The organism is Staphylococcus sp. NWU MK-U1 (assembly GCF_033283505.1).
GTDB classification, from domain to species: Bacteria; Bacillota; Bacilli; order Staphylococcales; family Staphylococcaceae; genus Staphylococcus; species Staphylococcus haemolyticus.
Genome location: NZ_JAVSMG010000008.1, coordinates 57,672 through 98,139 on the forward strand (window position 1 = coordinate 57,672; position 40,468 = coordinate 98,139).

The window sequence follows — 40,468 nt, forward strand, 5'->3', positions numbered from 1 at the left end:
CACAAGTGACAGGTATCCTTAGAGAAGGTATGATTTATGCGAATGTAATAGGGTCTGACTTAGGTCCGAAGATTACACCTATAGGTTCATTAGCCACTTTATTATGGCTTCACGTTTTAGCTCAAAAAGATGTCAAAATATCATGGGGCGTTTACTTTAAAACAGGAATAGTCATTACGATTCCAGTACTCTTTTTCACGTTGTTAGGACTATTTCTTACATTACTCATTTTTTAAAAGGAGAAAATCATAATCCGCAATGGGAATAACAGTTAGGCATTCATACGTATCTTTTGAGAATAGACAAACATAGGGTTTAAATTTTTTGATACTATTTTAAAGTATATTCAAGAGAAGTTAGATTGCTCACCATCCCAAAATGTTAATGTATAAATCGACCATTCAAACAGTTAATTGCTAACTTTTATACACCGTGCAGTCTAACCTCCTTGTAATATAAGGCTTAGATATATACATAGTTGAATATACATATTTCGCCACTATTAATTGGAAGTATACTCTTTAAAGATAATTGATTAGTTTAGCGAGAATAACTTAAGTGAGGTAACGGATATTTCGTCTATTATTCGTCTATCTCACTTTTTTACGTTTATAGAGTGGATTTGTAAGGACAATATGCTAATTACATTTAAACGAGCATATATGTTTGTGATAAAAGAAATTCATAGTATCTTGAACGTATAAGTATTCCAATTCTATTGAGGTGAGAATGTGAAAGCATTAATTGTATATGCCCATCCTGAACCAAAGTCATTCAATGGTGCATTAAAAGATAAAGCTGTAGAAACATTAGAAGCACAAGGTTATGAAGTTAAAGTTTCGGATTTATACGCAATGGATTTTGATCCAGTTGCTAGAAAAGAAGATTTCAAAAACTTAACAGATTCTGAATTCTTCAAATACGCAATAGAACAAAAAAATGCATATGATAACGATGAATTAACATCAGTGATTAAGGAAGAATTTGAAAAACTGTTATGGGCAGACTTAGTTATTTTCCAATTTCCACTATGGTGGTTTAGTGTTCCAGCTATACTTAAAGGTTGGTTTGATAAAATCTTTATGTTTGGTGGCATTTATGGCGGAGAATATGACCGTTATGACAAAGCACGATTAACAGATAAAATAGCCATGATTTCAACTACGACTGGCTCACCCGAAGGAAGCTATGCTGCAAATGGTTTTTCAGGAGATATTTATGAGCAAGTATTATTCCATATTAACCATGGTATGATTTATTTCTCTGGTATGACACCATTAGAACCATTTATTGCTTATCAAGTTAGCCATAGCGAAGAGGTAAGACGTGACTATCTTGAACAATTAGCTGAGAAATTAAAACATATCGATGACATTCCTAGAATTCAATATCATAAATTAGAAGATTTCGATGATAACGGACAATTAAAATAGACATTTTTGAAATACAAGCATCATCAAAATGAATCATTTATTCATTTTGGTGATGCTTTTTTAATTGTAAGTATTTATAGGTCTAGCACATCGTTGAAATGACGAAAATAACAAATGTAATTTAAATTGTAATCGTATATCAGCTGATAAATAGGGTATGATGTATATAATCATCTGATGAGATACATTCTATTCTATTTAAGGTGTTGATGAGTTATGGAAGAAAAGAAGCATAAGAAATTTAAGTTTAAGACGCCTCATACATATGCTTTATTAATGTTTGTTATTTTTCTAGCTTGGTTATTAACTTACATTATTCCAGCTGGTGAATATGCGCGTGAAAAGAAAGGAGATCAAACACTTGTCGTTTCAGGGACTTACCATACTGTGGAATCGGCAAACGTCAACTTCCTCGAAATATTCAGGTCAATTCCTGAAGGACTAATCAGTGGCGGAGAAATCGTATTCTATATATTTCTAGTAGGTGGTGCCTTTGGCATTATTCATAAGACAGGTGCTTTCGAAAATGGTGTAAACAAAGCAATGAGAATGTTAAGAAAGGCCAATTTCCTAATGATTCCATTGACGATGACAATATTCTCTATATTAGGATTTACAATTGGATTAGCAGAAGAAACAATTATCTTTGTTCCGATTGGCATTATAATCGCTCGGACATTAGGTTACGACGCCTTAACAGGTGCTGCAATGGTTATTTTAGGTGCTGCCAGTGGTTTCAGTGGAGGTATGTTAAATCCCTTTACAGTTGGTGTGGCACAAACCGTTGCTGAATTACCAATGTTCTCAGGCTGGGGTTTACGTACAATTATCTATTTATTTATCTTAACTGCAGCCATTTCTACAGTTATGTTATATGCACGTAAAGTGAAGAAAGATAAGTCAAAAAGTATTGTGTATGAGCTAGAAAAAGAAGAAGGTCATATTACTCAAGAAATCACCTATCAACATTTTAGTAAGAGACAAGCAGCTAGCTTACTTATCATAGTTGCTACAATTCTATTTAACGTATTTGGCATATTTGTATTCGATTGGACGTTTAATGAGATGAGCGCCAATTTCTTACTTGCTGGTATTGTTGCAGGTTTAGTAAGCGGACTTGGATTAAATGGTACATTTGACGCATTAATTGAAGGAATGCAGAACATTTTATTTGGCGCAATGATTGTTGGATTCGCTAAAGGAATCGTCGTTATTTTGGAAAATGGTAAAATCATCGATACGATTGTTCATGGCATGACAACATTGCTATCAGATATACCAGCTTCATTTGTAATTATTGCTATGTTTATATTACAGTTCTTACTTAATTTCTTTATACCATCTGGATCGGGTCAAGCATTAACAACAATGCCATTAATGGTACCAATATCAGATTTACTGCATATTAATCGTCAGTTAACGGTACTCGCTTTCCAATATGGTGATTCAATCAGTAACATTTTATTCCCAACTTCAGCAATCTTAATGGGAGCATTAGCTGTTGGACGAATTACTTATACTCAATGGATTAAATTTGTGTGGAAGTTGATACTATTATGGGTAATCATTTGTGCAGTGGCGATGTCGATTGCGCTTATAATTGGCTATTAAAAATTTCTCAAGAAGCACTTGGAAATTTGTTTAAAGGCTTGACGGGTAAGACTGACGCTTGTCTGAAGTTAGTAGGAAGTACGTCTAATAAACGCTGTCATAACAATGAAAAGGCGGGTTTCTAAATTGATAGGGATGATACCTTTATGGGATACTTTTTATTAATCTTCATATTTTGCAACAATAATTCATAAGGAAAAAACAATGAAAACAATATATTAGTATTAATTATTTATTTAATATCTGAATCAAATCGATCTTATAAAAGCACCAATTATTATTCATAAAATGTTCAAATCGTTAATATATAAAAGTGATAATATAATAAATGAATAATATTTAAGAGGTGTTTTTTATGAGTAATACTAAAAAAGTTGCAGTAGTTACAGGCGCAGCTCAAGGGATTGGACTCAAAATAGCAGAACGTTTATTTAAAGATGGTTTTAGTGTTGCACTTGTAGACTTTAATGAAGAAGGAGCTAAAAAAGCGGCTGCTTCATTAAAAGCAGAAGGACAAGAAGCGATAGCATTTAAAGCAGACGTTTCAGACCGTGAAAATGTTTTTAATGTATTACGTAGCGTTGTAGAATATTTCGGTGAATTTAATGTATTAGTTAATAATGCTGGTCTAGGACCAATGACACCTATCGACACGGTAACACCTGAGCAATTTAGCCAAGTTATTGGCGTTAACATTGGTGGTGTCTTCTGGGGAATCCAAGCTGCATTAGAACAATTTGAAAAATTGGGTCATGGTGGTAAAATCATTAACGCTACTTCTCAAGCAGGGGTTGAAGGCAACAAAGGTTTATCTTTATACAGCAGTACTAAATTTGCAGTGCGTGGTTTAACTCAAGTTGCTGCGCGTGATTTAGCAGAAAAAGGTATCACAGTTAATGCATATGCACCAGGTATTGTTGAAACTCCAATGATGGAAGGTATTGCGATTAAATTAGCTAAAGAAAATAATCAACCTGAAGAATGGGGTTGGAAACAATTTACTGATCAAATTACATTAAAACGTTTGTCTAAACCAGAAGACGTTGCTAATGTGGTAAGTTTCTTAGCAGGTAGTGATTCTGATTACATCACTGGACAAACAATTATCGTTGATGGTGGTATGAGATTCCACTAAGAATAGGCGACAAAATCAGTAAGTATTTACCGATTGTTTAATTTATTATTTTATCAAGCCCATTACTTTTAGCATAAGACAATAGCATAAAACATTTTGAAGTGGTTTGCACTAGCATAAGTGTGAGCCGCTTTTAACTTTAGTTAAAAAGATGTGTCAATTTTGTTATAAAAATTTTGCTCAATTCAAAATAGTTTTAGTATATAATACTGTGTAACACCAATTGAAAGGAGCAACTTATGAACTTAAATAGTATTAATTTAGTTTCAGGTATTTTATGCTTATTATCATTTTTATTAGTAGTTTCTATCATGTTTACGAGCATGTTCTGGTTTCTTCCAGGATTGTTTGTGATGTTATTAGCTATTATTGCAAATGTCTTAGGCATCTTGAAAGGCAATAAAGCCATAAATATTACAATGTTAATTTTAAATATTGTATTTTTAGTTATTTTCTCAAGTCCTTTATTATTAGCTTAATATTTTGAGAAAATTATATATATCTTAAATTTCCAGAGGAAGTGGGATAGAAATTAATGTAATGATTAATTTCTGTGCTCGCTTCTTTTTTATTTATCCTTAATAAGGGTAGATAGAAGGTATAGATAAAGATAGCTAAGGGGGATTTATAATGGATGTAAGATTTCCAATAGGAGAATTTGAAGCGCCAACGAATTCAACATTAGTTGATGTGAAACAATGGATGAGTGAAATTGAAGCATATAGTGATCAGTTGAAGAAAACGGTTCATCAATTGAGTGATGAGCAGTTAGAACGTCGTTATCGAAAAGGAAGTTGGACGGTTAGACAATTAGTACATCATATTGCAGATTCTCAGATTAATTTGTATGAAAGATTGAAAATGGCATTGACTGAAGATGACGTAACGGCGTTCATGTTTAATCAAGAACGGTGGGCAGAGTTGCCAGACTCTAAATTACCTATGCAAGTTTCAATTACTATTTTAGAGGGACTCAACCAACGCATTGTAGAGATGGGAAATCATGTTACTGAAGGTGAATTAAATCATTCTATCAAGCTATCAGATGGTAGCAATGTACCGGTTTCAGAATTACTTGCGAAATTATCATGGCATGAGCGTCATCATTTAGAGCACATTAAGATTGCATTATCCGACCAAGGCATATCAAAAGAGTAGTAAATACAGTTATAAAGTTGAGCGTCTACAACTTAAGAATGAACTTTGTCAAAAGCAAGTGTAATTCATCAAACTAATATGATAAAACTGTTATAATCTGTACCTACCAAGAGAAAGATAGGGGAGGAAGTTTCATGAAGGAACAAGTTTTAGTAACTGGAGGGACAGGTTTTTTAGGTTTACGTATTGTCGCGGAATTATTAAAGCAAGATTATGGTGTACGTGCAACAATTCGTTCGTTATCTAAGAAAGATACTATTTTAGAAACATTAAAGTCACAAAATATTGATACGCAAAATTTAGCATTTGTTGAAGCGGATTTATCTAAAGATGATAACTGGGAAGATGCTATGGAAGATTGCACCTATGTGATGAGTGTAGCATCGCCTGTAGTGATGGGTAGTGTCAGCTTAACTGATGAACAATCGATCAATAAACAAGCCATTGAAGGTATTCAGCGTATCTTGAGAGCTGCCGAGAAAACGAATGTGAAGCGTGTAATAATGACTGCAAACTTTGGCGCAGTAGGATTTAGTAATAAAGATAAATCTAGTGTGACAACAGAAGAACATTGGACTAATCCAAATGAAAAAGGACTTTCTGTTTATGAGAAGTCTAAATTAATTGCTGAGCGAGCAGCGTGGGACTTTGTGAATGCTACTGAAAATCACATTGAGTTTGCGACAATCAATCCTGTTGCTATACTTGGACCATCATTAAATCAACATATGTCATTAAGTTTTCAATTTGTAGAAAATATTGCTAGTGGCAAAATGAAACGAATCCCTAATATACCAATGAATATCGTGGATGTCAGAGACGTTGCACAATTACATGTTTTGGCAATGAAAACGCCAGAAGCAAATGGTAAACGTTTTATCGCCACTGCAGATGGACAAATCTCTATGCCTGAAATCGCACAATTAATTAAAAAAGAACGCCCTGAATTAGCAAGTAAAGTTTCAACTAAGACCATTCCAGATTTCGCAATTAAGCTAGGCGCTAGATTTAATAGCGAAGCACAAGAAGGTAAGTTATTACTTGAAATGAATAGAAATGTTAGTAATCAGCAAGCACGAAATGTTTTAGGTTGGACGCCAAGTTACACTCAAGAAGAAGCCATTCTAGCATCTGTTGACTGTATGAGAGACTATCACATTTTAAAATAAACATAATTGAATAATACATTTAAGCAAACACCTTTATCTTCATTGTTGTAAATAGAAGATAAAGGTGTCTTTTTACTTACAAAATTTAGAAAACGCTTACTTTTCTCTTGTTTCATGAAAAATACATATGCTAGGATAAATCTATGATAACGTTTTCATAATAAAAAGTAAGGTGAAACGATGAATAATACACAAATCAAACAATTTATTGAAGATGGTCATTTAACAGTGGGTATTGAATTCGGTTCAACGCGTATTAAAGCAATTGCGATTGATGACCAATGTCAAACCCTCGCAACAGGTTCATTCGAATGGGAGAACAGTTACCGTAATGGTTATTGGACGTATTCGGTGAACGATGCATGGGTAGGCATTCAAAAAGCATATGGCGCAATGACTCAAGAGTTAAAAGAGAAATACGATGCAACCGTGAAACAACTTGCTTCTTTAGGTATTAGTGGCATGATGCATGGCTATTTACCGTTTGATGACAATGACGATTTACTCGTTCCATTTAGAACGTGGCGTAATAACAATGCTAATAAAGCAGCTGAAATCTTACGAGAGGACTTCCAAGTGAATATTCCTGAACGTTGGAGTATTGCACAACTTTATCAATCTGCATTAGATCAAGAAGCACACGTTGAGAAAGTAAGCTATATGACGACACTTGCGGGATACATACATTGGTATCTAACCGATGAGAAAGTATTAGGTATTGGAGATGCGTCTGGTATGTTCCCAATTGATAGTGAGACACAAGACTATCGTGACGATATTATTGAACGCTTTAATAAGAAGTTTTCTGAAAAGGGTTACACACAAGATGTTAGAGATATCTTACCTAAAGTAGTTTTAGCAGGGGAGTATGCCGGACGTCTTACTGACACGGGTGCGAAATTAGTTGATCCAAACGGTGAGCTACAAGCCGGATGTCCATTATGTGCACCTGAAGCGGATGCAGCTACAGGAATGGTAGCTACAAATAGTGTTGCACCAAGAACTGGTAATATTTCAGCAGGTACAAGTATCTTCTCGATGATTGTCCTTGAAAAGCCAATCAAAGATGTCTATCCAGAGGTAGATATAGTTACAACACCAGACGGTTACGAAGTAGCAATGATTCATGCGAATAACTGTACATCAGATATAAACGCTTGGGTCGATTTGTTTGGAGAAGTATTTGAAACAATGGGAGTTAAATACGATAAAGGTGAATTGTTCACCAAATTATTTGAACGTGCCTTAAAAGGTGACGAAGATTTAGGTAAGTTATTGTCATATGGTTATATTTCTGGTGAATTTATCACAGATGTACAACATGGTTATCCAATGCTTGTACGATCAGTAGACAGTAACTTTAACTTAGCTAACTTAATGAAAACACATATTTACAGTGCTTTCAGTACGTTGAAGATTGGTATTGATTTATTAAAAGAAAGAGAAAATATTCATATTGATTCAATGTTTGGTCATGGTGGCATCTTTAAAACTGAAAAAGTTGCGCAATCATTCTTAGCAGCTGCTTTAGACAGTCCTGTTCGTGTTATGCAAACTGCAAGTGAAGGTGGCGCTTGGGGTATCGCAGTATTGGCGAGATACATGATTGAGACAGAGACATCAAATTTAGCAACATATTTGAATGACTTTGCGTTTAAAGGAACAGAATCAATGACAATCGAACCAACTAAAGATGAAGTTGCAAGCTTTGAGCAATATACAGAACGTTTTAAACAAGGCATTCCACTTGAACGTCTTGCACATGAACAATTTAATTCAGAACAAAAATAATGAATAAAACAAAGGTAGAAAGAGGGATTAAAATGGCGAACGAGATAGAAAAACGAGAACGTCAATTTCTAGGATTGCCTATGGTATTAATATGGGGATACATTGCCGTAGCGATCTTTATGACCGGTGACGGTATGGAACAAGCATTTTTATCTAAATATATTATGAGTCTTGGCTTTGATAATTCTGAAGCCGGCAATGTCTTAACCGTTTACGGTTTAGTCGTAGCTATCGCTTCATGGTTATCAGGTGTGATGGCTGAGATTTTCAGTCCAAGACGTGTGATGACATTCGCGTTTATTATTTGGATGATCTTTCATGTTGGATTTTTAGTCTTTGGTCTAGAACAACAAAACTATGCCATGATGATGATTATGTATGGTATTCGTGGTTTAGCATATCCAATGTTTATTTATAGCTTTGTCGTATGGATTACATATTCTTCACCAAGTTACAAACTAGCTTCAGCAATGGGTTGGTTCTGGGCAATGTATTCAATCGGTATTGGAGTACTAGGTTCATATTTACCAAGCTTTTCAATTCCAATCATTGGTGAAATGGGTACTTTATGGTCATCATTAATCTTCATCTTAATTGGTGGATTAATCGCAATGTTCTTAGTTAAAGATAAAAAAGGCGAAGATGTCGAAGCACAACGTATGACTAAGAAAGAAATGTTAAGAGAATTTGGCCGAGGTATCACAATTCTTAAGAATAAGAACGTTGCAGTTGCCTTTGTCGTAAGAATCATCAACCAACTGTCATTATTCGGATTGGTTGTATTCTTACCACACGTTTATACGGCAGATTTCGGATTCACTACGTCAGAATGGTTACGTGTTTGGGGCTTAATGTACATTATTACAATCTTCACTAATTTATTCTGGGGTATTATGGGAGATAAAATTGGTTGGGTACGCCAAGTACGCTGGTTTGGCTGTATTGGTATGGCCGTTTCTACGTTAGCGTTCTATTATTTCCCTGCATGGAGTGGACCTAATATATTCGTGACAACTTTAATTGCACTGATGTTCGGCTTCGCTGTTGCTGCATTCGTTCCAATGTCAGCTATCTTCCCAACGTTGGTACCTGAACATAAAGGGGCGGCAGTGTCCGTACATAACTTAGCAGCTGGTCTAAGTAATTTCCTAGGTTATGGACTTGCAAGTGTCATGCTTATATTCGCCTCAGCTGAAGTAACGATTTGGGCATATGCAGTGATTTATGTATTAGGCTTTGTTCTTACATTCTTTATGAAAGTACAACAGCCTGGAAGACAAGTAAAAACAACAGTTAATACACAATCAAATTAAAAAGGATGATAAAAATGACAAACATTATTGAACAATTTAAAGTAAACGGTAAAGTAGCAATCGTAACAGGTGGTGCCATGGGACTAGGTAAAGCTATGGCAGAAGCATTAGCACAAGCAGGTGCAGATATTGTTATTGCAGACATTAAATTAGATTTAGCTCAAGAAACAGCAAAAGCAATTGCAGATAATGAAGGCGTTAAAACGACAGCATTAAAAGTAGATGTTACAAATCCAGAAGACGTTAGCAAAATGGTAGACGACGTCGTGAATGAGTACGGTAAAGTTGATATCTTAGTAAATAATGCTGGTATGACAATTAATGAAAAAGCAGAAGACGTATCTTACGAAAACTGGTTAAAAGTAATTAACTTAAACTTAAATGGTGTCTTCTTAGTAGCACAAGCAGTAGGACGTCAAATGATAAAACAAGGCTATGGTTCAATCATTAATACATCATCAATGTCAGGATTAATTGCCAATAAACCACAAGAACAAGCATCTTACAATGCATCTAAAGCAGGCGTTATCATGTTAACGAAAAGTTTAGCAATGGAATGGTCAAAATATGGCATCAAAGTAAACACAATTGCGCCAGGATACATGAAAACAGCATTAACTGAACCAATGTTTAATACTGGAGGCGAAATGATCGATTATTGGATGGGTGCGACACCAATGGGTCGTCCAGGTGAACCAGAAGAATTAGGTGGCATTGTTGTATACCTTGCATCTGACGCTTCATCATTCGCACAAGGTAGCGTATTTACAATTGATGGTGGATACACTGCATTATAATTATGTTTGGAAAAGTGCAGAGATGTGTCTATGCACTTTTTCATTATTAGTGAAAAAATTTTTTGAGAAGTTTTAATAATTCGATGATATGCATCTCAGCTGTAGGATGAAAATCCAATGCTTGAGATGCATTTTTTATATTCAAATCAAAAATTTCTTGAATGAAGTTATGCGTGCCGGTTAGGTTGGGTAAACTGTGAATAGACACTTATTAAACGGAGGAATAATGATGAAGCGCTCAATAGATCTCGGAAAGACATTAAAATCGTTAGATGGACAAAAATATGGAGCGTATAAACGAACAAAAGGTATATATGCCTTTGATCAATTTCACTTAGCAATCGATCATGTACAGGTGGATCCTTTTGCGCCACCTTCAAAAATGCGTCTTATCATTCAACGTGATATCGCCAAAATTCCAAGTGATTTATTAGATGAGAAAGATAAACGTATTGCGGTATCAGATTTCTTAACTAGAGCATTTGGCCATCAAGCTTCGGCATTTAATCGTACCGTTAAAGGTTCAGGTAAAAACGGTAAAATTTTCATCGATCATTGTGGTCAAGAAATGTTAGAACGTACATCAGTCGTAATTAATGATAAAGAAATTGAAGTGCGCATTGAAGTTGGTATGCCAGCAGCAGGACGTAAGATTCTTGGAAAAGCTGCGGCCCATACACTTATAAATGGCTTATCAAAGATAGTAGATCAAGCCATCATGTATCAAAATATTGACCAACAAGCACTTCAACATCAAGTAACATTAAAATTAGACCAAACATATATTAGGAAACAACTTGAACAACAACACTTAGTCGCTTTTGTCGCAAATAACGCCATTTTACCACGAAAAAGCGGTGTATCTGATAAGCCAATGAAAGGTGCCATTCAATTTACGAGCCCACACGCTTTCGAAACAACATTCAATTTGCCAAGTGGTCGGGCAGTCACAGGGATGTCTATTCCTGAAGGCATAACATTGATTGTTGGTGGTGGTTATCACGGTAAATCGACCCTATTAGAAGCGCTTGAACGTAGTGTCTATGACCATATTCCAAATGATGGTCGTGAATTTGTTATTACGCGTCATGACGCTATGAAGATACGAGCTGAAGATGGACGTGGAATTCAAAATGTTAACATTAGTCCATTTATAGATAACTTGCCTGGCAAGAAAGATACAACGCACTTTTCGACTGACAATGCGAGTGGCAGCACATCACAAGCAGCTAATGTCATGGAAGCATTAGAAACACAAACGTCAACGCTACTTATTGATGAAGATACATCGGCGACGAACTTTATGATTCGTGATGGACGTATGCAGAAGTTAATTGCGCCTGATAAAGAACCAATAACACCATTTTCTAATAAAGTGAGACCACTTTTTGAAGCGCATCAAGTTTCAACTATTCTAATTGTTGGTGGGTCTGGTGATTATTTTGACGTTGCTGATCAAGTCATGATGATGGATGAGTATCATTTGAAAGATGTAACTGCTGAGGCGAAAGACATTGCTCAATCAGATGGATACCAACGTGACTTACAGGCAGGTACACAATTTGGTGTGATTCCATCTCGTGTCCCTTTAGATGCTTCATTCTCTAAAAAAGGGAAAGATGATCGAATGAAAGCCAAAGGGCTACACACAGTGATGTACGGCAAAGATGCAATAGATATATCTGGTTTAGAACAATTAGTGGATGACAGTCAAACCAATGCGTTGACCGTTATGATGAATTACTTTAGACATCACCTTATAGATAATCATAAGAGTCTTATTGAGGCAACGAATCAAATGTACGACTTAATTGACGAAGAAGGCATCGAAGCGATATCTAACTTTGATGGACATCCTGGTAATTTAGCGCTTCCTCGTAAGCAAGAATTTATCGGAACATTGAACCGTTATCGTGGTTTAAAAGTAAAATAAAATAACAAAAGCACATTGCACTTGATAGTTAATCAAGCTTTGCAATGTGCTTTTAATTCGTTAAGAAAAAGTCTACAGTAATATCATCATCATAATATCTTTCGTCATATTCTTCCATCGACGTATTCGGCAGAATGCTTAGGCTTTTGACATAATCAATACCATAATCTTCGACGTAGCCACGTTGGCCATGTTTAACATAAGGCGTTACTTTAGACTTAAACTTTACAACTTGTTGTAAAAAGGGTTCTTGGTTATGAAAGTATCTCTTTGATGCATAAACCCAAACATGATCGAAATACTGACCGCCGATATTAACATCTATTAATAAAATTTTTGAGAAAATAGGCTTGTTTGGAATTTTTACTTTAGGTGTTATAGTAATATGTTCAATTCGACCTATTACGGTTACAGTTTTATTTTTCAAAGATTTCAAGCTATCGCGAGGCATACCATCACCTTCTTTTGCAAAAAATTGTAAAATTGATAACTATTACTTGAAAAAAATAATATTTAATATAATTTTACAACAAAATGCATAAAAAGTGGTGGGATATACATTTTGAAAATACTTTATTTTAGAAGTGTATATTTATGAAATTCACTGTATATGATGATGGATGCCTTCAGCTGCACGAATACCACTAAAGATACAACCACCTAGGAAAGTGCCTTCTAATGCACGATATCCATGAACACCGCCACCACCAAAACCAGATGCTTCTCCAGCAGCGTATAGTCCTTGAATTGGTTGCATGCTTGGATTAAGTGCTTGGCCATCGAGATTCGTTTGAATACCACCGAGCGTTTTACGACTAATAATATTTAATTTTACGGCAATTAAACGTCCGTTTCTTCCACTTAATATTTTATGAGGTTTAGCAGTGCGAACGAGTTTATCACCTAAGAATTGACGTGCATTATTGATAAATGCGACTTGTGGATCTTTAGTAAATGGATTATCAATTTGTAAGTCGCGAGCTTTAATTTCATGTTTGATTGTTTCATAGTCAAGTAAGTCATTACCTGCTAAGTCATTCATTTTTCGAACTAGCGTACCTAAATCATCGGCAAGTATGAAGTCAGGTCCCTTATCCATAAAGGATTCTACTGGAGACGTTGCTTTACTACCTAAACGCTCTTGAAGTAATAATTTGATATCTTTATCAGTTAAATCTGGATTCTGCTCAGAGCCAGAAAGTACAAATTCTTTCTTTATAATATCTTCCGTTAATATAAACCATGAATAATCGTAACCTGTCTTCATGATTGTTTCTAGCGTATGCAAAGTATCAAATCCAGGGTAATCTGGTGCAGCCATACGTTTACCGGTCGCATCGAACCACATTGATGATGGCCCAGGAATGATACGAATACCATGATTAGACCAAATGGGACTATGGTTTTGAATGCCTTCAGTATAGTGCCACATGCGATCTTTATTCACGATGTTGGCGCCGGCATCTTCTGTGACTTGAATTAAACGACCGTCAGTTGAATCAGGTACGCCTTGTATCATTGTCTTAGGAGGATTACCTAAACGTTTAGGCCAATATTTTCGAATAAGTGGCATGTTGGCACCAATGCCGCCTGATGTAATTAACAACTCATCGACATCATATTGGAACGTATCTATTACGGTACGAGATGATTTCTCTCCGCGTTCAACGTCACTTGGCTCTAAAATGTTGCCAGAAATGTGAGTGACTTGATTATGTTCAATGCCAATGTCAGTCACTTGGTGACGTGGCAAGAATTTAAATTGACCTTCTAGTTCTTTTTCAAGTACGAAACGATTAAAGGGTTCCACTAATCCTGGACCTGTACCCCAAGTAATATGGAAACGTGGTACAGAGTTGCCATGACCAGAAGCTGATGCGCCACCACGTTCAGCCCAACCTAAGATAGGTGTTAAGCGAACGCCCATCTCTTTTAGATAGTTTTCCTTTTCAAAAGTGGCAAATCGCACGTACGCTTCAGCCCATTGTTTCGCCCAATAGTCCTCATCATCTGGACGGTCAAATTGTGCAGATCCTAACCAATCATTCAGTGCAAGTTCGTATGAATCCTTAACACCCAGGCGTTGTTGAATTTTAGAGTTAACTAGAAATAGCCCACCGAATGACCAATAAGCTTGTCCACCAATCGCTTGACGAGGTTCTTGATCTAACATCGTTACGTGATAGCCTTTCTTTAATAGTTCTGTCGCTGCAACTAAACCACTTAAACCAGATCCAATGACAAATATCTTTTTATTCATAAAAAACTCCTCGTATCAATTGTTATATGTAGTCTACATATTTTATCAAGTAAAGTAGGTACAGGAAAGTGAAACTAGTAATGATAGAAAACGGTTTGATAGATAATCTATTTCTAGGGGTATATACTTATATCAATAATTCTAAAAGGGGTGGATGAATATGGCATCATTAGAAGTCTTAAATCCAGCGACGAACGAAGTAATTGAAACATTAGAATATACAAGTGAAACAACAGCCAAACAACAAATTGAGAAAGCGCATAAAGCGTTCAAATCTTGGAGAGAAGTAGATGCACATGAATGTGCAGATAAGTTGTATAAATGGTTCTCTTTAATTAATGAACATAAAGATGAATTGGCAGAGTTGATTACTAAAGAGGGTGGTAAACCTTTAAAAGAGGCACAAGGTGAAGTGGATTATGCGAATTCATACGTTTCTTGGTATGCCGAAGAAGCTAAACGTATTTACGGTCGTACAATTCCAGCAAATACACCTAATAAAAATATTATTGTGAAAAAATTTCCAGTAGGCGTAGTGGGAGCAATAACACCTTGGAACTTTCCAGCCGCAATGATTACGCGTAAGATTGCGCCAGCATTAGCTGCAGGTTGTACGATTGTGTGTAAACCCGCGACACAAACACCATTAACTACTATTCGTCTCATTGAATTGGCGCATGAAGCGGGAATCCCAGAAGATGCCGTTCAGTATGTCATTATGTCTGGTAAAGATGCAGGTGAATTATTCACGAAACATCTTGTAATGCAGAAAGTTACCTTTACCGGTTCAACAAATGTCGGCAAGAAACTCATCGCACAAGCTGCTGAATCAGTTGAAAATGTCACAATGGAACTAGGTGGGCTAGCGCCATTAATCGTTCACGAAGATGCGGATATTGAATATGCCGTAGATCAAACAATTGCCTCAAAATTCCGTAATGCAGGACAAACTTGTATTTGTGCGAACCGAGTTTACGTGCACGAAGCGGTTGAAGCAGAATTTGTTAAACAATTAACGCAAAAAGTCCACGAATTAAAGGTCGGAAATGGTATGGATGAAGACGTGACTATTGGCCCATTGATTAACGAAGATGGCGTGAAGAAAGTGGTTAATCAATTGAAAGATGCAGAATCTAAGGGCGCTAAATTATCACGCTCATTAGATGAAGCACAAGAAATGGGTGGCAATTTCTTAAAACCTGTCGTCGTTTCAAATGCGAATCAAGATATGCTTGCAATGCAAGAAGAAACATTTGGACCTATCGTACCGATTGCAACATATTCAGATTTAGAAGATGCGATTCAAATGGCGAATGATAGACAATTTGGCTTAGCTGCTTACTTCTTCACAAATGATTATCGTACTGGCTTCCATCTGTATAACTCACTTGATTATGGTGTCATTGGTTGGAATGATGGCGGTCCATCAGCAGCTCACGCACCATTTGGCGGTATGAAAGAAAGTGGTTATGGTCGTGAAGGTGGTACAGAGGGTATCGAACCATACTTAGAAACGAAATATTTATCAATAGGTAATATGTAGTAGATGATGTGCGCTTCTCTTTTTAGGGAAGCGCATTTTTTATAGAAAAATTCTTGTGAATTCAGTATTTTTGTTTAAAATTACTATATAAATTTTTATGAAATCGTTTACATGAATCTTTTTCAGTGAAAGAATAATATAAGATACATAAACTTAGGAGGATGTTATTTATGAGTGAAACTATTCCGGAGAAAATGAACGTTGCATTAATGCATGAACCTTATGATATTGAAATTGTCGAAAGAGATATGCCAAAAGTAGGACCCAAAGATGTCTTAATCAAGATGATGGCAGTAGGCGTTTGTGGTTCTGACGTTCACTATTATGCACATGGTCGTGTTGGTGAATTCGTAGTCGAAAAACCAATCGTATTAGGACATGAATGTGCTGGTATGGTAGCACAAGTTGGGGATGAAGTAACAGACTTTAAAGTAGGAGATCGTGTTGCTATCGAACCAGGTGAACCTTGCCGTGAATGTGAATACTGTAAATCAGGACAATATAATTTATGTCCACATATGGAATTTATGGCGACACCACCATACGATGGTGCGTTCTGTGAATATGTAAGCCATCCGGCAGACTTCCTTTATCATTTACCAGACTCAGTGACTTATGAACAAGCAACCCTTGTTGAACCATTCTCAGTAGGTTTACAGGCATGTAAACGTGCGGATATTAAGTCAGGATCAACTGTTGTGATTATGGGTATGGGTCCAGTTGGTTTAATGGCAGTTGTAGCTACTAAAGCTTATGGCGCAACAAACATTATCGTTTCAGACTTAGAAGATAATCGTTTAGAAGCGGCTAAACGTTTAGGCGCAACAACAGCAATTAATATTAAAAATGAAGACGTCGTGGAACGCATTAAAGAATTAACAGACGGTCAAGGTGTTAACTATGCAATCGAAACAGCAGGTAACCCGATCGCCTTAAGAAGTGCATTAAATTCATTAAAAGATGGCGGTACTTTAGCTATTGTTGGTTTACCTCAAGAAGATATGAACGAAATCAATGTGCCATTTATTGCGAACCATGAAATTAATATTGTGGGTGTCTTCAGATATGCGAATACGTACCCTCAAGGTATTCAAATTTTAAGTACAACAGATGCTGATATTGATTCATTATTCACACATCAATTCGAATTAAATGATACGAGAGAAGCCATGGAATTAACGCGTACAAGTAAAGGTGATGCCTTGAAAGTAATGGTGTATCCAAACGGTTTCTTAGATAAATAATAAATTTAAATACACTTTATTACATCTTAAAGTTAAGATAAATATGTATTACCCCATAGCCTCCTACCGTTCAAAGGTATGGAGGTTATTTTATGTCAGTTTAAACAGATTGTTTGATTAATCGTGCACGATTGTTTACACTTTAATTAATCGCACACGATTGAAAAGAGGTGATGTCATGAATAACGAAGATATGAAACTCGCAAATCAGCTTTGTTTTTCTGCTTATAATGTGAGTCGTCTATTTGCGAAATTCTATGAACAACAATTGAAACCATTTGGATTAACGTATTCTCAATATTTGGTTTTACTCGCTTTATGGGAACACGATAATCAACCCTTACATGAAGTAGGTAAACAGTTGGATTTGTCGAGTAATACATTGACCCCACTTTTAAAGAGATTAGAGCAGTCAGGGTGGGTTAAACGACAACGTTCAGAGGCGGATAAACGTCAATTAGTCGTCTCTTTAACGCAAAAGGGGTATGAGCAACAAGAAGCAGTCTTTGAAGCAGTCGCACAATGTTTACCTCCAGAATTTGATGAAACGCAATATAACGAAACGAAAGCAGTCTTAAGCAAATTAGAACAGTCCTTAAAAGCACTCACGAATAAATAAAAAGAGGATGAGTTAAATGAAACAATACGATGTTGTATTTATAGGAAGCGGACACGCAGCATGGCATGCAGCACTAACACTTAAACATGCAGGTAAAGATGTTGCCATTATTGAAAAAGATACGATTGCAGGTACATGTACAAATTATGGTTGTAACGCTAAAATCTTACTTGAAGGACCTTACGAAGTGTTAGAAGAATCAGCACAATATAACGGTATTATTCAATCACAAGACTTGCATGTGAACTGGGAAAATTTAATGGATTATAAAAAGCAAGTGATTAATCCAATGAATGGTATGTTAAAAGGGATGTTTGAACAACAAGGTATCGATGTTTATATGGGTGCTGGTGTAATTAAAGATGAGCACACAGTGACAGTGAACGATGAGGAATTACAAACTGAAAATATCGTCATTGCGACAGGTCAACATAGTAATAAATTAGATATTGAAGGTAAAGAATTAACTCATGATAGTCGTGACTTCTTATCTATGGATGAACTTCCAAAACGTATGACATTTATAGGTGTCGGTATAATAAGTGTGGAATTTGCATCAATAATGATCAAATCAGGCGTAGAAGTGACTATGATTCACCACTCTGATAAACCACTTAAAGGTTTTAATCAAACACACGTAACACAACTTATTAAAAAATTAGAAGACGAAGGCGTACATTTCTACTTTAATGAAGAGACGCAAAAAGTAGAAATAGCAGGCGATGGATACAAAGTTACAACTGAATCTGGCTTAACGATTGAAACAGATTATGTCTTAGATGCGACAGGTAGAAATCCAAATGTAGAAGGTATTGGATTAGATCAAGTAGGTATTGAATATAGTAAGAAAGGTATTTCAGTAGATGGTCATTTAAGAACAAATGTGAGCAATATTTATGCAAGTGGCGATGTCTTAGATAAAGCTATACCTAAATTAACACCAACAGCGACATTTGAATCAAATTATATTGCGGCTCATATTTTAGGAATGACGCAAGATGAAATACAATACCCAGCGATTCCTTCAGTATTGTACTCGTTACCACGTCTTTCTCAAATTGGTGTTAGTGTTCAAGAAGCTGAGCAAAATGAACGTTACACAGTTAAACACATTCCGTTTGGTAAACAAATGGTATTTGAATATAAAAATGAAACGGATGCAGAAATGTATGTCGTTTTAGATGAAGAGAAACGACTTGTTGGCGCAGATATATATGGCGTCGATGCAGCTGATTTAGTAAACTTACTCGTATTTATTATTAATCAACGCATGACAGCACAAGATTTAAATCAATTAATCTTTGCTTTCCCTGGTGCCTCTAGCGGTGTCATTGATATGTTAAAAGTGAATATGCTGTAATTTAATATAGATAAATAAAGATGCCTACATATTGGAATCAAAGCGTTATTGTTCCAATCATGTAGGCATCTTTATAAATTTTACTATGCGGGTAGACTAAGATTTTACTTTTGAGATTCTAAGAATTTTTCTGCTACGGCTTTACCAGATTGTGGATTTTGGCCAGTAATAATGCGACCATCAGCGACTGCAAACTCAGTCCAGTTATCACCTTGTTCATAGTTTGCACCACGATTTTTAAGTTCATCTTCAGTAAGGTAAGGAACAACGTCGGCTAAGCCAACTGCTTGTTCTTCACTATTTGAGAAGCCAGTAACCGTTTTGCCATCGATAATATGTTTACCTTCAGCATCTTTTACATTTAATAAGCCAATTGCACCATGGCAAACAGAAGCAACAACATCGTTATTTTCATAAATTTCTTGAGTTAGCTTTTGTAAATCTTCATTATCTTTGAAGTCCCAAATTGTACCATGACCACCAGCAAAATAAATGACATCATAATTTTCAGCTTTAACTGCGTCAGGTGTAACTGTATGACCAAGACGTGTCATAAAGTCCTTATTCTGATAATATTCCCAGTCTAAATCTGTCATCATATCTTCTTGTAAACTTTGAGGGTCAATGGCAGTATATCCACCTTCTGGACTGATATAATGTACTTTATAACCATTTTTATATAAGACATCCGCGAAATGAACAACCTCACCAAACCATAATCCAGTTGGACGATTCATATCAGGATATTTCGTTACACTTGTTACTACAACTAATGCTCTTTTTGTATTCATTGATACGCCTCCTAATTTTATACTACGTTCAGTCTACCCTTTTCGGAAAAGTAAGAAACTGAAGAGGTCGTGAATTAAATATAATATGTTTCATGTAAAACGATGTAAGATGTATTCGTTGTTAGTCCAACGCAACTTCAATATACTTTATATAATAACTATTTTTTAATGAGAGGAGGAATTTGAATGGCACAAAACAAAGGAAAATTAAAATGGTCAAGCTTAATTATGGGAACGTTACTCTTAATTGTTGCAGTTATCATTTTCAGTTATCCTGTTAAAAATTTCTACACACTTACTTGGCTTATTGGCTTATTTATTCTTATTAATGGAGTGATTCAACTATTATTCCGTCGTGCTGCGAGAGCGCTTGCCGGTAGCAGTTCAGGATTAATTGTTGTCATAGGAATTATTGATATTATATTTGGACTACTTGTGATATTTAACGTTGGGGCAAGTTCAACCTTCTTCATATTTATGTTTGCCGCATGGTTTATTGTAAGTTCAGTTATTGGACTAATGACCATTTCAAAACAAAGCCGTTTGAAGGGACTATCTATCATTGTTAACGCTTTAGGCTTACTATTAGGAATTATTTTACTATTTAACCCTATGATGGGGATGATTCTAGTATCAACGATGATAGCCATCACATTTGCAATTCTAGGTGTGACTTACGTTATTGATGGACTTGCGTAAGTTTAATTATTAAAAGTGAAATCAGAGAAAGTGAATTCATTAATTAGAGGTATTACAATAAAACATATTAAATATTGATTCTAGGAGGCATTCATGTGACGTACAATTTTGATGAGATCATAGACCGTCGTTCTACAAATGCGATGAATGTAGAAGGTTATAAAGGCTATTTATTTGGAGACGCAGATACTTCAGATTTAGAAGAACATGATGAACTGATTCGTATGTGGGTAGCTGATATGGATTTCGCGACACCTGAAGTTGTGTTAGATGCGATAAGAGAAAGACTCGATAAAAAGATTTTAGGTTATACCAACATATTTGGCACAGATTATTATGAGGCTTTTGTGTCATGGACAGAACGACGATTTGGTTATACATTTCCGCAAGATCACCTTGTATTTTCTCATGGGATTGTTGCAGGGTTAATTGAACTTGTAAGCTATATTTGTGACAACGACGACAAAGCGTTGATTTTAACACCAAGCTACGGTCCTTTTAAAATGGCTTGTGATAAAAATAATATTAAGACGGTATATTCTCCGATGATTAATCATAATGGATACTATGAAATCGACTTTGAAGATGTCCGTCAAAAAGTGGAAACAGAAAATATTAAAGTATGTATCTTTGCTAATCCACATAATCCAACAGGTCGTGTATGGTCTGAAGATGAATTAAAGCAATTGGGACAAATTATGGTCGATAATGACGTATGGATCATCTCAGATGAAATTCACTGCGACATTAAACGGGCCGGTCAAACACATGTACCTTTTGCTAAAGCAGTGCCAGATTACGATAAGATTGTTACCGCAATGTCTCAAAGTAAGGCATTTAATATAGCAGGCTTAATGTTCTCAAACATTATTATTCCGAATAGAAGATTATTAAAGACATGGAAGTTACATCACTTTAGTTCTGAGAATCCATTAAGTATCGTTGCGACACAGGCTGCTTATGAAAAGGGCGAAGAGTGGTTAGCTGCTATGAATGATTATCTAGACGATAACTTTAAATACCTAGCACAATTTTTAGAACAAGAACTGCCACATGCAGAATTTAAAATTCCAGAAGCAACCTACCTCGCATGGGTTGATCTAAGCTATTACATTAAAGCAAAACACATAGATGAACCAATCGCTAAATATTTCATCAAACACGCCGGCGTTATCATTGAAGGACAAGAACAATTCGTTCATAATGCAGAAGGACATATCAGAATAAACATCGCTGTTCCACGTGAAATCATGATAAAAGGACTGCAAAAGATTAAAGACGCATTAGTTTAAAAATCATAATGTCTATTGGGATGAAAAATTCATCTTAATAGACCATTTTTATGTTAAATTAGAAATTAGACATTAATAAAAAGTCAATTATAATTAAATAAATTTAAGTAAAATTTAAGATTATTTAAATAAATTTGAATATTATTAAAGTATTTGTTATAGTTATTGGTGAGGAGGAGCAATTGTGAATCAAAATGAAATACCAAGTTGGATTTTAAACCTAGATAAGGGTGATATAGAATTTATCAAAAATTTAGTTCTATACTCTGGATCTTTAAAACAGTTAGCGAAGTATTATGAAGTTTCATATCCAACTGTTAGACAACGTTTGAACAATGTCATTGAAAAAGTCAAAATGTCAGAGCAACAAGAAGATAGCTCCTTAGTTAGTTTCGTTAGAACCTTAGCAATTGAAGAAAAGCTTGAATTAAATGATGCGAAAACCATTCTAGATTTGTATAACAAAGAACGGAAAGGATGAAAGTGAACTTGGAAATTATTAAAATGTTTCTACCGGCACTATTTTTTGCAGTTGTCGTAGCGACACAATATTTTCTTTCAAGAACAGGTAATAAATTTATAGGCTCAATTATTCCAGTAATAGCCGTGATAGTAATAACTTATTTACATATTACAGGTTTTCTTCAACTGAAACTTATTGGAACAATTATATTAACCGTTATCCTCCTATTATTCTTATATGTTGAATGGGATAGAGCCCAGAAAGATAATGAAAAAAAAGCTAAAAATGAAATGAATAAAATGAAAAGTAAAGATTTAAAATAGTTCTATTAAATCACTTTTGAAAAGATAAAATGTGTTTTACTATGACCATATGTTTGCAGAGAATCGATGGAATTCTCTGCTTTTTTCATGTTTTCAAAGCGAGCTTTAAACATAAAACAACTATCTCCAGAGATTCTATAACAAAATTCAACATTCTTTTGTTGAGCAATATAATCTTTAAAGTCTTTGTATAAATTATTTTTAATCGTCAATTCGATGAGTGCTTCAATATCATATCCCAACAATGCATAATCAATTTCAATTGTATAACTTTTGATAATGCGCATATCAATTAATCTATGTATACGATCCCTTGTTGCAGGTACGGATAGATTTACTTTTTGGCTAATTTCATTAAGTGATGTTTTACTATTTTTCAATAAAATTTCTAACAGCTTTTGATTTGTTTGGTCCACCTACACTAACTCCTTAAAAATTTAAAATAATTGAATTAAATTCCTTATAAATATTAAGTCTAAAATGAAAATTTAGCAATAAAATATAGGTTAAGGAGGAATGATAATGTCTATTATTAATGATTCAAGTATAGGTAACACGCCTTTTCAAAAATTATTAGGTCATCAAGAAGAATTAATGCAATCATGGACACAGCTAAGTGATGTGTTAGAAAATGACGGCGCACTTAACAAAGAATTAAAAGAAGAGTTAAGAAGAATGTTAGCGCAAAAGAACGGTTGTCAGTACTGTAAAGCTAAAGGTCAACCTACCGGCAGTCTTAAAGATGAAAAATCGTCCGTTTGCATAGGATTTACAGAAGTGTTTATTAAGATGGGTGACCAAATTCCGGACAATATTATTAACGTACTTAAAGACAGTTTAACAACAGAAGAAATTGTTGAACTCATTGCATTTATTACATTCACAAACGCACAACAAAACTTTGGCGCAATAATGAAATTGCAGCCATAATAAAATCCTCTAGCCAACTTGGTTAGAGGTTTTTTTATTTGAGTGAGTAGCAAGATAATCTTCCAAATCTTATAAAACTTATATGAAATAATAGAAATAAGTATATAAAAATTTAATTTTACAATTATTTGAAAATTCAAAATCATGAGTATAGAATGTAATTAAAGAAATGAGAAAACGCTTACATTAAGAATATGGCATATCTCATTTCTATGTTTTTACAGAATGTTTTGGGATGCACAACGATATGATCTTACGGAAGTGGGTGATAGTGATGACGGACTCATATGATTTGATTGTGGTTGGTGCAGGACCTGGTGGATATGTTGCCGCTATTCGCGCTGCACAATTAGGTCAAAAGGTTGCAATTGTAGAGAAAACAAACGCAGGGGGGACTTGTTTAAACGTAGGTTGCATACCTTCTAAAACACTACTCGAACATGGAACGAAAGCACATGATATACGTAAGGCTAATGATTGGGGAATTGAGACGCAAGCGATGAAAGTGAATTTCTCTAAATTAGTGCAACGTAAACAACACATTGTTAGCACGCTCACAGGTGGTGTGAAGCAATTATTAAAGAAAAACAAAGTTACTTTCATTAAGGGTGAAGCTACTGTAACAAAAGATTTAGAAGTTAAAGTTAATAATCAAACATATCAAGCGAAAGATATTATTCTAGCAACTGGTAGTAAACCTTTTATTCCTCCTATTGAGGGATTAAATGACATAAAGTATGAAACGACAGACACATTTTTTGATATAGAAACGTTGCCTAAACAACTCGCAATTATTGGTGGCGGTGTTATCGCTACTGAGTTAGCATCCTCAATGGCTGACTTAGGAGTCGAGGTTACAATGATTGAAGTTAATGAAGATATTCTTCTCACCGAGATTGAAGAAGTACGTGAACTGTTAAAGGACCATTTGAAGAATCAAAGTATAAGAATTTTAACAGGCGCAAAGATATCTAAAGTAACAACCTCTAAAGTGATTTTGGATAATCATGAAGATGTGTCATTTGATACTTTATTAGTGGCAACTGGTCGACAACCGAACATCAAGGTAGCTGAAGATCTAGATATCGATATGGATGGTAAATTTGTACAAGTCGATGAACATTATCAAACAACAATTAATCATGTATATGCTATTGGAGACCTTGTTAAGGGCTATCAACTTGCACATTCAGCGAGTGCACATGGATTACATGTTGTTGAAACTTTGGCTGGATTAAAACCAATGCCAGTATCTCCAAACAATATTACACGTTGTATTTATACTCGTCTTGAAGCAGCATCAGTTGGTTTATCTGAGTCTCAAGCTAAAGAAGCGGGTTATGACGTATCTGTTACACAATCTTCTTTTCAAGGAAATGCAAAGGCACTCGTAAAAGGAGAAGCACAAGGCTTTATTAAAATTGTGACTGATAAAGCATATGGAGAGGTCTTGGGTGCTTTTATTGTTGGTCCACATGCTACAGATTTAATCAGTGAAGTATTAGGTGTCAAAGCTTCAGAAGGTACAATGAATGAGTTATCTAACATCATTCAACCACATCCTTCTCTATCCGAAGCAATTGGCGAGAGCGCAGATGCATACTTTGGAAAAGCCATTCATATGTGATAACAGAACAAATCAATGAATGATAGGAGGAACTAACGATGGAAAAAGAACAAGCACGTTGGATTTATAAAACGATGAATGAAATTCGATACTTTGAAGAAAAGGTGCATAAAATCTTTAGTGACGGTAAGATTCCTGGTTTTGTTCACTTATACGTAGGCGAAGAAGCTGTAGCAACTGGTGTAATGTCACAACTTGAAGACGACGACTATATTACAAGTACACACCGTGGACACGGACATGCAATTGCCAAAGGATGTGACCTTAATGGCATGATGGCGGAGATAATGGGTAAACGTGATGGACTTGGTCATGGTAAAGGTGGTTCCATGCACGTTGCAGAAATAGATAAAGGAATGCTCGGTGCCAATGGTATCGTAAGTGGTGGCTTCGGACTTGCTACTGGTGCAGGTATTTCTATTCGAAATCAAGGTAAAAAGAATGTTGCTGTATGTTTCTTTGGTGATGGTGCAGCCAATGAAGGTAATTTCCATGAGGGCCTTAACTTTGCCTCAATCTTAAACCTTCCAGTTATCTTTGTTTGTGAAAACAACCAATTCGGTGAAGGTACAACACATGATTATGCCAGTGCTTCAGAAACAATTGCAGAGCGTGCTTCAGCTTATAACATGCCAGGTGTCAGAGTGGATGGCATGGATGTCGTTGAGGTTTATAAAGCAGCACAAGAAGCTGTAGAACGAGCAAAAAATGGTGAAGGCCCTACGCTAATTGAGTGTGACACGTATCGTAAATATGGTCATTTTGAAGGGGACGAACAAAAAGTTAAATCGCCAAATGATCGTAATGCGGACAAAAACGCAACAGAAGACTTTAAACGTCAAGCACTTGAAGAAGGTTGGTTAACAGAAGAAGAATTAAATGAAATTGAACGAGCAGCTGAACAAGCAGTAGAAGATGCAGTGAAATATGCAGATGAAAGTGAATTACCAGATGTAGATTCATTACACGAAGATGTATTTGCCTAAAAGGAGGTCATAACTATGAGTGAAGAACGCAAGTTAACATTTATGGGTGCAATTAACGAAGCAATCGATCAATCAATGGAACAAGATGATAATGTTATTCTCATTGGTACGGACGTTTCAGGTGGTGCAGGTGTAGAACATATTAAAGATGACGATACATTTGGTGGCGTTTTTGGTGTGACTAAAGGACTTGCGAAAAAATATAGTCGAGATCGTGTTATTGACACACCAATCGCAGAACATATTACACTCAGCTCTGCTGTAGGTGCGGCAGCTACCGGTATGCGTCCTATTGCAGAATTAATGTTCAATGACTTTATTGGATTTGGTTTAGATCCTATTTTGAACCAAGGTGCAAAAATGCGTTACATGTTTGGTGGTAAAGCTAAAATCCCACTTGTGGTACGTACAGTTCATGGCGCTGGTGCAGGTGCAGCAGCACAACATTCTCAATCGTTATATAACATGTTCGCCGCTATTCCAGGTGTGAAAGTGGTTGTGCCGTCTAATCCTTATGATGCTAAAGGACTGTTAATGGCAGCAGTACAAGATGATAACTTAGTAGTCTTTTCAGAAGATAAAACATTATTAGGACAAAAAGGTGATGTGCCTGAAGAACCTTACACAATAGAAATTGGTAAAGCAAATGTGACACGTGAAGGTGAGGATTTAACAATTGTAGCAATCGGTAAAATGGTTGCTGTTGCTGAAGAGACAGCAGAGAAGTTAGCAGAGGATAACGTTTCAGTTGAAGTTATTGATTTACGTTCTGTATCACCATGGGATAAAGAAACAGTTCTAGAATCAGTGAAGAAGACTGGTCGTTTAATTGTGATTGATGAATCAAATCCACAATGTAATGTAGCGGGAGATGTTGCATCTGTTATTGGTGATATTGGTTTTGATTATTTAGACGGACCAATCAAGAAAGTCACTGCACCGGATACACCAGTTCCATTCGCAGCAAACCTTGAACAAGCCTATATACCAAACGTAGATAAAGTATTAGATGTTGCATCTGAACTAATTGAAGACTTGAAAAAAGTTAATTCATAGGCAAGGAGGTGTTGAACGATGAGCGAAAATATTATTATGCCAAAACTCGGTATGACGATGAAAGAAGGCACAGTCGAAGAATGGTTTAAAGCTGAAGGAGACACTGTCGAACAAGGGGAAAGCGTCTGTACAATCAGTTCTGAGAAACTAACGCAAGATGTTGAGGCACCGGCTAGTGGTACATTACTCGAAATTAAAGTTCAAGCCGGAGAAGAAACTGAAGTTAAATCTGTACTTGGTATTATAGGTGATGAAGGAGAAAGTACTGAATCAAGTAGTACGACTGATTCTGATAATGAAGAATTCAATAACTCACAATCAGACGATGAAGAGCAACAAACCAACGATACAACTTCTGTAAATGAAGATGATAGTAATCATGATGAAGATACAAATATGTCTAATAATGTTAAACCCCAAAATGGTAAACGTATCTTTATATCACCACTTGCACGCAAGATGGCGGAGGATAAAAACTTTGATATCACTAGAATTCAAGGTACAGGTGGTAATAATCGTATAACAAAATTAGATATTCAACGTGTAGAAGAGCAAGGATATGATATTGAAGCAAAAAATGAGGATATGCAATCTAAAGAGGATAAGAACACTAAATTTAACAGTGCTAATGTCGGTGAAGGACTAAATCCAATGCGTAAGCGTATAGCACAGAATATGCGTCAAAGCTTGGCCGAAACAGCACAACTCACATTACATCGTAAAGTGGATGCTGACCGTTTGTTAGATTTCAAAAACAAACTATCAGCTGAACTTGAGAATGCAAATCAAGATACTAAATTGACTGTCACAGCATTGCTAGCTAAAGCCATCGTCTTAGCACTTAAAGATTATGGTGCAATGAATGCTCGATATGAAAATGGTCAACTTACAGAATATGATGATGTTCATTTAGGTGTGGCAACGTCACTCGACGAAGGGTTAATGGTACCAGTTATAAATAATGCAGACACTAAAAGTATTGGTGCTTTAGCTAAAGAGATTAAATCTTCAGCAGAAGCGGTACGTGATGGTAATACAAATGATGTTAAACTGTCAGGTGCTACATTCACAATCACCAACATGGGTACGAGTGGCATCGAATATTTCACACCAATTCTTAACCTGGGTGAAACAGGAATCCTAGGTGTAGGTGCACTTTCTAAAGAAGTTGTACTTGAAGGAGATAGTGTTAAACAAGTATCACGTATACCGTTAAGCTTAACGTTTGATCATCAAATTCTTGATGGTGCGAGCGCTGCTGATTTCTTAAAAGTATTAACTAAATATATTGAAAATCCATATCTATTAATTCTTTAATAACAAATATATTTAATTTGATTAAGACCCTCAGTACACAAAAAAGTGCTGGGGGTATTTTCATGTCTCGAACCACACTTCCAATCCTTTCGCACAAAACAAAGCCCTATATTGAAAAAGTAAAAATTCTGTCACTTACGTTTATTTGAAATTATAAAAATATAACTCTAATATATAATTAAAAGGGTATAAAAGCGCTTACACATTAAACAAGTGGTTATGTTCATAACAAAGGTTATTAAGGGATGAAAACAACTTCAAAGGTGAAAGGGGTACAAATGATGTCTAAATCGTATGATTTGATCGTTATTGGAGCAGGACCTGGAGGTTATGTCGCAGCAATTCGAGCAGCACAACTAGGCAAAAATGTAGCGATTGTTGAGAAACAGCACGTTGGTGGTGTATGCCTCAATGTAGGTTGTATACCGTCGAAGATATTTTTAGAATATGGTGCTAAAGTGAGAGATATTCATTCTGCAAACAATTGGGGAATTAAAACGAATCACATAGACATTGATGTAACTAGTCTCGTACAACGTAAAGATCAAGTGGTTAAGACAGTGACTGATGATGTTCGAGACGCATTAAGACAACACAACGTTGATTTTATTGAAGGGGAAGCAGAAGTATTAGAAGGATTAAAAGTTCAAGTCGATCAAACTATTTATACCGCGAAAGATATTATTTTAGCGACAGGAACAAAGCCATTCGTACCACCAATCGAAGGGCTAGATAAAGCGCACTTTGAAACAGCTGATACATTTTTCGACATGGAACAGCTGCCGAAACAACTTGTGATTATTGGCGGCGGCGTTATTGCCTCGGAAATAGCCTCATCAATGGCTGATTTAGACGTAGATGTTACGATTTTGGAAAAGGGCGATAGCATCCTATCTAGTGAAATTAAAGAAATACGTGACCATCTATCCACCTATTTGCAACAACAAGGTGTTAACATCATCACCAATTCAGAAACTAAGAAAGTGAATGCCAAGACTTTGGAAATTGATGGAAAAGATGGCCCTAAAGAAATTCTATATGAAACATTGCTCTTTGCGACAGGGAGACAACCCAATGTTCAAGTTGCTAAGGCGCTTAATTTAGAACAAAATGGCAAATGCTTACAAGTTAATGAACATTATGAAACTAGTTACGCACACGTCTATGCGATTGGTGATTTAGTGCCAGGCTATCAGTTAGCACATACTGCAAGTGCACACGGTAAATATGTGGCAGAATATATTGCAGGCAAACAACCAGAACCGATAAATCAAGAGGATATACCAAGATGTATTTATACAAGATTGGAATCTGCGTCAGTAGGTTTATCAGAATTACAAGCACAAGAGGCGGGTTATGAGGTTGAAGTGACGACTGCACCTTTCAGAAGAATCCTAAAGCAATCTTAAAAGGTGAAACACAAGGAATGGTTAAAATAGTAGCGAATAAGCAGGATGGTAAGATTTTAGGTGGATTTGTCGTTGGACCTCATGCGACAGATTTAATTAGTGAAATCTTAGGCATTAAGGTTTCGGGCGGTACATTAAACGATATTTCTCGAATTATACAACCACATCCTTCACTATCGGAAGTGATTGGTGAAAGTGCAGATGCATCTTTTGGAAAAGCAATATATCATTAAGTAAAATCGATTATGATCTTTTAAAGTCTTAGTAAAATACATTGATAATCTATACCTTTTAACGCATTAGCGTTTTGATTAAAAACACATAAAACGAATTATAATATATAAGTTACTAGCATGAAAAATCCCCAGGCTCGTCAAAATTGCTGGGGGTTTTAATGTGTTATTTATGTAACTCGTTAATTAACGTAGCGATTAAAATGTTAAAGTAAATTAAATTGTTTAAGTAATAAACCTCATTCGTTAACATTACGCATTATTATTTAAACTGCAATTATTAAAGTAAATTAATAAAATGCAATTTAGCAATACTTAAGCGGTCACTATCTTTTATCGTAAGATAGTTGACTTATTTTTTAAAATACACTATCTTATATTATAAGATAGTTAATAAAAGGTGATGACATGTCAGTATCTAATCAAATGATGAAGGGGCTTTTAGATGGCGCAATACTTGGACTTATAGCTAAGGGTGAGACATACGGGTACGAAATTTTAGAGAAATTAAAAGAAAACCAATTTCCTGAAATTAGCGATGGTAGTATTTATCCTGTATTGCTTAGGTTAAGCAAGAAAGGATATGTTCACACAACCACGCGCAAATCGGATAACGGTGGACCTAAACGGAAGTATTACACGATTTCTGAAAGTGGACAAGAAGAGTTAAAAAGATTCAAAGAGAAATGGAGTTATCTTAACTCAGGAATGAATAACTTATTCGGGAGTGATGAATATGATGACTAAAGAACAAGAGGACTATATATTTAAATTAAAAGCAGAATTAATGTTTAGAGGTAAGGATGAAGATGAAGTACATGCAATTGGCGATGAATTAGAAGATCACTTTGAAACAGCAGAAGAGAATGGCGACGATGTTAGTGATATTTTAAACACATCAGTTAAAGATTATGCGGATAACTTTTCTAAAGAAATGAGCTTTACCAAAGGACTACCTAAATATTTAACGTACTTTGTGCTTTTTATGTTTGCGATATTCACAATTCCAGATTTCTTTGAAAATGACGTCACCCTAACATTAGGATATATTTTAAATACAATTTTTATCTTCGTATTAAGTGTTGTCGTACCATTATTTTTAATAAAGAAAGCTATTATGAAATATGGCGATGCTAAACGTGTATATGTCTATGCATTTATAGGAGGAATAATTCTTTTCTCACTGATGGTTTTAAGTACGTTTATTGCCAAAAGATACCCAATATATACACTTGTGACACTAAATCAAACCCAAAGCATCATTACTGGGCTCATATTATTAGCAATCGTCATGTTGCTATGTTTCATTGTTAAACAAAAACTATTTGCACTCGTATTATTTATCGTTTGCTTACCTAATATAATAGGACAAATCTTTAAAGCACATAGCCATTCTAACGAGCAATTTTTAACGATATCAATTGTACTTTATATCGTTCTAATAATCGGGATGAACATTGCATTCTTCGGCCATGCTTACTACACGAACCGAAAAGAAAAAAAACGTAATTCTTAAATGATTGATAAAAGCGTTGAGTCACTTCATTGATAGTGACTCAACGCTTTTATTACTGACGCATCATTGAAATATGAATACATCATTAATCGACTAACCAACCACCATCGATTGGAATAATTGAACTATGGATGAAATCAGAATCATCACTTGCTAGGAAGAGTGACAATTGTGCAATTTCCTCTGGTTGACCATAACGACCAGCAGGTACAGAATTTGTTTTTTCCATAACATCTGCAGAACCTTCTTCAAACATCGCATGTGTCATGCCAGTATCAACAGCACCAGGTGCTATGGCGTTTGCTTTAATACCTTTAAGGCCATAATCAAATGATAATTGTTTCGTATAACCTGCAATACCATGTTTCGCTGAAGTATAAGCTGCACCGCCACCGCCAGCTACAAATGCACCGATAGAAGCAATATTAATAACAGTACCTTTGCCATTGTCAATCATATGTGGCAACACTGCATTCGTTACAAGATACGTACCTTTTAAATTGATATTAATAATTCTATCCCATAATTCCTCTGACGTTTCTAGCGTTGGTTTATAATCATCTAGAATACCAGCTGTATTACTTAAGATATTAATCGTACCAAATGCTTCAACACCTTGTTTAACAGCGTGGTCAACACTTTCTTTATTAGATACATCGATTGTAACTGGCAGTGCTTCGCCACCATGCGCTATAATGTCACTAGCTGTTTGGTTCACAGTTTCTTCATTGATATCAGCGATTATAACTTTAGCACCTTCTGATGCATAAAGAATGGCCTGTGCTTTACCCATACCAGAACCTGCACCTGTAATAAATGCGACTTTACCATCTAATTTTCCCATTAATAATACCTCCAAGATATATTCATGAACACCCTTTATTTAACTATTCCTTTAAATTGTGAAAGTATTCATATCACTTATTTATGTATTCATAACTTTAAGTTATGAGACTTTGAATGATTATTAATTAAGAACATAGGTTCAACTAAATTATTGTAGATTGCTAGAATAATAAAGTTTAGTTGCTAAAAATACGAAGTATTGGCTGCGAGACGCTACTAGGAATAGCATTAGCACTGAGACAAAACCTAAATAAAAAAAGAGTTAAATCACAACCTACAAGACTTTGAAAAAGGCTTATAAAGTGATTTAACTCTTTTCAATTATAAATAACTTGGCTTCACAGTGGTTGATTGACATTAAGCATTCATATGCTTAACATCTAATCAACTTTGTGGGGGCGAAAAAACGAATTCTTAATAATTAAATTCTGTTTCGCTCCCAGCGATGCCTAGAGCAAGCGAGCAGCAACAATACGCAGTATTGTGTAAAATACTCATATTAAATTACTTAAATTGTTAAAGTAATGAATTACAATTCTTCATAAACAGCTACAATTTCATCTGCTAAGCGGTCATTGATTTTCGCATATTCTTGTAAGAATGCTTTCACACCATGTGCATCAATGTATTCACGCATTTCAACTGTTTCTTTATCGTTCATATCATCATATTTTAATAATAACGCTGCTGCTTTTAATAAGCCTTTGCGACGTAAATTATTTTCATATAAATAAGATAAAGGTTTGATAATACGATCTTTAGGACCGATTTTACGAATTGTTCCACGACCTACACGTGTTACTTCGTCAGATAGGTATGGATTTTCGAAACGACCAATAATCTTCTCAACATAAGCCGCTTGTTCTTCTTTAGTGAAACTGAAGTTATCCACGATGTACTCGCTTGTTTCACCTAATACTTGACGTAAATCTGCAACGATAGCTTCATCTTTAACAGCATCTAATACAGTATCTCTACCATAGAAGCGACCAGCATATGCTAATAAAGCATGACCAGTGTTAACTGTTAATAATTTACGTTCGATGTAAGGTGTTAAATCATCAACATATTTAATATGTTCTAACTCTTCACCGTACCAAGCATCTTTTTCAACAACCCATTCAAAGAAAGGTTCAACCATAACGTCTAAAATATTGTCATTCTTTTGAAGTGGGACAATACGGTCAACTGCAGAGTTCGCGAAGTGAATGTTATCACCTAATGGACCAGTGATGTCTAAGATTGCTTCTTTAAGCGTATCAGTCGCCATAATCGCATTTTCACACGCTACGATATTAACGTGATTTTCTTTCTCTTTTAAAACTGGTGCGAATGATTTCGCAATGATAGGAAGGATGTTCACACCAACTGCAGTTGTAATAATGTCAGCTTCAAGAATTGCTTGTTTCAGTTCATCTGAAGGTTGACCACTATTAATCGCACTAACACCAGTAACACGTGTTGTTGTTTTCTCTTCATTAGCAAGAATAACGTTATACGCGCCTTCATTATCTAATGCGTTAATAATTTCCTCATTAACGTCTGCAAATGTTACATCAATGTTGTTATCTGAAAGAATATAGCCGATGAATCCACGGCCAATATTTCCAGCTCCCAAGTGTACTGCTTTCATTATGCGTCAGCCTCCTCGAAGACTTGTTTAATTTCTTCAGCAGATTTAGCGTTGACGATACGATCAACATTTTCTTCTTCACTGAATGTAATTGCGATTTTAGATAATAAGTCTAAATGTTCGCCATCTTTACCAGCGATACCAACAACAACTTTAACTGTTTCGCCGTTCCAATCTACGCCTTCAGGAATTTGTAGTAATGTTAAACCTGATGCTAATACATCACCTTTAGCTTCGTCAGTACCGTGAGGAATTGCTAAACCGTTACCCATGAATGTTGAAACAAGTTGTTCACGTTCTTTCATTGCTTGGATATACGCTTCGTTTACAGAACCGTTATCTACTAAAGCACGACCAGCTTTTTCAATTGCTTCGTCTTGGCTTCCTACAGATAAGTTTAAAAAGATATTGTCATTACTAAATAATTCAGTCATTTTATACACTCCTAAGTTAATTGGTTTTGAATTCGTTTTAAAAAGCTATCTCTCAATATGTGTTTCATAGCGTCAGGGTCTTGCATGAAGTCATCAATTTGCTCGAGATGATGTCCTAATTCAGCAGATAATTCCCCAACAAGTTGTGCCATTTCATCATTATTTGGGATGAATAGGCTAACCATATATTTAATTTTGAAAAGGTCATTTTGAGTACTTTGCATGCCCAAACTTTCATTTAATATCGTGATTAAAATGAGAGGGCGTAATATTAAATCATCCTTCATATGTGGAATTGCAACAGGATAGGGTTGCAATATCCAACCGGGATTCTGATTTAATTTATCTTGCAACAGCTCAGCGAATGACGTCTGACTATTCGGCGCAATGACGCCATGTTCCTCAAGATAGTCAGCTAAATAATAATTCCAAATAGTTACATCTTTGTATTCAAATTGCATAGAGTTCAACAATGTTAAGCCGTGTTCGATGTTCCTGACCACTTGATCAGGGTCTTGAATCGAATGCTTCATTTCATTCTCTTCATGTTGTTTCGCTTTATGCTCGGTTGTCTTTAAAAATGATGCTACATACGTCACATCGGATTCTGGTAGCAATGGATTAACGGTAATAAATGGCGTTGTGATATCCAATTTAACCGTTGAAATAATGCCATCATAATCCTCTAGATTTAACATTTTTAAATCACTGACGGACGCTTGTGTAATCTTCTCTATTTCATTAAAAGATTGTTGTAATCGTGTTGCCAACAATCGACTTGTTCCAATACCACTACTGCAGACAACTAAAACATGTAGAAGTTGGGTGGACTGACTTTTCAAGGAGCCACCAAAATGCAAGACGATGAAGGCAATCTCACTATCCGGGAAGACTAACTCCGGCCATGTCTGATCGATGGCCTTGTGTACAATATCGAAGAGACGAGGATACTTGTACTTAATCATCTCGGTAAGTGGATTGTACGTCTCAATGTTTGCTTCCAAACGATTAATCGCTGGATTAATGTGCAATGATAAGCCATGAACTAGTGTTGCATAGTCTTCGAATGATTGGCCTGATAAGCGCTCTACACGATTTACAAATGCTTGTATTTTACGGTCGTCAAATTCATTATTCTCAAACATCTTGGAGGTTGTTCGACGGTTTGCACCACGTAAATGAATTGTTATAAAAGTGACTTCCGCTTGGTTAAAGTCGATGTCGTATAGTGTCTCTATACGTTTCGCAATTTCTGTGGCAATTTGATGTTCAAATGTGTCTTTTACAGAATTATGAATATCTTCATTAATCGATACATATTCACCATTTTGAATACGAGCAATACTTAACACGATATGGACGGTTAAGGTCAGATAACTCGATTCTGTTAAGGTATAAGGCAATTGGCCTAGGTAATCCATTAAAATACGTTCAATCTTAAATATGCTATCAAGGTCGACTAAAGCTTGTTGCGATTGATTAATCGATTGATAGACGAAGTGGTTCTCGATAACTGAGTAAACACTTGTACTATTCAAGTTGTTGACCATCAATTGACTTAAGAATTCACGTTTTTTTGATTCGGGGCCATCAAGATATACCCCTTCACCACGCTTGCGATAAAGTATAAGTTGATAGCTAGCGAGATCATTCTCTAGGTCATCAAGCAATTTGGTTAATGACTGAACAGATACGCCAATTTCTTGCGCCAAGCTGTATTGCTTAACAGCATGCTTAGATTGAATAAGCGCATACAGAATAATTGCCTTTTGTTCTTCAACAGACAAGTCAATGGTATCGTGTTGCGCCATTTCTTGTTTTAATAGCTGGATTTGATCATCATCACAAGATAACTTAATCCCTTTTTTGTTTGCCCGTTCAAGTTTCATATTGAAGCCTTGGAGGTAGGTTTCAATGCCTTTTAATTCACGATGAATAGTACGAGAGGACACGCCAAGTTGTTGAGCAATTTCATAAATCGTGACGTATTGACCGTAATACTTAATTAGCAGTTCAATGATTTCCTTTTCACGTGTACTCATTAACATGGTGTGTCCCCCCTTGAAAGGAGTCTGAACATAAGTGATAGAAATAATATGTTCGACTCCCAAACTATTTAATTATGCTTTATCTTGATCTTTCTTCAAGTTGTTTAATAATTCTTCATAACGTGGAGAATTTAAGAAGTTATCCACTGAGATATGAATTGCGTTTGGAACTTGTTTGATTGCACGGTCTGTTAATGTTTTTTGTGTAATAACAAGTTGTGCATTATTTGGTAATTGGTTAATAGCAGTATTTGTAACATTAACGTCTGAAATGCCTGCTTTTTTAAATTTATTACGTAACATACTTGCACCCATTGCACTAGAACCCATACCCGCATCACATGCGAAAATAACATGGTCTACGTTGCTATAGTCGTGAGCGTCTACGTCTTCAGTGTTGTAGTTATCAAGTAAGTCTTCTTCTTCGTCCTCTGATGAAGCTTCTTTTTTATCTTCATCATCAGCTTTGTTAGCAGCTACGCCAGCTGCGCCAGTACCAGTTGTCGCACCAGTTAATTTAGAAGACACGCTAGATTTTTTACCTTTAGTAGATTCCATTTTAGCTGTTGCTGCTTCTAAATCTTGTTTAGGTTCTTTAGTAAATTTCATAATTAATGCTGCAACTACGAATGAAACAAGTGCTGCTAAGAATACGCCTAATACCATGTGTAAGAATTCACCTTTAGGTGCATTTAAACAATACACGATGAATGAACCTGGTGAAGCTGGACTCTTGAATCCGAAACCAGTTGCTTGGTAAGTTGCTACGCCAGTCATACCACCTAAAATAACAGCGATGAATAATAATGGACGCATTAATACATATGGGAAGTAAATTTCATGAATACCACCGAAGAAGTGGATGATACCTGCACCATATGAAGTTGCTTTCGCTGTGCCTTTACCGAAGATCATGTACGCTAATAAGATACCGATACCTGGTCCAGGGTTTGATTCGATTGCGAATAAAATTGATTGACCTGCACTTGCTGCTTGGTCAGTACCAAGAGGTGTGAATACACCATGGTTAATCGCGTTGTTAAGGAATAAAATTTTAGCTGGTTCTACGATGATACTTACGATTGGTAATAAGTGTAAGTGTACTAAGAATTCAACTGCTACAGATAAGATGTGCATGATGAATTGCATAATTGGCGCCAATAATTTGAAGCCAAGGATTGTCATAATAAATGCTAGAATACCCGCTGAGAAGTTATTGAATAACATTTCAAAGCCTTGTGGTGTTCTAGGTTGTAAGAATTGGTCAACTTTCTTCATTAACCAGCCAACAAGTGGTCCCATAATCATTGCACCAAGTAACATTGGTGTATCTGGTAATGCAACAATAACCCCCATAGTTGCTGTCGCTGCAACGATACCACCACGTAAGTCGTGAATTAAACGACCACCACTAAATGCGATCAGTAATGGAATTAAGTATGTGATCATTGGTCCTGCTAATTGAGATAATTCTTTGTTAGGGAACCAACCATTATCAATGAAAATCGCAGCAATAAAGCCCCATGCGATAAACGCACCGATGTTTGGCATAATCATACTACTAAGGAATGAACCAAACGCTTGAACTTTACGGCCGAGACCTTTTTTCTCTTGTGTCTCTGTTTGAGCCATAACTACACCTCTTTTTTTATTCTGATTTGATAATTCAATTGTAATGGCACAAGAAAGCGTCTACAACACAAAGAAAATGCGACTTTGTCACAGTAATTGTGACAACGGTGTGACAAGGTCATGGTGAAAGTCTCACAACTATATTGAAGCCCAATGTAAAACCTTCTACTTATGATAATTATGTGAGAAATTCCATTGAAAATGTTTGAATATGGCAATGAAAAAATGTCATTAGTTATATTTTAAATGCGCAATAAGTTATTACTTATTTAAAGATTAAATGATAGGAAACAGGTTATAGAACAAGTAAGAAACAATATAAGGAGTGTTGTTTATGACTGGAAACACAGGAAACGGATGTGTGAAATGTGGACATACGGAAGTGGAAGAAGGAACATTATCAGCAACAGGATCTGGACTATCTAAGATGTTTGATGTGCAGCATAACAACTTTAAAACAATAACTTGTAAAAATTGTGGTTATACGGAATTTTACAAAACAAATAATAATAGAACGAGTGATATTGTCGATTTATTCTTTGGTGGATAATTGAATATCAATATTTATGTCAGAATCAGCGACTTTCTAGGCGCTGGTTCTTTTTCATTTGTAAAAGGGAGACTTCGGGTTGTGTGATGTTAGGGGGTAGGATGTCTAAAATCAAATAAATTCAACCTAAATTACTAAGAATTTGAATGATTTTGAGCAGTTTATATACCTAACTTTCTTAACTATTGGTACCATAGTTTTATTAATTAAAACATATTTCCAGGGTTATATCGTTAGGAGGGTTAGGATGAATTCCAATACTGAATTTAAAAAAGGGATTCTATATGCGTTAGGTGCTTATGTATTATGGGGTATCTTGCCAATTTATTGGAAATTAATTGGTGGCGTTAGTGCATTTGAAATCTTAGCTTACCGCATTGTATTATCTATGATCTTTATGATACTAATGATCGTAGTTTTAAAGAAATCACAAACGTTCAAACGTGATTTAAAACATTTATTCTCACATCCAATTGAACTAATCGTCATTATTATTGCTGGTTATGTGATCACAATCAACTGGGGAACGTTCATCTGGGCTGTGTCAAATGGACACGTACTTCAATCTAGTTTAGGTTATTATATTAACCCATTAGTAAGTATATTATTGGCGTTCATTTTCCTAAAAGAGAGATTCAATAAATTTGAAACGCTAGCAATCATCTTTGCGACAATCGGAGTTCTGTATATGACGATTCGCGTTGGAGAATTCCCAGTCATCTCATTAATGTTAGCATTCTCATTCGGTATTTATGGCTTGTTGAAGAAGATTGTTAAAATTGAAGCCATAAGCAGTATCGCGATTGAATGTATCGTTACAGCGCCAGCAGGATTAATATATATGATTTATTTATGGAATACTGGAACATCATCAGTAGGTTTGAATATGGACACATTCTGGTTGATGTTCTCAGGTGCAGTAACTGCCATTCCATTAATCTTATTCTCAGCCGGTGCCAAACGTATTCCGTTATCTCTAACAGGATTCATTCAATACGTTGGTCCAACTATCATGTTCTTCTTAGGTATCTTTGCATTTAAAGAACATTTTGATGCGCAACAATTAGTTACGTTCGCGCTCATTTGGTTCGGTATCGTATTGTACAGCATTTCTCAATACGTGAAAATGAAACGTAACCCTAGACCTGAATAATTACAATAAGGCCTGGGACATAAATAATATAATGATGCTATTTTACAAATTCACAGTAGATGACTGAACTGAGAAGTCGCTTAAATTAAGCTTTTCTCAGTTCTAGTCATCCTTGCGGGCGGGGCCCCAGCAAAGAGAATTTCATCAAGAAATTCTACAAGCAA

General features: G+C 35.6%; 37 protein-coding genes and 1 pseudogene (1 of these 38 running past the window's edge). 29 read left to right on the plus strand and 9 right to left on the minus strand.

All coding sequences use genetic code 11. From position 1 onward, the window contains the following. The 11 genes from arsB to SBL16_RS10420 form a co-directional block, all read left to right on the plus strand. Window positions 1-236, plus strand: partial view of an arsenite efflux transporter membrane subunit ArsB gene (gene arsB, locus SBL16_RS10370; RefSeq protein ID WP_107612013.1) — the 3' portion only. The gene continues 1,054 nt to the left of window position 1, outside the view; 236 of the gene's 1,290 nt are visible here — the last part of the coding sequence; the start codon falls outside the window, past its left edge; the stop codon is at window positions 234-236. A 495-nt stretch (window positions 237-731) separates the two neighbouring features. Continuing rightward, entirely contained in the window at window positions 732-1,433 is a 702-nt protein-coding gene (locus SBL16_RS10375) for an NAD(P)H-dependent oxidoreductase (RefSeq protein ID WP_107611999.1), read from the plus strand. Window positions 1,434-1,649: 216 nt separating this feature from the next. Beyond that, window positions 1,650-3,044 carry a YfcC family protein gene (locus tag SBL16_RS10380; protein WP_107612000.1) on the plus strand — a complete coding sequence of 465 codons (1,395 nt, stop codon included), beginning with the start codon at window positions 1,650-1,652 and terminating at the stop codon, window positions 3,042-3,044. A gap of 355 nt (window positions 3,045-3,399) precedes the next feature. After that, window positions 3,400-4,179 carry a (S)-acetoin forming diacetyl reductase gene (locus SBL16_RS10385; protein ID WP_053016167.1) on the plus strand — a complete coding sequence of 260 codons (780 nt, stop codon included), beginning with the start codon at window positions 3,400-3,402 and terminating at the stop codon, window positions 4,177-4,179. Window positions 4,180-4,418: 239 nt separating this feature from the next. Beyond that, window positions 4,419-4,658, plus strand: coding sequence for a hypothetical protein (locus SBL16_RS10390; RefSeq protein ID WP_011274531.1), 240 nt, complete (start codon window positions 4,419-4,421; stop codon window positions 4,656-4,658). Between the two features lie 151 nt (window positions 4,659-4,809). Further along, a complete protein-coding gene (locus SBL16_RS10395; RefSeq protein ID WP_107612001.1) occupies window positions 4,810-5,337 on the plus strand; it encodes a YfiT family bacillithiol transferase in 528 nt (175 codons plus the stop codon). 134 nt (window positions 5,338-5,471) lie between these two features. After that, on the plus strand, window positions 5,472-6,506 hold the full coding sequence (locus SBL16_RS10400) for an SDR family oxidoreductase (RefSeq protein WP_107612002.1): 1,035 nt from the start codon (window positions 5,472-5,474) through the stop codon (window positions 6,504-6,506). Between the two features lie 180 nt (window positions 6,507-6,686). Further along, entirely contained in the window at window positions 6,687-8,297 is a 1,611-nt protein-coding gene (locus SBL16_RS10405) for a xylulokinase (protein WP_107612003.1), read from the plus strand. Window positions 8,298-8,329: 32 nt separating this feature from the next. Continuing rightward, a complete protein-coding gene (locus SBL16_RS10410; protein WP_037537468.1) occupies window positions 8,330-9,610 on the plus strand; it encodes an MFS transporter in 1,281 nt (426 codons plus the stop codon). A 14-nt stretch (window positions 9,611-9,624) separates the two neighbouring features. Next, a complete protein-coding gene (locus SBL16_RS10415) occupies window positions 9,625-10,407 on the plus strand; it encodes a glucose 1-dehydrogenase (RefSeq protein WP_016930546.1) in 783 nt (260 codons plus the stop codon). 229 nt (window positions 10,408-10,636) lie between these two features. Continuing rightward, window positions 10,637-12,340 carry an ABC-ATPase domain-containing protein gene (locus tag SBL16_RS10420; RefSeq protein ID WP_107612004.1) on the plus strand — a complete coding sequence of 568 codons (1,704 nt, stop codon included), beginning with the start codon at window positions 10,637-10,639 and terminating at the stop codon, window positions 12,338-12,340. Window positions 12,341-12,392: 52 nt separating this feature from the next. On the opposite strand, the gene SBL16_RS10425 is transcribed toward SBL16_RS10420, so the two are convergent. Together SBL16_RS10425 and SBL16_RS10430 are read right to left on the minus strand one after the other, a co-directional pair. Next, the gene (locus SBL16_RS10425) at window positions 12,393-12,791 is read right to left on the minus strand and encodes a hypothetical protein (protein WP_011274541.1); all 399 of its coding nucleotides are present in this window, start codon (window positions 12,789-12,791) and stop codon (window positions 12,393-12,395) included. Between the two features lie 150 nt (window positions 12,792-12,941). Next, complete coding sequence (locus SBL16_RS10430) at window positions 12,942-14,600, minus strand: FAD-binding dehydrogenase (RefSeq protein WP_107612005.1); 1,659 nt, start codon at window positions 14,598-14,600, stop codon at window positions 12,942-12,944. Between the two features lie 160 nt (window positions 14,601-14,760). Here SBL16_RS10430 and SBL16_RS10435 point away from each other — a divergent pair, with 160 nt between their 5' ends. The 4 genes from SBL16_RS10435 to SBL16_RS10450 all read left to right on the plus strand — a co-directional run bounded on the left by SBL16_RS10435 (window position 14,761) and on the right by SBL16_RS10450 (window position 19,366). Next, complete coding sequence (locus SBL16_RS10435; protein ID WP_317953992.1) at window positions 14,761-16,143, plus strand: NAD-dependent succinate-semialdehyde dehydrogenase; 1,383 nt, start codon at window positions 14,761-14,763, stop codon at window positions 16,141-16,143. Window positions 16,144-16,313: 170 nt separating this feature from the next. Next, window positions 16,314-17,387, plus strand: a complete 1,074-nt coding sequence (locus SBL16_RS10440) for an NAD(P)-dependent alcohol dehydrogenase (RefSeq protein ID WP_107612007.1) — start codon at window positions 16,314-16,316, stop codon at window positions 17,385-17,387. 178 nt (window positions 17,388-17,565) lie between these two features. Then, window positions 17,566-18,006, plus strand: coding sequence for a MarR family winged helix-turn-helix transcriptional regulator (locus SBL16_RS10445; protein WP_053041693.1), 441 nt, complete (start codon window positions 17,566-17,568; stop codon window positions 18,004-18,006). Between the two features lie 16 nt (window positions 18,007-18,022). After that, on the plus strand, window positions 18,023-19,366 hold the full coding sequence (locus tag SBL16_RS10450) for a dihydrolipoyl dehydrogenase family protein (RefSeq protein WP_107612008.1): 1,344 nt from the start codon (window positions 18,023-18,025) through the stop codon (window positions 19,364-19,366). Between the two features lie 104 nt (window positions 19,367-19,470). On the opposite strand, the gene SBL16_RS10455 is transcribed toward SBL16_RS10450, so the two are convergent. Further along, window positions 19,471-20,157 carry a type 1 glutamine amidotransferase domain-containing protein gene (locus SBL16_RS10455; RefSeq protein WP_011274547.1) on the minus strand — a complete coding sequence of 229 codons (687 nt, stop codon included), beginning with the start codon at window positions 20,155-20,157 and terminating at the stop codon, window positions 19,471-19,473. A 186-nt stretch (window positions 20,158-20,343) separates the two neighbouring features. Here SBL16_RS10455 and SBL16_RS10460 point away from each other — a divergent pair, with 186 nt between their 5' ends. From SBL16_RS10460 to SBL16_RS10475, 4 genes are all read left to right on the plus strand, one after another. Then, a complete protein-coding gene (locus SBL16_RS10460; protein ID WP_107612009.1) occupies window positions 20,344-20,856 on the plus strand; it encodes a DUF308 domain-containing protein in 513 nt (170 codons plus the stop codon). A 95-nt stretch (window positions 20,857-20,951) separates the two neighbouring features. Then, window positions 20,952-22,148 carry a 3M3SH-releasing C-S lyase gene (locus SBL16_RS10465; protein ID WP_107612010.1) on the plus strand — a complete coding sequence of 399 codons (1,197 nt, stop codon included), beginning with the start codon at window positions 20,952-20,954 and terminating at the stop codon, window positions 22,146-22,148. 184 nt (window positions 22,149-22,332) lie between these two features. Further along, entirely contained in the window at window positions 22,333-22,629 is a 297-nt protein-coding gene (locus SBL16_RS10470; protein ID WP_053016180.1) for a DUF2089 family protein, read from the plus strand. Further along, window positions 22,626-22,934, plus strand: a complete 309-nt coding sequence (locus SBL16_RS10475; RefSeq protein WP_053016181.1) for a hypothetical protein — start codon at window positions 22,626-22,628, stop codon at window positions 22,932-22,934. Before SBL16_RS10470 ends, SBL16_RS10475 begins: the two co-directional genes overlap by 4 nt. A 5-nt stretch (window positions 22,935-22,939) precedes the next feature. On the opposite strand, the gene SBL16_RS10480 is transcribed toward SBL16_RS10475, so the two are convergent. Then, window positions 22,940-23,350: an Lrp/AsnC family transcriptional regulator gene (locus tag SBL16_RS10480; RefSeq protein WP_107612011.1), complete on the minus strand. Its 411-nt coding sequence runs from the start codon at window positions 23,348-23,350 to the stop codon at window positions 22,940-22,942. Window positions 23,351-23,456: 106 nt separating this feature from the next. On the opposite strand from SBL16_RS10480, the gene SBL16_RS10485 reads away from it, so the two are divergent. The 8 genes and pseudogenes from SBL16_RS10485 (at window position 23,457) to SBL16_RS10520 (ending at window position 32,008) form a co-directional block, all read left to right on the plus strand. Then, window positions 23,457-23,864 carry a carboxymuconolactone decarboxylase family protein gene (locus SBL16_RS10485; RefSeq protein ID WP_107612012.1) on the plus strand — a complete coding sequence of 136 codons (408 nt, stop codon included), beginning with the start codon at window positions 23,457-23,459 and terminating at the stop codon, window positions 23,862-23,864. Between the two features lie 274 nt (window positions 23,865-24,138). Next, window positions 24,139-25,491, plus strand: a complete 1,353-nt coding sequence (gene lpdA / locus SBL16_RS10490; protein WP_107612451.1) for a dihydrolipoyl dehydrogenase — start codon at window positions 24,139-24,141, stop codon at window positions 25,489-25,491. Window positions 25,492-25,529: 38 nt separating this feature from the next. Next, window positions 25,530-26,477 carry a thiamine pyrophosphate-dependent dehydrogenase E1 component subunit alpha gene (locus SBL16_RS10495; protein ID WP_011274553.1) on the plus strand — a complete coding sequence of 316 codons (948 nt, stop codon included), beginning with the start codon at window positions 25,530-25,532 and terminating at the stop codon, window positions 26,475-26,477. Window positions 26,478-26,492: 15 nt separating this feature from the next. After that, window positions 26,493-27,533 carry an alpha-ketoacid dehydrogenase subunit beta gene (locus tag SBL16_RS10500; RefSeq protein WP_053041684.1) on the plus strand — a complete coding sequence of 347 codons (1,041 nt, stop codon included), beginning with the start codon at window positions 26,493-26,495 and terminating at the stop codon, window positions 27,531-27,533. Window positions 27,534-27,551: 18 nt separating this feature from the next. Then, window positions 27,552-28,850, plus strand: coding sequence for a dihydrolipoamide acetyltransferase family protein (locus SBL16_RS10505; protein ID WP_107612453.1), 1,299 nt, complete (start codon window positions 27,552-27,554; stop codon window positions 28,848-28,850). A 281-nt stretch (window positions 28,851-29,131) separates the two neighbouring features. Continuing rightward, window positions 29,132-30,492: pseudogene (gene lpdA, locus SBL16_RS10510) on the plus strand (dihydrolipoyl dehydrogenase). Between the two features lie 408 nt (window positions 30,493-30,900). After that, complete coding sequence (locus SBL16_RS10515) at window positions 30,901-31,239, plus strand: PadR family transcriptional regulator (protein ID WP_033079817.1); 339 nt, start codon at window positions 30,901-30,903, stop codon at window positions 31,237-31,239. Further along, entirely contained in the window at window positions 31,229-32,008 is a 780-nt protein-coding gene (locus SBL16_RS10520) for a hypothetical protein (protein WP_107612456.1), read from the plus strand. The genes SBL16_RS10515 and SBL16_RS10520 overlap by 11 nt, the downstream gene beginning before the upstream one ends. Window positions 32,009-32,093: 85 nt before the next feature. Here SBL16_RS10520 and SBL16_RS10525 read toward each other — a convergent pair whose 3' ends face one another. The 5 genes from SBL16_RS10525 to SBL16_RS10545 form a co-directional block, all read right to left on the minus strand. After that, a complete protein-coding gene (locus SBL16_RS10525; RefSeq protein ID WP_107613963.1) occupies window positions 32,094-32,852 on the minus strand; it encodes an SDR family NAD(P)-dependent oxidoreductase in 759 nt (252 codons plus the stop codon). Window positions 32,853-33,383: 531 nt separating this feature from the next. Further along, the gene (locus SBL16_RS10530) at window positions 33,384-34,487 is read right to left on the minus strand and encodes a mannitol-1-phosphate 5-dehydrogenase (protein ID WP_317954008.1); all 1,104 of its coding nucleotides are present in this window, start codon (window positions 34,485-34,487) and stop codon (window positions 33,384-33,386) included. Continuing rightward, window positions 34,487-34,921 (minus strand): PTS sugar transporter subunit IIA, encoded by a 435-nt coding sequence (locus SBL16_RS10535; protein WP_107612462.1) that lies wholly within the window; start codon window positions 34,919-34,921, stop codon window positions 34,487-34,489. The genes SBL16_RS10530 and SBL16_RS10535 overlap by 1 nt, the downstream gene beginning before the upstream one ends. 11 nt (window positions 34,922-34,932) lie before the next feature. After that, on the minus strand, window positions 34,933-36,969 hold the full coding sequence (locus tag SBL16_RS10540; RefSeq protein WP_107612464.1) for a BglG family transcription antiterminator: 2,037 nt from the start codon (window positions 36,967-36,969) through the stop codon (window positions 34,933-34,935). A 72-nt stretch (window positions 36,970-37,041) separates the two neighbouring features. Continuing rightward, window positions 37,042-38,601 carry a PTS mannitol transporter subunit IICB gene (locus SBL16_RS10545; protein WP_107612467.1) on the minus strand — a complete coding sequence of 520 codons (1,560 nt, stop codon included), beginning with the start codon at window positions 38,599-38,601 and terminating at the stop codon, window positions 37,042-37,044. A 334-nt stretch (window positions 38,602-38,935) separates the two neighbouring features. Between SBL16_RS10545 and SBL16_RS10550 the strand changes: the two genes are divergently transcribed. Both SBL16_RS10550 and rarD read left to right on the plus strand, forming a co-directional pair. Further along, window positions 38,936-39,151, plus strand: coding sequence for a zinc ribbon domain-containing protein (locus SBL16_RS10550; RefSeq protein ID WP_037537490.1), 216 nt, complete (start codon window positions 38,936-38,938; stop codon window positions 39,149-39,151). A 247-nt stretch (window positions 39,152-39,398) separates the two neighbouring features. Further along, window positions 39,399-40,304 (plus strand): EamA family transporter RarD, encoded by a 906-nt coding sequence (gene rarD, locus SBL16_RS10555; protein ID WP_016930561.1) that lies wholly within the window; start codon window positions 39,399-39,401, stop codon window positions 40,302-40,304. Window positions 40,305-40,468 lie beyond the last annotated feature (164 nt).

What these genes read in the sequence shown, in the direction of transcription:
- SBL16_RS10380 (WP_107612000.1), top strand. Translation starts at nt 1,650, where the DNA reads ATGGAAGAAAAGAAGCATAAGAAATTTAAGTTTAAGACGCCTCATACA.
- SBL16_RS10385 (WP_053016167.1), top strand. Translation starts at nt 3,400, where the DNA reads ATGAGTAATACTAAAAAAGTTGCAGTAGTTACAGGCGCAGCTCAAGGG.
- SBL16_RS10390 (WP_011274531.1), top strand. Translation starts at nt 4,419, where the DNA reads ATGAACTTAAATAGTATTAATTTAGTTTCAGGTATTTTATGCTTATTA.
- SBL16_RS10395 (WP_107612001.1), top strand. Translation starts at nt 4,810, where the DNA reads ATGGATGTAAGATTTCCAATAGGAGAATTTGAAGCGCCAACGAATTCA.
- SBL16_RS10400 (WP_107612002.1), top strand. Translation starts at nt 5,472, where the DNA reads ATGAAGGAACAAGTTTTAGTAACTGGAGGGACAGGTTTTTTAGGTTTA.
- SBL16_RS10405 (WP_107612003.1), top strand. Translation starts at nt 6,687, where the DNA reads ATGAATAATACACAAATCAAACAATTTATTGAAGATGGTCATTTAACA.
- SBL16_RS10410 (WP_037537468.1), top strand. Translation starts at nt 8,330, where the DNA reads ATGGCGAACGAGATAGAAAAACGAGAACGTCAATTTCTAGGATTGCCT.
- SBL16_RS10415 (WP_016930546.1), top strand. Translation starts at nt 9,625, where the DNA reads ATGACAAACATTATTGAACAATTTAAAGTAAACGGTAAAGTAGCAATC.
- SBL16_RS10420 (WP_107612004.1), top strand. Translation starts at nt 10,637, where the DNA reads ATGAAGCGCTCAATAGATCTCGGAAAGACATTAAAATCGTTAGATGGA.
- SBL16_RS10425 (WP_011274541.1), bottom strand. Translation starts at nt 12,791, where the DNA reads ATGCCTCGCGATAGCTTGAAATCTTTGAAAAATAAAACTGTAACCGTA.
- SBL16_RS10430 (WP_107612005.1), bottom strand. Translation starts at nt 14,600, where the DNA reads ATGAATAAAAAGATATTTGTCATTGGATCTGGTTTAAGTGGTTTAGTT.
- SBL16_RS10435 (WP_317953992.1), top strand. Translation starts at nt 14,761, where the DNA reads ATGGCATCATTAGAAGTCTTAAATCCAGCGACGAACGAAGTAATTGAA.
- SBL16_RS10440 (WP_107612007.1), top strand. Translation starts at nt 16,314, where the DNA reads ATGAGTGAAACTATTCCGGAGAAAATGAACGTTGCATTAATGCATGAA.
- SBL16_RS10445 (WP_053041693.1), top strand. Translation starts at nt 17,566, where the DNA reads ATGAATAACGAAGATATGAAACTCGCAAATCAGCTTTGTTTTTCTGCT.
- SBL16_RS10450 (WP_107612008.1), top strand. Translation starts at nt 18,023, where the DNA reads ATGAAACAATACGATGTTGTATTTATAGGAAGCGGACACGCAGCATGG.
- SBL16_RS10455 (WP_011274547.1), bottom strand. Translation starts at nt 20,157, where the DNA reads ATGAATACAAAAAGAGCATTAGTTGTAGTAACAAGTGTAACGAAATAT.
- SBL16_RS10460 (WP_107612009.1), top strand. Translation starts at nt 20,344, where the DNA reads ATGGCACAAAACAAAGGAAAATTAAAATGGTCAAGCTTAATTATGGGA.
- SBL16_RS10475 (WP_053016181.1), top strand. Translation starts at nt 22,626, where the DNA reads ATGAAAGTGAACTTGGAAATTATTAAAATGTTTCTACCGGCACTATTT.
- SBL16_RS10485 (WP_107612012.1), top strand. Translation starts at nt 23,457, where the DNA reads ATGTCTATTATTAATGATTCAAGTATAGGTAACACGCCTTTTCAAAAA.
- lpdA (WP_107612451.1), top strand. Translation starts at nt 24,139, where the DNA reads ATGACGGACTCATATGATTTGATTGTGGTTGGTGCAGGACCTGGTGGA.
- SBL16_RS10495 (WP_011274553.1), top strand. Translation starts at nt 25,530, where the DNA reads ATGGAAAAAGAACAAGCACGTTGGATTTATAAAACGATGAATGAAATT.
- SBL16_RS10500 (WP_053041684.1), top strand. Translation starts at nt 26,493, where the DNA reads ATGAGTGAAGAACGCAAGTTAACATTTATGGGTGCAATTAACGAAGCA.
- SBL16_RS10505 (WP_107612453.1), top strand. Translation starts at nt 27,552, where the DNA reads ATGAGCGAAAATATTATTATGCCAAAACTCGGTATGACGATGAAAGAA.
- SBL16_RS10515 (WP_033079817.1), top strand. Translation starts at nt 30,901, where the DNA reads ATGTCAGTATCTAATCAAATGATGAAGGGGCTTTTAGATGGCGCAATA.
- SBL16_RS10520 (WP_107612456.1), top strand. Translation starts at nt 31,229, where the DNA reads ATGATGACTAAAGAACAAGAGGACTATATATTTAAATTAAAAGCAGAA.
- SBL16_RS10525 (WP_107613963.1), bottom strand. Translation starts at nt 32,852, where the DNA reads ATGGGAAAATTAGATGGTAAAGTCGCATTTATTACAGGTGCAGGTTCT.
- SBL16_RS10530 (WP_317954008.1), bottom strand. Translation starts at nt 34,487, where the DNA reads ATGAAAGCAGTACACTTGGGAGCTGGAAATATTGGCCGTGGATTCATC.
- SBL16_RS10535 (WP_107612462.1), bottom strand. Translation starts at nt 34,921, where the DNA reads ATGACTGAATTATTTAGTAATGACAATATCTTTTTAAACTTATCTGTA.
- SBL16_RS10540 (WP_107612464.1), bottom strand. Translation starts at nt 36,969, where the DNA reads ATGTTAATGAGTACACGTGAAAAGGAAATCATTGAACTGCTAATTAAG.
- SBL16_RS10545 (WP_107612467.1), bottom strand. Translation starts at nt 38,601, where the DNA reads ATGGCTCAAACAGAGACACAAGAGAAAAAAGGTCTCGGCCGTAAAGTT.
- SBL16_RS10550 (WP_037537490.1), top strand. Translation starts at nt 38,936, where the DNA reads ATGACTGGAAACACAGGAAACGGATGTGTGAAATGTGGACATACGGAA.
- rarD (WP_016930561.1), top strand. Translation starts at nt 39,399, where the DNA reads ATGAATTCCAATACTGAATTTAAAAAAGGGATTCTATATGCGTTAGGT.